Source organism: Streptomyces sp. NPDC093071, assembly GCF_044754545.1.
GTDB lineage: Bacteria > Actinomycetota > Actinomycetes > Streptomycetales > Streptomycetaceae > Streptomyces.
Genome location: NZ_JBIVPH010000004.1, coordinates 564008 through 618966, shown reverse-complemented (window position 1 = coordinate 618966; position 54959 = coordinate 564008). Strand labels below are relative to the sequence as shown.

At 74.0% G+C, this 54959-nt stretch carries 55 protein-coding genes and 1 pseudogene (2 of these 56 running past the window's edge); 32 read left to right on the top strand and 24 right to left on the bottom strand.

Annotated features, from left to right (window positions below):
* A protein-coding gene (locus ACIQD7_RS19840; RefSeq protein WP_402443043.1) for a HelD family protein crosses the window boundary here: on the bottom strand, positions 1 to 2010 show its 5' portion. It extends 51 nt beyond the left edge of the window; only the first 2010 of its 2061 coding nucleotides appear in the window; the start codon lies at positions 2008 to 2010; its stop codon lies off the left edge, out of view.
* Positions 2011 to 2287: 277 nt separating this feature from the next.
* Between ACIQD7_RS19840 and ACIQD7_RS19835 the strand changes: the two genes are divergently transcribed.
* Positions 2288 to 2482 carry a hypothetical protein gene (locus tag ACIQD7_RS19835; RefSeq protein WP_402443041.1) on the top strand — a complete coding sequence of 65 codons (195 nt, stop codon included), beginning with the start codon at positions 2288 to 2290 and terminating at the stop codon, positions 2480 to 2482.
* Between the two features lie 107 nt (positions 2483 to 2589).
* Entirely contained in the window at positions 2590 to 2931 is a 342-nt protein-coding gene (locus ACIQD7_RS19830; protein ID WP_402443040.1) for a hypothetical protein, read from the top strand.
* 8 nt (positions 2932 to 2939) lie between these two features.
* On the opposite strand, the gene ACIQD7_RS19825 is transcribed toward ACIQD7_RS19830, so the two are convergent.
* Together ACIQD7_RS19825 and ACIQD7_RS19820 are read right to left on the bottom strand one after the other, a co-directional pair.
* Positions 2940 to 4580, bottom strand: a complete 1641-nt coding sequence (locus ACIQD7_RS19825) for a DNA repair helicase XPB (protein WP_383409744.1) — start codon at positions 4578 to 4580, stop codon at positions 2940 to 2942.
* A gap of 91 nt (positions 4581 to 4671) precedes the next feature.
* A complete protein-coding gene (locus tag ACIQD7_RS19820; protein ID WP_402443038.1) occupies positions 4672 to 7257 on the bottom strand; it encodes a helicase-associated domain-containing protein in 2586 nt (861 codons plus the stop codon).
* A 72-nt stretch (positions 7258 to 7329) separates the two neighbouring features.
* On the opposite strand from ACIQD7_RS19820, the gene ACIQD7_RS19815 reads away from it, so the two are divergent.
* Together ACIQD7_RS19815 and ACIQD7_RS19810 are read left to right on the top strand one after the other, a co-directional pair.
* Positions 7330 to 8421: a hypothetical protein gene (locus ACIQD7_RS19815; RefSeq protein WP_402443036.1), complete on the top strand. Its 1092-nt coding sequence runs from the start codon at positions 7330 to 7332 to the stop codon at positions 8419 to 8421.
* 42 nt (positions 8422 to 8463) lie between these two features.
* Positions 8464 to 9093, top strand: a complete 630-nt coding sequence (locus tag ACIQD7_RS19810; protein ID WP_402443035.1) for an HAD family hydrolase — start codon at positions 8464 to 8466, stop codon at positions 9091 to 9093.
* On the opposite strand, the gene ACIQD7_RS19805 is transcribed toward ACIQD7_RS19810, so the two are convergent.
* A complete protein-coding gene (locus ACIQD7_RS19805; RefSeq protein WP_402443033.1) occupies positions 9081 to 9359 on the bottom strand; it encodes a hypothetical protein in 279 nt (92 codons plus the stop codon). The genes ACIQD7_RS19810 and ACIQD7_RS19805 overlap by 13 nt on opposite strands.
* A 135-nt stretch (positions 9360 to 9494) precedes the next feature.
* Here ACIQD7_RS19805 and ACIQD7_RS19800 point away from each other — a divergent pair, with 135 nt between their 5' ends.
* Positions 9495 to 9878: a cold-shock protein gene (locus ACIQD7_RS19800; protein WP_062753125.1), complete on the top strand. Its 384-nt coding sequence runs from the start codon at positions 9495 to 9497 to the stop codon at positions 9876 to 9878.
* A 6-nt stretch (positions 9879 to 9884) separates the two neighbouring features.
* Here the strand turns inward: ACIQD7_RS19800 and ACIQD7_RS19795 are convergent, their stop codons facing one another.
* From ACIQD7_RS19795 to ACIQD7_RS19780, 4 genes are all read right to left on the bottom strand, one after another.
* Complete coding sequence (locus tag ACIQD7_RS19795) at positions 9885 to 10736, bottom strand: 1,4-dihydroxy-6-naphthoate synthase (protein ID WP_121828216.1); 852 nt, start codon at positions 10734 to 10736, stop codon at positions 9885 to 9887.
* The gene (locus tag ACIQD7_RS19790; RefSeq protein WP_402443031.1) at positions 10727 to 11530 is read right to left on the bottom strand and encodes a futalosine hydrolase; all 804 of its coding nucleotides are present in this window, start codon (positions 11528 to 11530) and stop codon (positions 10727 to 10729) included. Before ACIQD7_RS19790 ends, ACIQD7_RS19795 begins: the two co-directional genes overlap by 10 nt.
* A 7-nt stretch (positions 11531 to 11537) precedes the next feature.
* Positions 11538 to 12023 (bottom strand): DUF2771 domain-containing protein, encoded by a 486-nt coding sequence (locus tag ACIQD7_RS19785; protein WP_402443030.1) that lies wholly within the window; start codon positions 12021 to 12023, stop codon positions 11538 to 11540.
* Between the two features lie 204 nt (positions 12024 to 12227).
* Positions 12228 to 13607: an MFS transporter gene (locus tag ACIQD7_RS19780; RefSeq protein ID WP_402443028.1), complete on the bottom strand. Its 1380-nt coding sequence runs from the start codon at positions 13605 to 13607 to the stop codon at positions 12228 to 12230.
* A 598-nt stretch (positions 13608 to 14205) separates the two neighbouring features.
* On the opposite strand from ACIQD7_RS19780, the gene ACIQD7_RS19775 reads away from it, so the two are divergent.
* Together ACIQD7_RS19775 and ACIQD7_RS19770 are read left to right on the top strand one after the other, a co-directional pair.
* A complete protein-coding gene (locus tag ACIQD7_RS19775; RefSeq protein ID WP_402443026.1) occupies positions 14206 to 15135 on the top strand; it encodes a DUF3027 domain-containing protein in 930 nt (309 codons plus the stop codon).
* Between the two features lie 295 nt (positions 15136 to 15430).
* The gene (locus tag ACIQD7_RS19770) at positions 15431 to 18646 is read left to right on the top strand and encodes a sacsin N-terminal ATP-binding-like domain-containing protein (RefSeq protein WP_402443024.1); all 3216 of its coding nucleotides are present in this window, start codon (positions 15431 to 15433) and stop codon (positions 18644 to 18646) included.
* 15 nt (positions 18647 to 18661) lie between these two features.
* On the opposite strand, the gene ACIQD7_RS19765 is transcribed toward ACIQD7_RS19770, so the two are convergent.
* Together ACIQD7_RS19765 and ACIQD7_RS19760 are read right to left on the bottom strand one after the other, a co-directional pair.
* Positions 18662 to 19051, bottom strand: a complete 390-nt coding sequence (locus ACIQD7_RS19765; RefSeq protein WP_402443022.1) for a hypothetical protein — start codon at positions 19049 to 19051, stop codon at positions 18662 to 18664.
* A gap of 209 nt (positions 19052 to 19260) precedes the next feature.
* Complete coding sequence (locus ACIQD7_RS19760) at positions 19261 to 19605, bottom strand: MerR family transcriptional regulator (RefSeq protein WP_402443021.1); 345 nt, start codon at positions 19603 to 19605, stop codon at positions 19261 to 19263.
* Positions 19606 to 20174: 569 nt separating this feature from the next.
* Here ACIQD7_RS19760 and ACIQD7_RS19755 point away from each other — a divergent pair.
* A complete protein-coding gene (locus tag ACIQD7_RS19755; protein WP_402443020.1) occupies positions 20175 to 20831 on the top strand; it encodes a hypothetical protein in 657 nt (218 codons plus the stop codon).
* A 43-nt stretch (positions 20832 to 20874) separates the two neighbouring features.
* Here ACIQD7_RS19755 and ACIQD7_RS19750 read toward each other — a convergent pair whose 3' ends face one another.
* The 3 genes from ACIQD7_RS19750 to ACIQD7_RS19740 all read right to left on the bottom strand — a co-directional run bounded on the left by ACIQD7_RS19750 (position 20875) and on the right by ACIQD7_RS19740 (position 24113).
* On the bottom strand, positions 20875 to 21213 hold the full coding sequence (locus ACIQD7_RS19750) for a VOC family protein (protein WP_402443018.1): 339 nt from the start codon (positions 21211 to 21213) through the stop codon (positions 20875 to 20877).
* A gap of 25 nt (positions 21214 to 21238) precedes the next feature.
* Entirely contained in the window at positions 21239 to 23647 is a 2409-nt protein-coding gene (locus ACIQD7_RS19745; RefSeq protein ID WP_402443016.1) for an HAD-IC family P-type ATPase, read from the bottom strand.
* A 178-nt stretch (positions 23648 to 23825) separates the two neighbouring features.
* A complete protein-coding gene (locus ACIQD7_RS19740; RefSeq protein WP_402443015.1) occupies positions 23826 to 24113 on the bottom strand; it encodes a DUF2530 domain-containing protein in 288 nt (95 codons plus the stop codon).
* 145 nt (positions 24114 to 24258) lie between these two features.
* On the opposite strand from ACIQD7_RS19740, the gene ACIQD7_RS19735 reads away from it, so the two are divergent.
* Positions 24259 to 25710 carry an NCS2 family permease gene (locus ACIQD7_RS19735; RefSeq protein ID WP_161372799.1) on the top strand — a complete coding sequence of 484 codons (1452 nt, stop codon included), beginning with the start codon at positions 24259 to 24261 and terminating at the stop codon, positions 25708 to 25710.
* On the opposite strand, the gene ACIQD7_RS19730 is transcribed toward ACIQD7_RS19735, so the two are convergent.
* Positions 25680 to 25934 (bottom strand): hypothetical protein, encoded by a 255-nt coding sequence (locus ACIQD7_RS19730; RefSeq protein ID WP_121828227.1) that lies wholly within the window; start codon positions 25932 to 25934, stop codon positions 25680 to 25682. The two genes, ACIQD7_RS19735 and ACIQD7_RS19730, sit on opposite strands and share 31 nt — an antisense overlap.
* A gap of 208 nt (positions 25935 to 26142) precedes the next feature.
* Here ACIQD7_RS19730 and ACIQD7_RS19725 point away from each other — a divergent pair, with 208 nt between their 5' ends.
* Positions 26143 to 26586, top strand: coding sequence for a MarR family winged helix-turn-helix transcriptional regulator (locus ACIQD7_RS19725; RefSeq protein WP_121828228.1), 444 nt, complete (start codon positions 26143 to 26145; stop codon positions 26584 to 26586).
* Between the two features lie 26 nt (positions 26587 to 26612).
* Positions 26613 to 27950, top strand: coding sequence for an MFS transporter (locus tag ACIQD7_RS19720; protein ID WP_402443013.1), 1338 nt, complete (start codon positions 26613 to 26615; stop codon positions 27948 to 27950).
* A 147-nt stretch (positions 27951 to 28097) separates the two neighbouring features.
* Here the strand turns inward: ACIQD7_RS19720 and ACIQD7_RS19715 are convergent, their stop codons facing one another.
* Positions 28098 to 28604, bottom strand: a complete 507-nt coding sequence (locus ACIQD7_RS19715; RefSeq protein WP_402443011.1) for a GNAT family N-acetyltransferase — start codon at positions 28602 to 28604, stop codon at positions 28098 to 28100.
* Positions 28605 to 28703: 99 nt separating this feature from the next.
* On the opposite strand from ACIQD7_RS19715, the gene thpR reads away from it, so the two are divergent.
* Positions 28704 to 29288, top strand: a complete 585-nt coding sequence (thpR, locus tag ACIQD7_RS19710) for an RNA 2',3'-cyclic phosphodiesterase (RefSeq protein WP_402443009.1) — start codon at positions 28704 to 28706, stop codon at positions 29286 to 29288.
* Between the two features lie 148 nt (positions 29289 to 29436).
* The gene (locus ACIQD7_RS19705; protein ID WP_402443007.1) at positions 29437 to 30426 is read left to right on the top strand and encodes an aldo/keto reductase; all 990 of its coding nucleotides are present in this window, start codon (positions 29437 to 29439) and stop codon (positions 30424 to 30426) included.
* A 15-nt stretch (positions 30427 to 30441) separates the two neighbouring features.
* Here ACIQD7_RS19705 and ACIQD7_RS19700 read toward each other — a convergent pair whose 3' ends face one another.
* The 3 genes from ACIQD7_RS19700 to ACIQD7_RS19690 all read right to left on the bottom strand — a co-directional run bounded on the left by ACIQD7_RS19700 (position 30442) and on the right by ACIQD7_RS19690 (position 32876).
* Complete coding sequence (locus ACIQD7_RS19700; RefSeq protein WP_402443005.1) at positions 30442 to 31134, bottom strand: GDSL-type esterase/lipase family protein; 693 nt, start codon at positions 31132 to 31134, stop codon at positions 30442 to 30444.
* A 73-nt stretch (positions 31135 to 31207) separates the two neighbouring features.
* Positions 31208 to 31882 carry a class I SAM-dependent methyltransferase gene (locus tag ACIQD7_RS19695; RefSeq protein WP_402443003.1) on the bottom strand — a complete coding sequence of 225 codons (675 nt, stop codon included), beginning with the start codon at positions 31880 to 31882 and terminating at the stop codon, positions 31208 to 31210.
* Positions 31883 to 32036: 154 nt separating this feature from the next.
* On the bottom strand, positions 32037 to 32876 hold the full coding sequence (locus ACIQD7_RS19690) for an alpha/beta fold hydrolase (RefSeq protein WP_402443001.1): 840 nt from the start codon (positions 32874 to 32876) through the stop codon (positions 32037 to 32039).
* A 70-nt stretch (positions 32877 to 32946) separates the two neighbouring features.
* On the opposite strand from ACIQD7_RS19690, the gene ACIQD7_RS19685 reads away from it, so the two are divergent.
* The gene (locus ACIQD7_RS19685; protein ID WP_402442999.1) at positions 32947 to 33951 is read left to right on the top strand and encodes a WD40 repeat domain-containing protein; all 1005 of its coding nucleotides are present in this window, start codon (positions 32947 to 32949) and stop codon (positions 33949 to 33951) included.
* Here ACIQD7_RS19685 and ACIQD7_RS19680 read toward each other — a convergent pair.
* The gene (locus tag ACIQD7_RS19680) at positions 33938 to 34759 is read right to left on the bottom strand and encodes a TetR/AcrR family transcriptional regulator (RefSeq protein ID WP_402442998.1); all 822 of its coding nucleotides are present in this window, start codon (positions 34757 to 34759) and stop codon (positions 33938 to 33940) included. The genes ACIQD7_RS19685 and ACIQD7_RS19680 overlap by 14 nt on opposite strands.
* A 253-nt stretch (positions 34760 to 35012) precedes the next feature.
* On the opposite strand from ACIQD7_RS19680, the gene ACIQD7_RS19675 reads away from it, so the two are divergent.
* Both ACIQD7_RS19675 and ACIQD7_RS19670 read left to right on the top strand, forming a co-directional pair.
* Positions 35013 to 36047, top strand: coding sequence for an ATP-binding cassette domain-containing protein (locus tag ACIQD7_RS19675; RefSeq protein WP_402443298.1), 1035 nt, complete (start codon positions 35013 to 35015; stop codon positions 36045 to 36047).
* Positions 36044 to 36862 carry an ABC transporter permease gene (locus tag ACIQD7_RS19670; RefSeq protein WP_402442997.1) on the top strand — a complete coding sequence of 273 codons (819 nt, stop codon included), beginning with the start codon at positions 36044 to 36046 and terminating at the stop codon, positions 36860 to 36862. The genes ACIQD7_RS19675 and ACIQD7_RS19670 overlap by 4 nt, the downstream gene beginning before the upstream one ends.
* Before the next feature lie 70 nt (positions 36863 to 36932).
* Here the strand turns inward: ACIQD7_RS19670 and serC are convergent, their stop codons facing one another.
* Positions 36933 to 38051 carry a phosphoserine transaminase gene (gene serC, locus ACIQD7_RS19665; RefSeq protein WP_121828244.1) on the bottom strand — a complete coding sequence of 373 codons (1119 nt, stop codon included), beginning with the start codon at positions 38049 to 38051 and terminating at the stop codon, positions 36933 to 36935.
* Between the two features lie 51 nt (positions 38052 to 38102).
* On the opposite strand from serC, the gene ACIQD7_RS19660 reads away from it, so the two are divergent.
* Both ACIQD7_RS19660 and ACIQD7_RS19655 read left to right on the top strand, forming a co-directional pair.
* Positions 38103 to 40961 carry an FAD-binding and (Fe-S)-binding domain-containing protein gene (locus ACIQD7_RS19660; RefSeq protein WP_402442995.1) on the top strand — a complete coding sequence of 953 codons (2859 nt, stop codon included), beginning with the start codon at positions 38103 to 38105 and terminating at the stop codon, positions 40959 to 40961.
* A 191-nt stretch (positions 40962 to 41152) separates the two neighbouring features.
* Complete coding sequence (locus tag ACIQD7_RS19655) at positions 41153 to 42088, top strand: DUF2199 domain-containing protein (RefSeq protein ID WP_402442993.1); 936 nt, start codon at positions 41153 to 41155, stop codon at positions 42086 to 42088.
* 16 nt (positions 42089 to 42104) lie between these two features.
* Here the strand turns inward: ACIQD7_RS19655 and ACIQD7_RS19650 are convergent, their stop codons facing one another.
* Positions 42105 to 42968, bottom strand: coding sequence for a LysR family transcriptional regulator (locus ACIQD7_RS19650; protein ID WP_402442991.1), 864 nt, complete (start codon positions 42966 to 42968; stop codon positions 42105 to 42107).
* 129 nt (positions 42969 to 43097) lie between these two features.
* Here ACIQD7_RS19650 and ACIQD7_RS19645 point away from each other — a divergent pair, with 129 nt between their 5' ends.
* The 5 genes from ACIQD7_RS19645 to ACIQD7_RS19625 all read left to right on the top strand — a co-directional run bounded on the left by ACIQD7_RS19645 (position 43098) and on the right by ACIQD7_RS19625 (position 45776).
* Positions 43098 to 44018, top strand: coding sequence for an EamA family transporter (locus ACIQD7_RS19645; RefSeq protein ID WP_402442990.1), 921 nt, complete (start codon positions 43098 to 43100; stop codon positions 44016 to 44018).
* Between the two features lie 21 nt (positions 44019 to 44039).
* The gene (locus ACIQD7_RS19640) at positions 44040 to 44225 is read left to right on the top strand and encodes a hypothetical protein (RefSeq protein ID WP_402442988.1); all 186 of its coding nucleotides are present in this window, start codon (positions 44040 to 44042) and stop codon (positions 44223 to 44225) included.
* A gap of 166 nt (positions 44226 to 44391) precedes the next feature.
* A complete protein-coding gene (locus ACIQD7_RS19635) occupies positions 44392 to 44730 on the top strand; it encodes an SCO0607 family lipoprotein (protein WP_402442986.1) in 339 nt (112 codons plus the stop codon).
* A 90-nt stretch (positions 44731 to 44820) separates the two neighbouring features.
* Positions 44821 to 45198: a VOC family protein gene (locus ACIQD7_RS19630; protein ID WP_389664328.1), complete on the top strand. Its 378-nt coding sequence runs from the start codon at positions 44821 to 44823 to the stop codon at positions 45196 to 45198.
* A gap of 41 nt (positions 45199 to 45239) precedes the next feature.
* Complete coding sequence (locus ACIQD7_RS19625) at positions 45240 to 45776, top strand: hypothetical protein (RefSeq protein WP_402442983.1); 537 nt, start codon at positions 45240 to 45242, stop codon at positions 45774 to 45776.
* Between the two features lie 63 nt (positions 45777 to 45839).
* Here ACIQD7_RS19625 and ACIQD7_RS19620 read toward each other — a convergent pair whose 3' ends face one another.
* Positions 45840 to 46424, bottom strand: a complete 585-nt coding sequence (locus ACIQD7_RS19620) for a DUF3784 domain-containing protein (RefSeq protein WP_121828251.1) — start codon at positions 46422 to 46424, stop codon at positions 45840 to 45842.
* A gap of 139 nt (positions 46425 to 46563) precedes the next feature.
* Here ACIQD7_RS19620 and ACIQD7_RS19615 point away from each other — a divergent pair, with 139 nt between their 5' ends.
* Together ACIQD7_RS19615 and ACIQD7_RS19610 are read left to right on the top strand one after the other, a co-directional pair.
* Positions 46564 to 46755 (top strand): DUF1272 domain-containing protein, encoded by a 192-nt coding sequence (locus ACIQD7_RS19615; protein ID WP_121828252.1) that lies wholly within the window; start codon positions 46564 to 46566, stop codon positions 46753 to 46755.
* 362 nt (positions 46756 to 47117) lie between these two features.
* Positions 47118 to 47621, top strand: a complete 504-nt coding sequence (locus ACIQD7_RS19610) for a hypothetical protein (RefSeq protein ID WP_402442981.1) — start codon at positions 47118 to 47120, stop codon at positions 47619 to 47621.
* Here ACIQD7_RS19610 and ACIQD7_RS19605 read toward each other — a convergent pair.
* Both ACIQD7_RS19605 and ACIQD7_RS19600 read right to left on the bottom strand, forming a co-directional pair.
* Complete coding sequence (locus tag ACIQD7_RS19605) at positions 47618 to 48085, bottom strand: NUDIX hydrolase (protein WP_402442980.1); 468 nt, start codon at positions 48083 to 48085, stop codon at positions 47618 to 47620. The genes ACIQD7_RS19610 and ACIQD7_RS19605 overlap by 4 nt on opposite strands.
* On the bottom strand, positions 48072 to 48548 hold the full coding sequence (locus ACIQD7_RS19600) for a hypothetical protein (RefSeq protein WP_402442979.1): 477 nt from the start codon (positions 48546 to 48548) through the stop codon (positions 48072 to 48074). The genes ACIQD7_RS19605 and ACIQD7_RS19600 overlap by 14 nt, the downstream gene beginning before the upstream one ends.
* Here ACIQD7_RS19600 and ACIQD7_RS19595 point away from each other — a divergent pair.
* From ACIQD7_RS19595 to ACIQD7_RS19565, 7 genes and pseudogenes are all read left to right on the top strand, one after another.
* Positions 48521 to 48718 (top strand): annotated as a pseudogene (locus ACIQD7_RS19595) (NUDIX hydrolase); the annotation flags it as partial. The gene ACIQD7_RS19600 and the pseudogene ACIQD7_RS19595 overlap by 28 nt on opposite strands.
* A 69-nt stretch (positions 48719 to 48787) precedes the next feature.
* Complete coding sequence (locus ACIQD7_RS19590) at positions 48788 to 49132, top strand: hypothetical protein (RefSeq protein WP_402442978.1); 345 nt, start codon at positions 48788 to 48790, stop codon at positions 49130 to 49132.
* 86 nt (positions 49133 to 49218) lie between these two features.
* Positions 49219 to 49632, top strand: a complete 414-nt coding sequence (locus ACIQD7_RS19585) for a hypothetical protein (RefSeq protein WP_402442976.1) — start codon at positions 49219 to 49221, stop codon at positions 49630 to 49632.
* A gap of 127 nt (positions 49633 to 49759) precedes the next feature.
* A complete protein-coding gene (locus ACIQD7_RS19580) occupies positions 49760 to 50578 on the top strand; it encodes a TIGR03084 family metal-binding protein (protein ID WP_402442975.1) in 819 nt (272 codons plus the stop codon).
* Entirely contained in the window at positions 50578 to 52275 is a 1698-nt protein-coding gene (locus ACIQD7_RS19575; protein ID WP_402442973.1) for an acyclic terpene utilization AtuA family protein, read from the top strand. Before ACIQD7_RS19580 ends, ACIQD7_RS19575 begins: the two co-directional genes overlap by 1 nt.
* A gap of 73 nt (positions 52276 to 52348) precedes the next feature.
* Positions 52349 to 53947, top strand: coding sequence for an acyl-CoA carboxylase subunit beta (locus ACIQD7_RS19570; protein WP_402442972.1), 1599 nt, complete (start codon positions 52349 to 52351; stop codon positions 53945 to 53947).
* An 8-nt stretch (positions 53948 to 53955) separates the two neighbouring features.
* On the top strand, positions 53956 to 54959 hold the 5' portion of the coding sequence (locus tag ACIQD7_RS19565) for an acetyl/propionyl/methylcrotonyl-CoA carboxylase subunit alpha (RefSeq protein ID WP_402442970.1). It continues 922 nt past the right edge of the window; the window shows 1004 of its 1926 coding nt (coding positions 1-1004); it begins with the start codon at positions 53956 to 53958; its stop codon lies beyond the right edge, outside the window.

Genomic DNA, 54959 nt, shown 5'->3' with positions numbered 1-54959 from the left:
GCCCGACACCGCCCGCGTCAGCGCCACGTACAGACGCCGCAGGCCCGTCCGCTCGTCGGGTTCGCCGTCGACGACCGCCGCCGGCTCGTCCAGGACCACGTAGTCGTACTCCAGGCCCTTCGCGAGCGACGCCGGGACCAGGGTCAGGCGGGACTCGGCCGTCGTCTCCTCGCCGGGGGAGAGGTGCGGCAGGCCCGCCGCCGCCAGCGCCTCCGCGAGCGGCGCGATCCGCGCGTCGGCGGCGATCAGGCCGATCGAGCCCTCGTGGTCCAGCGCCTCCACACAAGCCGCGACGACGGCCGCGTCCAGGTCCTCCGCACGGCTGTGCCGGACCTCCAGCGACCCGGGGTTCTCCCGGACCGACTCCACCGGCGCGAGCCCCGGCGACATGTGCGGAAGCAGCCGCGAGGCGTACGCGATGACCTCGCGCGGCACGCGGAAGCCGGCCGTCAGCTCCTCGACCACCGCCTCCGGCTTCCCCAGGTGCCCGAGCGCCTGCGCCCAGCTCTCCGTCGCCCACGGCGTCGTCCCCTGCGCCAGATCGCCCAGGACGGTCGCCGAACCGGTCGTGCAGCGCCGGCCCACCGCCCGGTACTGCATGGGGGACAGGTCCTGCGCCTCGTCGAGGACCACGTGCCCGAGCGAGTGCGTCCGCTCCACCAGGTCCATCGCCTCGTCCACGAGCACCGCGTCCGCCGCCGACCACCTCGCCGTCTTCACGCTCCGGCCCGGCTTCTCCCAGAGCAGCAGCTTCCGCTCGTCCTCCGTGAGCACCCCCTCGGCGTGCTCCGCCAGGAACTCCGCGTCGCTCAGCAGCCGCAGCACCAGCTTCGCCGGGTCCACCGGCGGCCAGCACTCCTTCACGACCGCCTTCACCGCCGCGTTCCGCGCCACCGCGTTCTGCACCCGGTCGTCCGGCGCCTCGCCCGCCTGCTCCATCCGTACGAGCACGGCGTGCGCGATCCGCTGCGGAAGCGCCTCGCGGGCCGCCCCGTACCGGATGTCCCGGTCGAGCAGCTCCCGCACCATCTCCTCGATCTCGTACGCCGGGACCCGCCAGCGGCGCGAGCCGCGCACCACCATCAGCGACTCCTGCGGCAGCTTCACGTGGGAGCGGACCGCCCGCCGCAGCACCTCTGCCATCCGGGCGTCGCCCTTCACGACCGCCGTCGCCGCCGCGTCCGTCCCCCGCACCTCGACGTGCGCCACCAGGTCGTCCACCGTCGCCTGCTTCACCTCCAGCTCGCCGAGCGCGGGCAGCACCTGCTCGATGTAGTGGAGGAAGGACCGGTTCGGCCCGATGACCAGCGTCCCGGTGCGGGCCAGCCGCTCCCGGTGCGCGTAGAGCAGGTACGCGACACGGTGCAGGCCCACGGCCGTCTTGCCGGTCCCGGGCCCTCCCTGCACGCACACCGACCCCGACAGGTCGGACCGGACGATCTCGTCCTGCTCGGGCTGGATCGTCGCCACGATGTCCCGCATGGGACCCACGCGCGGCCGCTCGATCTCCGCCTGGAGCAGCCGGCTGGTGCGCTCCAGCTCCTCCGGGTCGGACAGGTGCTCGTCCTCGTACGCGGTGAGCTCGCCGCCCGTGTACCCGAAGCGGCGCCGCAGCCCCACGTCCTGCGGGTCCTTGCGCGACGCCCGGTAGAACGGCTGCGACACCGGGGCGCGCCAGTCGATCACCATCGGATCGCCGCCGGCGTCGTGCACGTGCCGCCGCCCGATGTAGAACCGCTGCCCCTCCTGCGTGGTGTGCAGGTAGTCGAGCCGTCCGAAGAACAGCGGCGTCCCGGCCAGGTCGGCCAGCGCCTTGATCCGGTCCTCGATCTGCCGCTCCAGGACGACCGCGTTCACCCAGTTCGCGGTGACGTCCTTGATGTCGAGCGCCTGCACGTCCTCGCGCATCGCGCGCAGGGCGGCGCGGGAGTCGGCCAGGTGGGCGCGTTCGCGCGCGAGCGGATCGTCGTCGGACAGCGGCTGATCGGGCACGGACACGGGCACGGACACGGCGGAGCCTCCGGGGCGGATGCGCGGATACGCGGACACGTCGAGGTGGCCGCCGGTTTCCGACCGGACGGCGGCTCTCCACGGGGGAGGCGGGGAAGCTGGCGAGTGTAGACCCTGGGCGGGGCGCGGTGCGAATGGATTGCGCCCGTCTCCACCCCGTGCCGCGCCCGTGTCCACCCCGTAGGGGACGGGGTCCGACGTGAGACCGACCCCGGGTCCGCCCCGGATCGACCCTCAGACCGATGTGTTCGTAATGTCCGGATTCCATGATGGAAGCATGTCCGCGACGACCTTCACCCTCGTGACCACCGCCCCCCGCCTCCACCGCGTGGGCCTCGCCCTCCGCGCGATACGCGCCTTCGGCGGCGCCGCGGCCGGGGTCGTCCTCCTCGGCGACTACGGCCCGCCGGAGGCGGGGGTGAGAGACCCCCGCCCGAGGTACGCCCCGGAGCGCGGCCCCGTTTCCGGGTGAGGGCCCGTCTCCGGGTACGGCCCCGGCCCCGCCCTGAGTACGCGCCCCGCCCGGCTGAGTACCCCGACGCCTGCCGCCGGCCCCGTACCTCCTGATGTGATCGGGCCATGACGACGCAGACCGACGCCACGGCCCCCGCCGACACCACCGATCCCACGGCCCCCGCCGCCTCCACCGACCCCACCGCCCCGAGCCCCCGCGCCCTCCGCGTCCTCGCGCTCTGCGGTTTCCCGCTCCTCGCGGCGTGCCTGGTGGTCACCGCCGTCCTCGGGCTCACCGACGCCGTCGAGGGCGACGGAGTGGGCGGCGGCTTCCTCACGGCCGGCTTCTGGTCCCTGGTCCTCGGCGCCGTCGCGGGCGCGGCGGCCCTCGCCGTGCCCCGCCGCGCGCTCGTCGCCGCCCAGTACGTCCTGGCGTTCGCGGGCCCGGTCCTCGCCGCCCTGGACTGAGCGGTGCGCTACGGCGCCAGCAGCTCGTCCGCGTCCACGATCCGGTACGCGTACCCCTGCTCCGCCAGGAACCGCTGCCGGTGCGCCGCGAAGTCCTGGTCGATGGTGTCCCGGGCGACGACCGAGTAGAAGTGCGCCTGGTGCCCGTCGGCCTTCGGCCGCAGCACCCGGCCGAGGCGCTGGGCCTCCTCCTGCCGGGAGCCGAAGGTGCCGGAGACCTGGATGGCGACCGTCGCCTCGGGCAGGTCGATCGAGAAGTTCGCGACCTTGGAGACGACGAGCACGCCGATCTCCCCGGTGCGGAACGCGTCGAAGAGCCGCTCCCGCTCCTTGTTCGGCGTCTCGCCCTTGATGACCGGCGCGTCGAGGTGCTCGCCCAGCTCGTCCAGCTGGTCGATGTACTGCCCGATGACGAGGGTCTGCTGCCCGGCGAACTTCTTCACCAGCGCCTCCGTCACCTTCCGCTTCGTCGCCGTCGTCGCGCAGAAGCGGTACTTCTCCTCCGGCTCGGCCGTCGCGTACGCGAGCCGCTCCGAGTCGGTCAGGTTCACCCGGACCTCGACGCAGTCGGCGGGCGCGATGTACCCCTGCGCCTCGATCTCCTTCCACGGCGCGTCGAACCGCTTGGGCCCGATCAGCGAGAACACGTCCGACTCGCGCCCGTCCTCGCGCACCAGGGTCGCGGTGAGGCCGAGGCGACGGCGGGCCTGGAGGTCGGCGGTGAACTTGAAGACGGGCGCGGGCAGCAGGTGCACCTCGTCGTAGACGATGAGGCCCCAGTCGCGGGAGTCGAACAGCTCCAGGTGCGGGTAGACGCCCTTCCGGCGGGTGGTGAGCACCTGGTAGGTGGCGATGGTGACGGGCCGGATCTCCTTCTTCGTCCCCGAGTACTCGCCGATCTCGTCCTCGGTCAGCGAGGTCCGCTTCACCAGCTCGTGCTTCCACTGCCGGGCGGAGACGGTATTGGTCACCAGGATCAGGGTGGTGGCCTTGGCCTCGGCCATCGCCCCGGCGCCGACGAGCGTCTTGCCCGCGCCGCAGGGCAGCACGACGACGCCGGAGCCGCCGTGCCAGAAGCCCTCCACGGCCTGCTTCTGGTACGGCCGCAGGCTCCAGCCGTCCTCGGCGAGGTCGATCCGGTGCGCCTCCCCGTCCACGTACCCGGCGAGGTCCTCGGCCGGCCAGCCCAGCTTCAGCAGGGTCTGCTTGATCTGCCCGCGCTCGGAGGGGTGCACGGCCACGGTGTCCGGGTCGATCCGCTCCCCGACCAGCGGCTGCACCTTCTTCGACCGGAGGATCTCCTCCAGGACGGGCCGGTCGGTGGTGGTGAGCACGAGCCCGTGCACGGGGTGCTTGGAGAGCGTGAGGCGCCCGTACCGGTCCATCGTCTCGGCGACGTCCACGAGCAGCGCGTGCGGCACGGGGTAGCGCGAGTACTCGACGAGCGCGTCCACGACCTGCTCGGCGTCGTGCCCGGCGGCCCGCGCGTTCCACAGCCCGAGCGGCGTCACCCGGTAGGTGTGGATGTGCTCCGGCGCCCGCTCCAGCTCCGCGAAGGGCGCGATGGCCCGCCGACAGGCCTCGGCCAGCTCGTGGTCGACCTCCAGGAGCAGCGTCTTGTCGCTCTGGACGATCAGTGGTCCGTTCACGCGCGATCAGGTCCTTCCCGGGCCGCTCCGGCGACGGCCAATCCTCCAGTGTGCCGCATGGCCACGGGTACGGGCAGGACCCGGGACGCCGTCACACCTGGTCGTCCGCCAGCTCCGCCACCCCCGTGATCCGGTGCAGCGGATACGTGCGCATCTCGTCGGCCGTGTGGTCGTAGCCCGTCACGAAGCCGCCCTCCACGCGGACCGGGGCGATGACGCGCTGGCTCGCCGCGCCGTCCGCGTTCACGTAGCCGATCCAGACGGCCGAGCCGGTCATCGCGGCCGCCTGGACGGTCGCCAGGGTCTCGGCGGACGAGGTGCGGGGGAGGGAGCCGGCGGGGGCCGGGGCGGAGGGTTCCCTGCGGACCGCCGTCGCCGCCCGGTCGCCGGCCCGGATCGCCTTCACCGCCGCGCCCAGGAGGGTCGCGTCGGGGGCGGGCGGGCCGTCCGGGACGGGCACGGGGGCCGTCCGCGCGGGCGTGCGGTACGCGTCGGCGCGCGTGACCAGGACGTCCCCCTCCGCCGACTCGGCGGCCGGCGCGTACCCCATCGCCCGCAGCCCGTCGAGCAGCGACGCCGGGTCCGTCTGCGCGGCGAGGACGGTCGGCGCCAGGCGCCGCAGGCCGAGCGCGGCGGAGCGCCGGTCGGCCAGGATCTCGCCGAGGACGGTGTCGTCGTCGCAGCGCACGTACGCCGACGCCGCCCCCACCCGCAGGTGCCCGTGGCGCCGGGCCACGTCGTCCACGAGGTACGCGAGCGGCTGCGGCACCGGCGTGCGGGAGTGCGCGGCGAGGAACGCGTGCACGTCGGACGCGGCGAGACCGGAGTCGAGCGCCCGCCGTACGGACCCGGGCGTGAACCGGTAGACCGTCGCCCCGCCCTTCGACTCCACGTCCGCGAGCACGGCGAGCGCGTCCGCGAGGGGCCGCCGCAGCGGGCCGGGCGCGACCGCCGTCAGGTCGGCCTGGAGCAGCACGTGGTCGACGGCCTCGGGCAGCAGCGGCGCCAGCAGCGTCGCCGCCCGCTCGGCCGCCACCGACTCCTCGACCCCGCCGCCCTCGTCGGCGGGCGACGCGGCCTCGGCGAGCGGCAGGTTGAGCAGCGCCCGCGCCGGGGCCGACAGGGCGCCCCGGCCGGTGAGCCCGAGGAGTTCGGCCTCCGCGAGGGACCAGCGCGCGAGCCGGGACCGCAGGTCGTCGGGGAGGGAGGGGCCCGCACCCTCGTCGCCGGAGCCCCCGGCACCGGAGCCCCCGGCACCCGACGCACCCGCCGCCCCCCGCAGCGGCCGCTCCCACCGCAGCCGCGCGAACAGCGTCTCCGGGTCGGCCGCCGCGCCCGGCGGCAGCGTCGCCAGGAGGCCGAGGACCCGGTGCCGCACCTCGGGCGCGGCCGCCCGGTCCAGGTCCGGGCCGAGCACGGACAGCGCGCGGCCCTTCGCGTCCTGGCCGCCGGCCAGGCCCGGCGTGCGGGTCGAGGCGAGCCAGGGCGCGACGAGCCGGGCCCAGCGCTCGGCGGGCGGCAGGTCCAGCCAGTCGTCGTAGGCGGGCGTCGGCGCGTACCGCTCGTCCGCCTCCCCGTCCGAGGCGAGCAGCCCCGCCCCGTGGCAGAGCTCCAGCCAGAAGGCGGCGACCTGCTCCGTCACGTCCAGGGCGGCGGCGGTCCGCCGCAGGTCCCGCACAGAGAGGCCGCCCGCCCGCAGCACCTGCGGGCCCCCCTTGTCCCAGGACTTCAGCAGCTCCTCGACGGTCGCCAGCGCCGTGTACGCCTGCCCGGCCGCCGCACTGTCCACCACCTGGGGACGGTGCTCGCGCAGGACGGCCAGCTCCGGCGCCACCGGCTCCGGCGCCCGGTGCGCCCGCCCGCCCCGCAGGTGCAGCGCCACCTCGCGCGGCAGGACCATCGTCCGCGCCGACACCGGGAGCAGCAGGCCCCGGTCGCGCAGCCAGCGCACGGGCGGCGCCGGGTTCGCCGTCACCTCGCCGTACGGCGGCCCCCACACGAGCCGGTCCAGGACGGCCAGCGCCTCCGGCGGCGCCTCGTCGAGGAGCGCGCCCATCCGGGCCCGGTCGGTGAAGAGCCCGGTCAGGGCCGCCACCGCCGACACCGGGTCGTGCGTCGCGGCGAGCCCGGCCGCCCCGATGATCTCCTGCACCCGGCCCGGCGACATCCCGGACGTCGCCTCGGCGACCGTCGGCCCGAGCCCGGTCGGCGAGGGGTGCTGCGGCGACGGCGAGAGCAGTTCGCGCGCGGTCCGCACGAGCCGCAGCCGGTCGTCCTCGCCCCACACGAGCGCCTGTTCGCGCAGCAGCGCCACCGCGCCCGGCAGCGCCGCCTCGATGGTCGCGTCGCCCTCGTCGCCGGTGAGCAGACCGAGGAGCACGGGGTACGGGGCGGGGTCCGGGGCGACGGCGAGCGCCTCGGCCGTCTGGAGCGTGAACCGGTCGAGCCGTTCCAGGGCCCGCACCACCGACCCCCGCGTCCCGGCGCGGGTCGCCAGCTGCGTCAGGTCGTTCGGTACGGGGTTCAGCAGGTCGGGGCGGGCGCGCAGCAGCGCGGCGAGCCCCTCGTCGCCGCGCGCGCGGAGCGCCTCCGCGAGCGTGCGGGGCGCCGCGGCGGCGCCAGTTCCCTCGGCCACGTGCGCCTCCCGGTCGAGCCCACCGATCCCACCGATCCCCATCCGGACCACGTTAACCGCTGCGCAGGCGCTAACGTCGGGCCGTACCGGGCGAACCGGCCGTGGAGGGGCACCGTGGACATCGAGAGCGACCAGTTGGTCTACGACTACCTGAGCCGGGTCGGCGATCTGGCCCAGCAGCGCCATCTGCCGGCGGGCGACCGCATGAGGCTCGTGTCGACCCTCCGGAACGAGATCGACCGCCGGCGCGCCACCGGGGGCGAGCAGACCCCCGCGGCGGTACGGGGCATCCTCGGCGCCCTGGGCACCCCGGACGAGGTCGTGGACCGGGCGGGCGCGGGGGCGGGGGCGCCGGGAGGCGCCGACGGCCCGGTGCCGCGGCCGCGCGGGGGCGCCCCGGAGCCGGGTGCCTCCTCCCGTACGCGGAAGAAGAGCCGTACGGAAGGCACCTCCCGTACGGGGACGGGGACGGGCAGGGGGACGGGTGCGGCTACGGGCACGGGTGTGGGCACGGGTGCGGCGGGCTCCGCCCCCGCCCCCCGGTCGCCCCGTGACGGCGCGGCCCCCGGCGGGCCCGGAATCCCGGCGCCGCGTCCCGGCGTGTCGGCCCCGGACCGGCCGCTGTCGTCCGGCGGGGCGGAGGAGCCCGACTGGTGGCGGACGGAGGACGCCGCCGACGGCTTCCCCGGCTTCGTCGGCGGGATCGAGCGCCCGGACCTCTTCAGGCCGCCCGCCCCCGAGGAGGACGAGGAGGAGGCCGAGGCCCCCGCGCCCGGGAGGCGCGAGCGGCTCGTCCGGCTCCTGCGCCCGCGCAAGGCCGCTCCCGCGCCGGCCCCCGAGACGGTGGCGGAGGCGCCGCCCCGGCCCCGTCTCGCCAACCCCTTCGTACTGCTCGCCGCGCTGCTCCTGCTCGGCGGCGCGGTCTTCGGCTCGCTCCTCGCCCTCGCCGCGGGCTGGCTCCTCGCGTACGCCTCCCGCCGGCTGACCCCCGGCGAGGTCAAGGCCGCGGTCATGGTCATCCCGGGACTCGCCGCCGGCTCCGGGGCGCTCTGGCTCTGGGGCCGCGTCGAGGGCCGCTGGGGCGACCCGGTGGCCCGGGGCGGCGAGGCGATGGGCGCGGCGGTCGCCGAGACCTGGCCGTGGGTCCTGCGGGGGGCGGCGGTCGCGTCGGCCCTGTTCCTGCTGTGGAGGTCCCGCAGGCACTGAGCCGCCGGAACCCCGGACCGGCCCTCGAACGCCTGGCCCAGAATGGACCCCATGACCTCTCCGAGCGCGCCCCTCACCGTCGGCTTCGACCTCGATCTGACCCTCCTCGACACCCGGCCCGGCATCAAGGCCACGTGGGAGGCGTTCGCCGCCGAGACCGGGGCCGCGATCGACGCCGACCTCGTCGTGACCCGCCTCGGGCCGCCGCTCGAACACGAGATGGCGTACTGGTTCCCGCAGGAGCGGGTCCCGGAGATGGTGTCCCGCTACCGCGCGCTCTACCCGGAGTACGCGATCGGGCCCACCGTCCCGATGCCGGGCGCCGAGGACGCGCTGCGGGCCGTCCGCGAGGCGGGCGGCCGGACGCTCGTCGTCACCGCCAAGAACGGCCCGCACGCCGAACTGCACTTCGAGCGCCTCGGCATCGAGCCCGACGCGGTCGTCGGCGGCCTGTGGGCCGAGGGCAAGGCGGAGGCCCTGCGCGCCCACGGCGCCCGCGTGTACGTGGGGGACCACACCGGCGACGTCCGGGGCGCCGCCGCGGCGAACGCCCTCTCGGTGGCCGTGGCCACCGGCCCCTGCCCCGCCGAGGAGCTGCGGGAGGCCGGCGCGGACGTGGTCCTGACGGACCTGACGGACTTCCGTGCCTGGTGGGAGGGCTACCTGGCCTGAGGGGACGCGCCCGCGCCGCCCCTGGCCTGGCGGCGCTGGGCCGCGATCGAGCGCATCACACCGGCGGCGGCGACGAGGAATCCGACCCCCATCAGCATGGAGACGGTGTACGCGACCGTGGGGAACGGGTCCGTCCCGAGGAACAGCGGAGCCACGGTGACCAGCGTCGCGACCGCGCCGATCACGAAGAGGATGCCGCCGGCCTTGACGAGGCCGTCACCCGGGGCACTGTCGTCCACCGGCGCGGCAGGGGTTTCACTGTGCATCCGGCCAGGGTAGTTCCCAGGCCGTAGGAACACATCGGCGACGTCTTGTCACCGGCCTCCGGACCATTAGCCTTGGTGCCGGCGGGTCGGTCGACCCGCCGTTTGCCATCCCCATCGACGAGGACGAGGACGGACGTGCCTACCGGCAAGGTGAAATGGTTCAACAGCGAGAAGGGCTTCGGCTTCCTCTCCCGTGACGACGGCGGCGACGTCTTCGTCCACTCGTCGGTGCTCCCCGCCGGAGTCGAGGCACTGAAGCCGGGCCAGCGGGTGGAGTTCGGAGTCGTCGCCGGCCAGCGCGGCGACCAGGCGCTGTCCGTCACGATCCTCGACCCCACCCCGTCCGTCGCCGCGGCCCAGCGCCGCAAGCCCGACGAACTCGCCTCCATCGTCCAGGACCTGACGACGCTCCTGGAGAACATCACGCCGATGCTGGAGCGCGGCCGCTACCCGGAGAAGGCCGCGGGCAAGAAGATCGCCGGTCTGCTGCGGGCGGTCGCCGACCAGCTCGACGTCTGATCCGTCCTACGGGAACGACAGCGCGTCCGGGCCGAGGGGCGGTACGAGTCCCTCGGCCGCGGCGCGGGTGAGCAGCCCGCGCACCGCCGCGTAGCCGTGCTCGCCGAGGTCGGCCGTGAACTCGTTCACGTAAAGCCCGATGTGCTGGTCCGCCACCTTCGGGTCCATCTCCTGCGCGTGTTCCATGACGTACGGCCGGGAGGCCGCCGGGTCGTCCCAGGCCATCCGCACGGACGCGCGGGCCGCGTCCGCGAGCCGCCGGAGGGTCTCCGCGCCGAGCGAGCGGCGGGCGACGATCGCGCCGAGCGGGATCGGCAGGCCCGTCGTGGACTCCCAGTGCTCGCCCATGTCGGCGAGCCGGTGCAGCCCGTACTCCTGGTACGTGAAGCGCGCCTCGTGGATGACGAGCCCCGCGTCGACCTTGCCGTCGCGGACGGCGGGCATGATCTCGTGGAACGGCATCACGACCACCTCCCCGACCCCGCCGGGCACGGCCTCGGCCGCCCACAGCCGGAACAGCAGGTAGGCGGTGGAGCGCTCGCTCGGCACGGCGACGGTCTTCCCGGACAGGCCGGCGCCCGTCCCGGCCTCCCGGGTCAGGACGAGCGGCCCGCAGCCCCGGCCCAGGGCGCCTCCGCAGGGCAGCAGGGCGTACTCGTCGAGGATCCAGGGCAGCACGGCGTACGACACCTTGAGGACGTCGTGCGCGTCGGTGCCGCTCTCGGCCCAGCCGTTGGTGACGTCGATGTCCGCGAAGGTCACGTCGAGCCGGGGGGCGTCCGGGACGCGCCCGTGGGCCCAGGCGTCGAAGACGAAGGTGTCGTTGGGGCAGGGCGAATAGGCGATCTTCAGGTGCACGGCGCCTCCACGAAGACGGTTCGGCCGAGGAGCGGGACGCCGCGCCGGAGCGCGTCCAGGGCGTCCCCGATGCGCCAGGCGGCGCGGTCGCGGGGGCCGACGGCGTTCGACACGGCCCGGAGTTCGACGACGGGCACCCCGTACGCGGCGGCGGCCTCGGCGACGCCGAAGCCCTCCATCGCCTCGGCGGCGGCCCCGGGATGCCGCTCCGCCAGCTCGGCGGCGCGCCGGGCGCTGCCGGTGACGGTGGAGACGGTGAGGACGGGCGCGACGGCGCACGGCACGCCCCCGGCGGTCAGGGCGGCGGCGATCCGGCCGGTCAGCGCCCCGGACACGGGGTGGATGGACCGCCCGAAGCCGAGCTCCTCGACGGCGAGGTACCCGTCGGGGGTCTCCGCCCCGAGGTCGGCGGCGACGATCGCGGACGAGACGACGAGGGACCCGAGCGGGGCGGCCGGCTGGAACCCGCCGGCGATCCCGGCGGAGACGACCAGGTCGTAGGGCGGATCGTGGGGACGCTCCCCACGGTCGGCGCCGTGCTCGGCGTCGTGCTCCCCGCTGGTCAGCGACGCGTACGCCAGGGCCGTGCCCGTCGCGGCGGCGACCGACGCGGGGCCGACCCCGCCGACGAGGACGTCGACGCGCGTGCGGTCCCCGTCCGCGTGGCGGCGCAGGGCGAGCCCCCCGGGCAGCGGGACGTGCTCCGGGGCGGGGGTCGCGACGGCGGCGAGGCCGGCGGAGACGGAGTCCGCCTCCGCCGCCACGGCCGTCACGATCAGGATCCGGTGGACCACCGGCGGATCAGGATTCCTTCTTCAGCTGGAAGTGCCAGATGCCGGTCAGCTTCTTGCCGGTGTTCTCGACGATGGTCACCTGGGTCTTGTCCAGGGTCTCGCCGGTCTGGCTCTGGCTGGCGAAGAAGGCGCTGGCCGGAATGGTCCGGTAGGTCTTCTTGTACGGCTCGGCCTCGGCCTGCTGGCCGCCGAGGAAGATCGTCCAGCCGTTGTCGGCGATCTCGGGGTCGACGCCGAAGCGGATCTTGTCGTCCGGTGCGACGGTGAGGGTCTTCTCGGCCTTCTTGTTGAGGCACTCCTGGACCTGCGACTCCTTGATGGCGTCGCCGCCGTTGTAGCAGGCGGCCTCGGAGTGGACCGATTCGGTCCCGACCGTCAGGGTCGCGAGCGGAGTCGGCTTGTCGCAGGCGGAGAGGACGAGGAGCCCGGCGGAGACGGCCCCGAGGGCGACGGCGGTCCGGCGGCGCGAGCCGGAGAAGAACGCAACGGTCATGAGCCGAAGGCTATCGGGCCGCCGCTTCCGCGCCACGCGGGGGTACGGCGTGCCGCCTCCGCGTACCGGAAGGGCTGGGCCATCCGTACCGCCGGGGGGCCGCCGGGGACCGCCGGGGGACCGTCCGGGGACCGCCGGGGGACCGTCCGGGGACCGCCGGGGGACCGTCCGGGGACCGCCGGGGGGCGCCTTCCGCACCGGCCGTCACGCCACCCGCGTCTTCGAACGGTTCTTCGGGCCCGGGCGGCGGCGGGCGGCCGAGAGGAGGCCGCGGACGGCCAGGAGGGCGCCCAGGGCGAGGATCGCGGCGGCGACGGACATGCCGAGGGTGCCGTTCAGGGGGAGCGCGATGCCGATCGCGCCGCCCACCACCCACGCCATCTGGAGGGCGGTCTCGGAGCGGGCGAACGCCGAGGTGCGCACCACCTCCGGCACGTCCCGCTGGATCAGCGCGTCCAGGGACAGCTTCGACAGGGCCTGGGTGAGGCCCGCGACGGCGCCGAGGACGGCGACCATGACGCCGCCGAAGAAGACCGCCGTGCAGATCGCCGTCCCGAGGACCACGCTGATCATCGTGGCGATGATCACCTCGGGCCCGTGGCCCCGGTCCCGGAGCAGCGAGCCGACCGCCGTCCCGCACGCGTTGCCGACGCCCGCCGCCACGCCCACGATGCCGAGGGAGACGGCGGCGCTCTGCCCCGACAGGGGGTGCTCGCGCAGCAGGAACGCCAGGAAGAAGATCAGGAAGCCGGACAGCATCCGCTGGGCCGCGTTGGCCGCCAGGCCGTGCAGGACGGCCGGGCCGACCGTCCGCAGGCTCGGCTTCTTCTCGCCGTGGGTCAGCAGGTGCGCCCGCCGCTCGCCCTTCGCGGAGTCCACCTTGGGCGGCATCCGCAGCGCCCAGAACACGCCGAGCAGGAACAGCGCGCACGCGCCGTACAGCGGCCAGCCCGGCCCGATCATCTGGAGGCCCGCGCCGACGGGCGCGGCGATCCCGGTGGCGAGCAGCCCGGCCAGGGTGACCCTGGAATTCGCCTTCACCAGCGAGAAGTCCGGTGGGAGCAGCCGGGGCACGACCGCGCTGCGGACCACCCCGTACGCCTTCGAGGCCACGAGCACGCCGAGTGCGGCCGGGTAGAGCTCGATGCCGCCGGTGGCGACGGCCCCGGACATCATGATCGCCAGGACCGCGCGGGTCCCCATCGCGCCCGCCATCGCCGCGCGCCGGCCGTGCGGGATGCGGTCCAGGAGCGGGCCGATCACGGGGGCGAGGAGGGTGAACGGGGCCATGGTGATGGCGAGGTAGAGGGCGACGCGGCCGCGGGCCTCGTCGGTCGGCACGGAGAAGAAGACGGTCGAGGCGAGGGCGACGGTGATCATGACGTCCCCGGCGCCGTTCACGGCGTGCAGCTCGATCAGCTTGCCGAGCCCCGACTCGCCCGCGCCGTGCGCGTGGGTGGCCTTCCGGATGCCCTTCGCCGTGCCGGTGAACGGCAGGTGCAGGGCACGGCCGACCGACCGGCCCGCTCTCCGGAGCGGCCCGGCGTGATCCTCGGATCGTACGGGGGACCGTGCGGCTGCCACCCCGTCATAGTGCCCCAAGCGCGCGGTGTGAATCGTGACGTGACGCGGCGGACATCCGACCCGCCCGGAACGCCCGCGCCCCGGGGGAGCACCCGCGCCCCTCTCCGCCGGACCCCCCGGACCCCTCCACGCTCCGGGCGTGTCGCCCGGGCCCGGCCCGACCGCCGAACGGGGCCGGGCGGGGGCGGTGGTTCGTACGGCCGGGGCCGGGGGAATCGGGCTTCCCCGGAAACACCGGGCGCGCGGCCGACCCCGGGTGTCGGGGCTTTCCCGGTCGGGGCGGGCCCCGTGTTTCCGGGGTTCCCGGGGCTTCGCGGGCGGTCGTCCCGACCGCGATGCGGCCCTCTTGGGGCGGGCAGGTGGGCGGCGGCCCGCGAACGGGGTAGCGTGCGTAGCGCGTCACCGGCGGAAGCTCTCGGCCGCGCGCCTCTTCGGCATCCCGCAGAATGGATGGCGTTAGGTGTGCCCGAGACGCGCGAGACACGTCGGGCGCGGACGTCGATGCGGCCCTCCGGTCCGCTCCGCCCGCCGCCCGTTGCTTCGCTCCCGCCTCCCGGCCGGCGCACCTGTGAGACGGCGTAGGAGAGAAGCGATACCTGTGAGTGCTGCGACGACGCGAAGCGGTACCCCGCGTGCCCCGCGAGCCACGCGTACCCCCGACCGCCTGTGCGCCGAGGCGGTGGAACTCGCCCGGGAGGCCGCCGAGGAGGCGGCCGCGCCCGGGATCGTCGGCGCCCACGTGGAGGTCGTCGCGGAGGGCGACCGCGTCGTCACCCACTTCTTCGAGTGCAAGGAGCCCGGCTACCGGGGCTGGCGCTGGGCCGTGACCGTCGCGCGCGCCTCCCGCGCCAAGAACGTCACGCTTGACGAAACCGTCCTGCTGCCCGGCTCCGACGCCCTCCTCGCCCCCGAGTGGGTGCCGTGGAGCGAGCGGCTGCGCCCCGGCGACATGGGTCCGGGCGACCTGCTGCCGACCGAGCAGGACGACCCGCGCCTGGAGCCCGGCTACACCGGCGAGGACGCGCCGCCGCCGAACTCCCCGGTCTCGGAGGAGCTGGCGGACCACCTCGACGCCGAGGACGCCGAGATCGTGACCCGCACCCCCTCGCGGGGCACGATCGCGTCGGTCGCCGACGAGCTCGGGATGCGCCGGGCCCGGGTCCTGTCCCGCTACGGCCTGCACGTGGCCGCCGACCGCTGGGACGAGGCCTTCGGCGCCAGGACCGCGATGGCGCAGGCGGCCCCCGCCACCTGTGAGTCCTGCGCCTTCCTGGTGCCGCTCGCCGGCTCCCTGAAGCAGTCCTTCGGCCTCTGCGCCAACGAGTTCTCCCCGGCGGACGGCCGGGTCGTCTCCCTGTCGTACGGCTGCGGGGGCCACTCGGAGGCCGCCGTCATGCCGAAGCCGCCGCGCCCCGCGCTCCCGGTCTTCGACTCGACGGCCGTCGACGCCTTCCCGCTCCGCCCCTCCAAGGACTCCGGCTCCACCACGGAACCGGACGAGGTCCTGGAGGACCTGGGCCACTCGTAGGGGACGGGGCCCGGCCGCGGCCCTCCCTGCCCTGCCCGTACGGAGGGACCCCTCCACGCCCCGGCGCGAGCGCGCGGGCGCGGCCCGCGACGTGCGGGGCCGAGGCCTGCGGCGGAACGAGCCCCGCCCCGGCGGAACGAACACCCGCCCCGGGCGGAACACCCGTCCCCGGCGGAACCAACACCCGCCCCCGGCGGAACACCCGCCCGCGACGGAGGCGGCACCGCGCGGCGCGGTACCTTCGGGCCCCTGGCGCGGTGCCGTACCGGCCCCGCCCGAATCACCGCCCCGCAGAGTGGAGTCAGACGTGAGCGTCAGCGTCCGGACGACGACCGACGGAACCGACCCCTTCGGCACCGCACGGCTGCGCCGCGGCGTCCTCGATGCCTGGGGGGCCTCGCCCGCCCGGTTCCGGGAGGACGCGAACGCCGAGGAGGACCTCGCGCTCGGCGGCTACCGCGACCGGCTGGTCGTGGAGCTGGCCCAGAACGCCGCCGACGCCGCCCACCGCGCCGGCGTCACCGGCCGCCTCCGCCTCACCCTCCACCCGGCGGACTCCGAGGGCCCCGCCGTCCTCGCCGCCGCCAACACCGGCGCCCCGCTGGACGCCACCGGCGCCGAGTCGCTGTCCACCCTCCGCGCCTCCGCCAAGCGCGAGCAGGGCGGGGAAGGGGGCGCGGGGGCCGTGGGCCGCTTCGGCGTCGGCTTCGCCGCCGTCCTCGCCGTCACCGACGAGCCCGCCGTCCTCGGCCGCCACGGCGGCGTCCGCTGGTCCCTCGCTGAGGCCCGCGAGATGGCCGCCGAGACCGCCCGCTACAGCCCGGGCCTCGGCGACGAACTGCGCCGCCGCGACGGCCACGTGCCCCTGCTGCGCCTCCCGCTGCCCGCCGAGGGCACCGCGCCCGAGGGATACGACACCGTCGTGGTCCTGCCGCTGCGCGACGCGGCCGCCCTGGACCTCACCGAGCGGCTCCTCTCGTCGGTCGACGACGCCCTGCTGCTCACTCTTCCGGGTCTGTCCGAGGTCGTCGTGGAGACACCCGAAGGTGTACGAACGCTCCGCCGCTCCGAGGCCGACGGCTACGTCCGTATCGAGGACTCGGCGAGCGGCCCGGCGGGCGGTTCCGCGCGCGGCTCCGGACGCGGCTCCGCGCGCGACTCCGCCACCGGGGCGCACCGCTGGCGGACCGTCACCCACGGCGGCCCGCTCGACCCCGAACTCCTCAGGGACCGCCCGGTCGAGGAGCGGCTGCGCCCCTACTGGTCGATCACCTGGGCCGTGCCCGTGGACGACGAGGGCGCCCCGCGCTACCCGCAGACCACGCCCGTCGTGCACGCCCCCACCCCTACGGACGAACCCCTGGGCATCCCCGCCCTCCTCATCGCGTCCCTGCCGCTCGACACCGCCCGTCGCCACCCCGCGCCCGGCCCGCTCACCGACTTCCTGGTGCAGAGGGCGGCCGACGCGTACGCCGAACTCCTCGCGGACTGGCGGCCGGTGACGACCGCCGCGCTCGACCTCGTGCCCGGCCCGTTCGGCAAGGGCCCGCTCGACGGGGCGCTGCGCGAGGCGATCCTCGACCGGCTGCCGCGCGTCGGGTTCCTGGCGCCCGCCGCCCCGACCGAGGAGCTGCCCGCGCTCCGCCCGATCGAGGCGGAGGTCGTGGAGGGCGCGGGCGCGGACACCGTGAACGTGCTCGCGGAGGTCTTCCCGACCCTCCTCCCGGCCGGTCTGGAGCGCCGCCCCGAGCTGCGCACGCTCGGCGTCGGCCGGGTCCCGCTGACCGAGGCGATCGACCGCCTCGCCGGGGTCGACCGGCCCGCCGCCTGGTGGTGGCGGCTCTACGACTCCCTGGCCGGCGTCGACCCGGACCGGCTCACCGGCCTGCCGGTGCCGCTGGCCGAGGAGGAGGGCGGCACCCGGTCCCGTACGGCGATCGGCCCCCGCCAGGTCCTCCTGCCGCAGACGGGCACCCCGCCCGAGCTGGCCCGGCTCGGCCTGAAGGTGGCCCACCCGGACGCGGCCCACCCGCTCCTGGAGAAGCTCGGCGCCCTGCCCGCCACCCCCCGCGCGATCCTGACGACCCACCAGGTCCGGCTCGCGGTCGCCGCCTCCCTCGACGTGGGCGAGATCTGGGACGAGGACGTCGACGCCCTGGACGCGGAGGAGCTGGCCGAGACCGTCCTCACCCTGGTCAGGGACGCGGAGCTCGCCCCCGGCGAGGAGCCGTGGCTGGGCGCGCTCGCGCTCCCCGACGAGGACGGCGAACTCGCCCCGGCGAGCGAACTCGTCCTGCCCGGCTCGCCCTTCGCCGCCGTCGTCCGCGAGGACGAGATCGCCTTCGTGGACGCGGGCCTGGCCGCCCGCTGGGGCGAGCAGCCCCTCACCGCGTGCGGGGTGCTCGCCACCTTCGCCCTCGTCCGTACGAGTGATCTCGTCCTCGACCCCGACGAGGTCGAGCCCCGCGAGGGCGACTACCCGGAGCCGGACGACGCCGGGCTCCTCGACGCGGTCGACGTGTGGTGCGAGGACGTCCTCGACCGGCTCCCGGAGTCGCCGGTGCCGCCGGTGGCGACGGAGATCGTCGCCGTACGGGACCTGGACCTGGTCGACGACGACGCCTGGCCGCAGGCGCTCGCCCTGCTCGCCGCACCGCCCCTGAGGGACGCCCTGATCCAGCCCGTACGGGTCCTCCTGCCGGACGGCACGACGGAGACCGTCCGCCCGTACACGGCCTGGTGGCTCCGGGACCACCCCGTCCTGGACGGCCGCCGCCCGGCCGGACTGCGCGCCGCCGGCACCGACCCCCTCCTGATGGGCCTGTACGACTCCGCCGACGCGACCGGCTTCGAGGACGAGCAGGTCCTGCGGGCCCTCGGCGTCCGCACCTCGGTCCCGGCGCTCCTGGACGAGCCGGGCGGCGCGGCCGAGCTCCTGGCCCGCCTGGCGGACCCGGACCGCACGGTGACGGCCCCCCAGCTGCACGCCCTCTACACGGCCCTGGCGGACCTGGACCCGGAGCAGGTGACCCTCCCGGACGAGCTGCGGGCGGTCGTCGACGGGGTCGTGACCGTGGTCGACGCGGCGGACGCGGTGGTCGCGGACGCCCCCGACCTCCTGCCCCTGACGGCCGGGCTCCCCCTCCTCCCGGTCTCCCCGTCCCGGGCGGTGGACCTGGCCGAGCTGTTCCAGGTGCGGCGCCTGAGCGAGACGGTCGAGGCGGAGGTCACGACGACCGGCGAGGAGCACGGCGTCCCGGACTCCGTCACCGCCCTCCTCGGCCCCGCGACCCCCGGCTTCTACGTCGAGCACGAGGAACTCCGCGCGGGCGGCACCGAACTCGACTGGCGCCGCACCCCCGACGGCACCGTCCACGCCGCCACCCTCGAAGGCGTCGCCGCCGGCCTCGCCTGGGCCGCCGGCCAGTGGCCCCGCCGCTTCGAGGTCGCCGCCCTCCTGGAGGACCCGACCCGCACGGAGGAACTGTCGCGGGACCGCTGGTTCGACTGATCCGCCGGACAGGCCCTAGGCCACCCAGACCCCGCTGTGCCGGTGCCGGGCGGGCGGTATGTCGACGGCGTCGGCGGCGTCCGGGTCGAGCACCCCGCCGGGGGTGTTCACCAGCCCCAGGACCGTACCGATCCGCTTCCGCAGCAGCTGCCGGGCCCGGCGCTCCTGCTCGGCGGCCCAGTGCGCGACGGTCTTGTCCCACCGGTGCCGGGGCAGCGAGTAGACCGCGACCGTCCGCCGGACCGGACGCGGCCGGGCCCGCCGGCCCTCCCGGACGGCTGCGGCGAGCTCCCCGGCGCCGTACCTCAGGTCGTGGAGCACGACGGCGTGGAGCGGCTCCCCCGGCAGCCAGTCGGAGGAGCCCCTCCGGCGGGCGAGGGAAGGGTGATGAGCGGTACGGGCCACGGAAACTCCCACGGGCAGCCACCGCCAGGCATCTCCTGACGGGCTACCTGAAGCCCCGGGGGCCGGTCGCACGCGCGTTCCTCATGGGGACACGGTATGCGGGTGCGCGCGCCCGCCGCAGCCGAATTCGGCACCGCCGAGTCCTCTGTCCGGCCACGTGCGCAGAGGGCCCAGGACGCGGGGAACCCGTCGCGCGGCCGGTGCCCGGTTCACTTCGGGGGCGGTGGGTTCGGGTCGGTCGACGCGCGGCGGTAGCGGTCGTTGAGGCGCTGGGCCTCTTCGAGTTGGTCTTCGAGGACGACGATGCGGCAGGCGGCTTCGACGGGGGTGCCCTGGTCGACGAGTTCGCGGGCGCGGGCGGCGATGCGCAGTTGGTAGCGGGAGTAGCGGCGATGGCCGCCGCCGGAGCGCAGCGGGGTGATCAGGCGGTGTTCGCCCAGGGCGCGCAGGAAGGCGGGGGTGGTGCCGAGCATCTCGGCGGCCCGGCCCATGGTGTAGGCGGGGTAGTCCTCGTCGTCGAACTTGTCGGCGGGGCGGGTGCTGCGAGGGGGCATAGACCTCTTCTTCCGGGGACGCGTCGAGGGGCCCGGACGCCGTAGCGGCGTCCGGGCCCCGAGCTTTCAACACCATCTACCGGCCGACTGCGCCGGGTTTCTCGTTCCGCGGGTGCCGCCTCGTGGGCGGGGCCGCGGGGATCGCGGTTGCGTGACCGGGGACCACCTTCCAATCCGGGGCCTGCGGTACCCGGGCTGCCGTGCTCGCCCGGGCGATCCTGATGGCGTCCTGCTCCTTCTCTCTTCCGTGCACTTCACTTCGGTACCGCTCACGGCCCCTGGGGCCGCCCGGCCCGGCGGCCAGTGGAGGAACCCGTCACTTCCGGCTCCGCCGCTCCGCCGCCGTTCCGCACCTTCTCGACCTGCGTACGCGGCAGTGCGTCCCTGCCGCGTCCTTCGACTTCTGGGTTACGAGGAAAACGTTAGACCCGTCGGGAGAAGAAATCTACTCCCGCCGCGATAGATTTACTCTTTCGGGGGACAGTGACATTCTGTCCTGGCCGGAGTATGGGGGACGGCGGCGCCGCCGCCTCGCGGGCCCTGTCGGCGGTCGCCGGTAGCCTCTCGCCGTGCAGACGAACCTGATGATCTACGACGGCCCCGCGCCGGCCGATTCCGACGCCCCGCGCACCGGGGGCGTGCCGCTGGCTCCCACCGGGTTCGTCTGGCCGGTGTGCGGCTGCGGGGGGCCGCTGCAGTTCTTCGCGCACCTTCCCGTGGAGGACGACGTCCTGTCGGTGTTCCTGTGCCAGAACGATCCCGGCGCGTGCGAGTTCTGGGACGCGCGGTCCAGCGCGAACAGGGTCCACCTGTTTCCCCGGGAGGGCCTGCGGCCCGTGGCCGTACCCGAGTCCGGGCTCGCCCTGCTGCCCGTCGTCTCGGCCATCCGCGTCCACGGGGTGGCGTTCGATCCCGAGGAGGCCGACGAGGAGGACGGCGAGGAGGAGTACGAGCCCGACGCCTACGACGTCGCCCGCCAGGGGTGGGGGCGCGAGCCCGGCGAACGGTTCGGGAAGCAGCGCGAAGTGCTCGGGTCGCTCGGAGGCAGTCCCTCCTACCTGGAGGACGACCGCCTGCCCGCGTGTCCCTCCTGCGCCGGCACCATGGAGTTCGCGGCGCACCTGGAGGAGGGGATGTCCCGGGAGACCGCCATGAACCTCGGCGGGCAGCTGGGCTACGTCTTCGTCTGCCGCGCCTGCCGCGAGGGCGCCTTCCTGACGGACTGAGACCGGCCGGTCGCGTCCGCCTCGCGTTCGCCTCGCGTCCGCCTCAGAGCGGCCCGCCGCCCAGGCTGATCTCGTTGCCGTCCGCGTCCCGGTAGGTCACCTTGGTCACGGTGTCGTAGGTCTCGCGCCGTACGGGTTCGAGGCCTTGGTCGGCGAGTGCGGCGACCCGGGCGTCCAGGTCGTCGACGAAGGTCGTCAGGAGGGCGTTCCCCGCGCGCTCGCGGTCCTCGACGACGTAGGCGTAGCGGCCCTCGGCGAGCTGCCACACCGCCTCCGTGTCGTGCGGCAGGAACGACGGGCGGGCGCCGAAGAGGCGTTCGTACCAGGGGAGGGCCGCGGTGTAGTCGGTCACGGGGATGCCCGCGAAGAGTTCCGTGGTCATGTCGTCCTCCAGACGATCCGTGCGGCTACGCCGGGAACCTCCGGTCCACCCAGCGCCAGGCGACCTCCAGGAGCGCCGCGCCCGTCGCCGCGATCGCGACCGCCGCCCAGGGCATCGTCGTGCCGACCAGCTTCAGGGCGAAGAAGTCCTGGAGCCAGGGGACGACGAGGACGAGGAGGAAGGCGCCGGCCATGGTGGCGACCAGGGCGAGGCGCCACCAGGTGTAGGGGCGGGCGATGATCGCGAGGACCCAGAGGGAGACCAGGAAGAGGGTCAGGGTCGCCGCGCTGGTCTCCGCCTCCAGGGCGCCCTCGCCGCTGTAGTGGTGGCGGGCCAGGAGGTACGTGGTGAAGGTGGCCGCCCCCGCGATGATCCCGCCGGGGATCGCGTACCGCATCACCCGGCGCACGAAGTGCGGCTTCGCCCGCTCCTTGTTCGGGGCCAGGGCCAGGAAGAAGGCCGGGACGCCGATCGTCAGGGTGGACAGCAGGGTCAGGTGGCGGGGCAGGAAGGGGTACTCGACCTGGGAGCAGACCACCAGGACCGCGAGCAGCACCGAGTAGACCGTCTTCGTCAGGAACAGGGTCGCCACGCGCGTGATGTTGCCGATGACCCGGCGGCCCTCCGCCACCACCGACGGCAGCGTCGCGAACGAGTTGTTCAGGAGGACGATCTGCGCGACCGCCCGGGTCGCCTCCGAGCCCGAGCCCATCGAGACGCCGATGTCCGCGTCCTTCAGGGCCAGGACGTCGTTCACGCCGTCCCCGGTCATCGCGACCGTGTGGCCCTTCGACTGGAGCGCCGCCACCATGTCCCGCTTCTGCTGCGGGGTGACCCGGCCGAAGACCGCGTTCTCCTCCAGCACCTCCGCCATCTTCTCCCGGTCCTCCGGGAGCGTGCGGGCGTCCACCGTGTGCTCCGCCCCCGGCAGGTCCAGCTTCCCGGCCACCGCGCCGACCGAGACCGCGTTGTCGCCGGAGATGACCTTGGTGGCGACGTTCTGGTCGGCGAAGTACGCGAGGGTGTCGGACGCGTCCGGGCGCAGCCGCTGCTCCAGGACCACCAGCGCGGTCGGGCGGGCCGCCTCCGCCGCCCCGGGGGCGCCGGGCTCGCGGTCCGTACGGGCCAGGAGGAGGACCCGCAGGCCCTGCTCGTTCAGGTGGTCGGTCTCGGCGAGCGCCGGGTCCCCCTCCGCCAGGAGCACGTCCGGCGCGCCGAGCAGCCACGACGACTCCTCGCCGCCGCCCTCGTCGAACGTCGCGCCGCTGTACTTGCGGGCCGAGGAGAACGGCAGCGCCTCCGTGCAGCGCCACCCGTCCGCGTCCGGGTAGGCCTCGATGATCGCCTGGAGGGAGGCGTTCGGATGCGGGTCGGACGCGCCGAGCGCGCCGAGGACCTTGCGTACGTACGGCTCGTCGGAGCCGTTCAGCGGGCGCAGGGACGTCACGTCCATGCCGCCCTCGGTCAGCGTGCCCGTCTTGTCCAGGCAGACGACGTCCACCCGGGCCAGGCCCTCGATCGCCGGCAGCTCCTGGACGAGGCACTGCTTGCGGCCGAGGCGGACCACGCCGATCGCGAAGGCCACCGAGGTGAGGAGGACGAGGCCCTCCGGGATCATCGGGACGATGCCGCCGACGGTCCGGGCGATCGAGTCCTTGAGGTTGGTGTCCTTGACGATCAGCTGGCTGATGATCAGACCGGTCGCGGTCGGGATCATCATCCACGTCACGTACTTCAGGATCGTGGAGATGCCGCTGCGCAGCTCGGAGTGGACGAGCGTGAAGCGGGACGCCTCCTCCGCGAGCTGCGCCGCGTACGCCTCGCGGCCGACCTTCGTGGCCGTGAACGCGCCGCCGCCCGCCACCACGAACGAGCCCGACATCATCGGGTCGCCCGGCTTCTTCACCACCGGGTCCGCCTCGCCGGTGAGCAGCGACTCGTCGACCTCCAGGCTGTCGGCCTCCGCCACCACCCCGTCCACGACCACCTTGTCGCCGGGGCCCAGCTCGATCAGGTCCCCGAGGACGATCTCCGAGGTGGACAGCTCGGCGGCGGTCCCGTCGCGCCGGACCGTCGGCTTGGCCTCGCCGATGACGGCGAGCCCGTCAAGGGTCTTCTTGGCGCGCAGCTCCTGGATGATGCCGATGCCGGTGTTCGCGACGATCACGAAGCCGAAGAGGCTGTCCTGGATCGGCGCGACGAAGAGCATGATCACCCACAGGACGCCGATGATCGCGTTGAAGCGGGTGAAGACGTTCGCCCGGACGATGTCGACGGCCGAGCGGGAGCTCCGTACGGGGACGTCGTTGACCTCCCCGCGCGCGACCCGCTCCGCGACCTCGGCGGACGTGAGCCCGGCCGGGCGGTGCTCGACGGGCGGTCCGCCCCCGTCCGTTCCCCTGCTGTCGGTGTCGATCTTCGCCCGCTGCGTCATGCTCTCGACGGTACGGCCGGAATCGGGCGTTCACCTGCCGGAGAGGGGGATATGGGGGTGAGGATCGGACCCTGGGGGGACGGGGGTGGTCCCCTGGTACTACTCCGAGGGCCGTTGCCGGGGTCGTCCCCGGTGCCGGGTGGTGTGTCGGATGGTGCCGGTGGTGTGTCGGGTGGCGTTACGGAGCCGGGTGTTCCGGGGCTTCCCCCGGTGCCGCCGTCGCCGCCGCGTGTCGCTTGAGCGCCGCGTCCCGCTTCCGGACGTACCAGATGCCGATGAGGCCGAGCCCCGCTCCGGCCAGGCAGGTCCACACCCACCAGGTCAGGTCCCGGTCGTCGAACCAGCCGTAGAAGGGGACCTGCACGAGGAAGAGGACGAACCAGAGGATCGTTCCGCCGGTGATGGTGGCGACGACGGGCCCTTCCAGGGGCTCGGGTGCCTCGTGCTTCGGTGTCCACTTCGCCATGGGGGCCAGTCTAGGTGGCGCGAATTCTTGTCTACGCGCGGAGATGGACGCTCGCTCGTTCATGTGTTCATACTGAAACGGTTTGCCTGTGGCGGGTTTCCTTCGTATGAACCGCCAAAACGGACACTCTTCTACGAGGATTCCCATGAGCACCACGGCCACCGCCAAGGCCCCTTCCCCCGAGCCGTCCGGTTCCCCCGAACCGACCTCCGGACTCGACCGCTTCTTCAAGATCTCCGAGCGCGGTTCGACCGTCGCCCGCGAGGTCCGGGGCGGCTTCGCCACCTTCTTCGCGATGGCCTACATCATCGTGCTGAACCCGATCATCCTCGGCAGCGCCAAGGACATGTACGGGCACCAGCTCGACGGCGGCCAGCTCGTCACCGCCACCGTCCTCACGGCGGCGTTCACCACCCTGCTCATGGGCGTCATCGGCAACGTCCCGATCGCGCTCGCCGCCGGCCTCGGCGTCAACACGGTCGTCGCGCTCCAGCTCGCGCCCCGCATGTCCTGGCCCGACGCCATGGGCATGGTCGTCCTCGCCGGCCTCGTCGTGATGCTGCTCGTCGCGACCGGCCTGCGCGAGCGCGTCATGAGCGCCGTCCCGGCCGGGCTCCGCAAGGGCATCGCGATCGGCATCGGCCTCTTCATCATGCTGATCGGCCTCGTCGACTCGGGCTTCGTCTCCCGCATCCCCGACGCCGCGCACACCACCGTCCCGCTCCAGCTCGGCGGCGACGGGCACCTCACCGGCTGGCCGGTCCTCGTCTTCGTCCTGGGCGCGCTGCTCACCCTCGCGCTGATCGTTCGCAAGGTCCCCGGCGCCATCCTCATCTCGATCGTCGTCATGACGATCGTCGCCATGGTGATCAACGCGGTCGCCGACGTCCCGTCCTGGGGCCTGACCACCCCGGAGTGGCCCGGCAACCCGGTCGCCTCGCCCGACTTCGGCCTCTTCTGGCAGTTCAGCCTCTTCGGCGGCTTCCACAAGGTCGGCGTCCTGACCGGCGTCCTCTTCGTCTTCACCGTGCTGCTGTCCTGCTTCTTCGACGCCATGGGCACGATCCTCGGCGTCGGCGACGAGGCCAAGCTGACCGACAAGGACGGCAACTTCCCCGGCATCAACAAGGTCCTCCTCGTCGACGGCCTGGCCGTCGCCTCCGGCGGCGCGACCTCCTCCTCCGCCACCACCTGCTTCGTGGAGTCCACGGCGGGCGTCGGCGAAGGGGCCAGGACCGGCCTCGCCTCCGTGGTCACCGGCGGTCTCTTCTCCGTGGCGCTGTTCCTCACGCCGCTGGCCACCATGGTCCCGTCCCAGGCGGCCACCCCCGCGCTGCTCGCGGTCGGCTTCCTGATCATGGCCGGTTCGGTCAGGGACATCGACTGGAGCGACTTCACCATCGCGGTGCCGGCGTTCCTGGCCATGGTGATGATGCCGTTCACGTACTCGATCACGAACGGCATCGGCATCGGCTTCATCGCCTTCAGCGTGCTGCGTCTCGCGGCCGGCCGGGGCCGTGAGGTCCCGGTGGCCATGTACGTCGTGTCGGCGGTCTTCGTCTTCTACTACGCGATGCCGGCGCTCGGCCTCACATGATCCCGGGGCGGGGCGGGGGCCTGCGGCGGCTCCCCCTCCGTCCCCTCCGCACCGTAGAACTTCTCCGTCTCGTCGACGGCGGTCTTGAACCGCTCGTCGAAATCCTCGCGAATGAGCGTCCGGGCCACGTAGTCCTGGACGCTCATTCCTCTTTTCGCGGCGTGACTCCTGAGCCGGTCGAGCAGCTCACCGTCGATGCGCAGGCTGAGCACTGTCGATCCCATGCCGTCAGGGTCGGGGCAGCCGGGGCTTCTTTGCGTCACTTTCTGGATCCGACTCACTCATTTGGGTGATACATGGATGCGGAAGCGTGATCTGGGTCGGGATGTGTTGTCGCGGGTGTGTGGGGGCGGGTGGGGGCGGCGTGTGATTCGTGCGACGTCGGTGGGCTCCGGTGGTCTTTAGAGAGGGTAATGAGTTAGGCTAAAGAACATGCCTGACCTGTCCCACGGCACCGCCGACGACGTCGCGGCCGTGAACGCGCTCCGCTCCTCCGTCATGCGGCTGGGCCGACGCCTCAAGCACCAGCGCGTCGACGAATCGCTGAGCCCCACCGAGATGTCGGTGCTCGGCACCCTGGCGCTCTGCGGCTCCGCGACCCCCGGCGAGCTGGCCCGCAAGGAGCACGTCCAGCCACCCTCGATGACCCGCATCGTCGCGCTGCTCGAAGCCAAGGGACTGGTCCGGCTGGAGCCGCACCCCGACGACCGCCGGCAGAAGGTGGTCAGCCAGACCGAGCAGGCCGAGGCCATGCTCGAAGAGTCCCGCCGCAAGCGGAACGCCTGGCTGGCCGCGCTCGCCGAGGGTCTGGACGAGGACGAATGGGCCAAGCTGCGCGCGGCCGCCCCCGTCCTGGAGAAGCTCGCACACCTGTAGACCCCGAGCCGAGGAGGCGACGCACTTTGAGTACGGGACCCGGAGCAGACTCCGCACCCGTCCACAAAACCGATACCTGCACCCGTCGGGGCGGGGGGACCTTCTCCTCGCTCAAGATCCGGAACTACCGGCTGTTCTTCACCGGAGCGATCGTCTCCAACACCGGTACGTGGATGGCCCGGATCACCCAGGACTGGCTCGTCCTGAGCCTCACCGGCTCGGCCGCCGCCGTCGGCATCACGACGGCCCTCCAGTTCCTGCCGATGCTGCTCTTCGGCCTGTACGGCGGTGTCATCGCCGACCGGTACCCGAAGCGGCAGCTGCTTCTCGCCAGCCAGGCCGCGCTCGGGTTGTGTGGGGTCGCGCTTGCCGTTCTCACTCTGTCCGGGCACGTTCAGGTGTGGCATGTGTACCTGATCGCTTTTCTGTTGGGCATGGTCACCGTCGTCGACAATCCGGCGCGGCAGTCGTTCGTGTCCGAGATGGTGGGGCCTGGGCAGCTTCGTAATGCTGTTTCGCTGAACTCGGCCAACTTTCAGTCCGCTCGGCTCGTCGGGCCCGCTGTCGCCGGTGTTCTCATCGCCGGGGTCGGGAGCGGGTGGGCCTTTCTGTTGAACGGGTTGTCCTTCGTCGCGCCCGTGGTCAGCCTGTTGCTCATGCGTACCGGTGAGCTTCACAAGGTGGAGCGGGTTCCGCGGGGGAAGGGGCAGCTCCGGGAAGGGCTGCGGTATGTGGCCGGACGGCCCGATCTGGTGTGGCCGATCGTGCTGGTGGGGTTCGTCGGGACCTTCGGGTTCAACTTTCCGATCTGGCTCACCGCGTTCTCCGGTGAGGTGTTCCATGTCGGGGCCGGTACGTACGGGTTCCTCAATACGTTGATGGCCGCCGGGTCGCTCGTGGGCGCCCTCGCTGCGGCCCGGCGGGGCTCGACCCGGCTGCGGATGCTCGTGATCGCGGCGGGTGTCTTCGGTGTGCTGGAGGTCGTCGCGGCGCTGTCGCCGACGTTCTGGATGTTCGCGCTGCTGCTCGTGCCGATCGGCATGATCGGGCTCACGGTCAACGTCACCGCCAACTCCGCCGTGCAGATGGCCGCGGATCCCGCGATGCGGGGGCGGGTCATGAGCCTCTACATGATGGTATTCGCCGGGGGGACGCCGATCGGCGCTCCGCTGCTCGGGTGGGTCACCGATGCGTACGGCGCTCGGGTCGGCTTCGCTGCGGGCGGGTTGATCTCGCTCGCGGCGGCCGTTGTCGTGGGGCTCGTGCTCGCTCGGGTCGGGGGGCTCAAGGTCGCCGTGGGGTGGCGGCGGGGGCATCCGCAGGTCCGGTTCGTGGCGCGGGAGCGTTTGACGACTGCGGCGTAGTCCTCGGGGCGTGGGTGACGGGGGCGGGGCCTCCGCTGGGGAGGTGGTGTCCGGGCTGCGTCTCACCACGCTTCGCGGGTTCAAGACGCTTTTACGCCCGGACACCACCTCCCCCGCTCCGGCCCCGTCCCCTTCCGTACGTCGTCGTCAGACGCGCCGTTCCAGGATCTGGCCCTGCCAGTCGCCCACCGCGAACGTGTCCGTCCGGGTGAAGCCCTGCTTCTCGTAGTACGCGACCAGGCGGCCCTCGCTGCCCGCGAAGCAGTCCACCCGGAGGAGGGAGATCTTCTGGCGGCGGGTTTCTGTCGTCGCGTGGGCCAGGAGGGCCGCGCCTACGCGGTGGTGGTGGAAGCGGGCCTCTGTCGCCAGGAGGCGTACGTACACCTCCGGTTCGGGCGCGGGGGGTACGTGCTTGCCGGGGCGGGGGGTCAGGGTCATCGTGCCCGCCGGTACGCCGTTCGCCTCGGCTATCCACAGGTCGCCCTCGGCCATGGTCCGCTGGACCTGTTCCACCGCTGCGGGCCGTGCGGAGAACGGCTCGGTGCCCCACTGGGCGGTGATGCCCTTGCCGTTCAGCCACGCCACGGCGCTGTCGAGGATGCCGAGCACCACAGGGAGGTCCTCTGTCGTGCCTTTCCTGATGTTGATCTCCATCCGGGTGAGGTTAGTCGTATGACCTTTTGGGTGGGGGTGGGTGATCGGGGAAGCGCTTTGTTCCACCGCCGCGGGTCGTTGTCCTGCCAGACTCCTCCCATGAGGCTCTTCGCCGCCGTCCTGCCGCCCCCGGAGCGGCTGAACGAGCTCGGGCAGGTCGTGGACCGGCTGCACCGGCTCCCGGGGGCCGGCGGGGTGCGCTGGACCGCGCGGGCCGGATGGCACCTCACGCTCGCCTTCATGGGGGAGGTGGAGGACGCGGCGCTGCCCGAGCTGCGGGCGCGGCTGGAGCGGGCCGCGTCCCGCACCCCGCCGTTCTCGCTGCGGCTCCACGGGGGCGGGCACTTCGGGCGGCGGGCGCTGTGGGCCGGGGTCGCCGGGGACCTGGACGCGCTGCGGCTCCTCGCCGAGCGGTCCGACGCGGCCGCGCGGCGGGCCGGGATCGCGATGGAGGAGCACCGCCGGTACCGGGCGCACCTGACCGTCGCCCGGGGGCGGGACGACGGGATGGACCCGGGGCCGTTCCTGGAGGTGCTCGACGGGTTCGAGGGCGGTCGGTGGGAGGCGGGGGAGCTGACCCTGGTGCGGTCCCGCCTGCCGGTGGGCGGGGTGCGGGGGGAGCGGCCCCGGTACGAGCGGGTCGGGGGCTGGCCCCTGGGCGGGGGCGCGGACGGGGCGGGTTAACCTCGGAGGGTGGACCCGAAGACTCGTAACCGGATCATGGCCGGTGTGCTCGTACTGATGTTCGTGATCATCGCGGTGGCGGCGGTGGCCGGCCAGTAGGCGGGCCGCCCTTGCTTCGAGCGCACTCCAGGCAGTTGGCTGGTGTCCCATGGAGTACACGCAGCTCGGACGCACCGGACTCAAGGTCAGCCGACTCGTCCTCGGCACGATGAACTTCGGGCCTCAGACGGACGAAGCCACCAGCCACGCCATCATGGACACGGCGCTGGACGCGGGGCTCAACTTCTTCGACACCGCCAATGTGTACGGGTGGGGTGAGAACAAGGGGCGGACCGAGGAGATCGTCGGCTCCTGGTTCGCCAAGGGCGACGGCCGCCGCGACCGCACCGTCATCGCCACCAAGGTGTACGGGAACATGGGGGCCGACGGCGAGGCCTGGCCCAACCACGACAAGCTCTCCGCCCTCAACATCCGGCGGGCCGTCGAGGGCAGCCTCAAGCGGCTCGGTACCGACTACATCGACCTCTACCAGTTCCACCACGTCGACCGCGCCACTCCCTTCGAGGAGATCTGGCAGGCCGTCGACGTCCTCATTCAGCAGGGGAAGATCCTTTACGCGGGGTCGTCCAACTTCCCCGGGTACAAGATCGCCCAGGCCAACGAGATCGCCGCGCGCAGGGGCGCGGTCGGGCTCGTCAGCGAGCAGTGCCTCTACAACCTCTTCGAGCGGCGCGCCGAGATGGAGGTGATCCCGGCCGCGCAGGAGTACGGGCTCGGGGTCATCCCCTGGTCGCCGCTGCACGGCGGTCTGCTCGGCGGGGTCCTGAAGAAGGAGGCCGAGGGCAAGCGGCGCACGGAGGGGCGCGCGGCGGCCACGCTCGCCGACCCGGCGTCCCGGGCGCGGCTCCAGGCCTACGAGGACCTGCTCGACAAGCACGGCCTGGAGCCGGGCGAGGTCGGCCTCGCCTGGCTGCTCACCCGGCCCGGCGTGACGGGGCCGATCGTCGGCCCCCGCACCCCGGAGCAGCTGGCCGGCGCCCTGCGGGCCCTGGAGGTCGAGCTGGGAGAGGAGCTCCTCGCCGGGCTCGACGAGATCTTCCCCGGCCCGGGTCCCTCTCCGGAGGCCTTCGCCTGGTGACGCTCCCGGCGTCCGTCAGGGCCGGGCGGCGTACCGGCCGCCCAGGTCCCACGCCTGGTGCATCGCGTCGGCGAAGGCCGCGGCCAGTTTGTGTTCGCCGGTGGGGCCCGGGTGGGTGCCGTCGTAGGTGTCGGAGGGGAGGGCGTACGACTCCGGGACCGTCGCCAGGAGCAGCGGCGAGGCCGGGGTGTCCAGGTCGGCGACGGCCTTCGCGAGGAGCTCGTTGAAGCGGGCGCACTCGGCGGCGAAGGGGGCGTCGTACGTGGCGCGGACGTTCGGGATGACCGGCAGGAGGACCGCCCGGACGCGCGGGTTCGCGGCGCGGGCGGCTCCGACGAAGGCCCGGACGTTCTCGTCGGTCTGGTCGCTGTTGGTGTAGAAGCCCAGGTCGATCAGGCCGAGGGAGACGAGGAGCACGTCCGCCCCGGCCGCCGCGACGGTCTCCCCGATGACGGGCGCCATGTGCAGCCAGCCCTCGCCCCAGCCCGCCAGGTGACGGCGGGCGGGGGCGGGGAAGTCCGGCGCCGCGTACGCCTCGCCGTCGTGCGGCCCGTCCGGGGCCTCCGGGTCGTACAGGCCCGTGCGCGGGCCGACGATCTCGTACCCGCCCGGGAGGGTGGCCTCCAGGTGCTGCCACATCCGGTAGCGCCAGGTCCAGTCGCCGGCGCGTCCGATGGTCATGCTGTCGCCGACGAACAGAAAACGCATGGTCATATCATCGCGGACCGTTTCCCCGGGCTTGCTGTGATCCGGAGCACCTTCGGCGGCGCCGGTGCGCGCGTCAGCGCAGGCGGCGGGCCCGCAGGACGACGTCGTGGGTGTGGTGGGCGCCCGCGCCGCCCTCGGGCACCACGCGGGGCCGCTCCTCGTCCACCTCGATCCGCCAGTCGTCGCCGAGGAGCGCGGCGACCATCGACGGCCAGACGTAGTCGGCGGGGTCGAAGGCGTCGTCCTGCCGCTCGGCGTGGTGCTCGTCCATGCCCGCGTGGTGGACGAGCAGGAGGATGCCGCCGGGCGCGACGGCGTCGAGCAGGGCGCGCTCGGCCGCCGAGTCCGGCGTGCGGAGCAGCGCCGGGTACTGCGCGGAGACCAGGTCGAAGGACCCGGGCGGGAGCGCCGCCTCGGCCAGTCCGGCGTGCACCCAGCGGACGTCGGCGCCGGCGTCCCGCGCGTGGGCGGCGGCCCGGGCGAGGGCTACCCCGGAGACCTCCAGGGCGGTGACGTCCCAGCCGGAGCGGGCGAGCCAGATGGCGTCCGCGCCCTCGCCGCAGCCGACGTCGAGCGCGCGTCCGGGGGAGAGGTCGGCGACCTCGGCGACGAGCGCCCCGTTGGGCTGCCCGCTCCAGAGCTGGTGGCGCTCGGAGTAGCGGTTGTCCCACTCGTCGCGCACGGCGGGGTCGCCGACGTAGCCGTCGACGGAGGAGGTGGGGGCTTCTGCTGCGGTGTCGTCTGCCATGGCCCCACCGTCGTGCAGCGCCTGCGCGGCGGGCCAGTTCTGTTGCGGAAACGGCAAAGGTGCGGAGGCGGAGCCCGTACGGTCCCGAGGCGGGGCCCGGGGGCTCTCGGGTGGTGAGGCAGCGGGGCTCTCGGGTGGTGAGGCAGCGGGGCCCTCAGGCGGTGAGGAAGGTGTTCACCGTCGTGGCGAAGTCCTCCGGGGCGTCGTGCCACGGGAAGTGGCCCGCGCCGGGGAAGAGGACCGATTCCGCCTTCGGGAACAGGGCCGCGTACGCGGCGGCCGTCGGCGGCGGGGTGTTCACGTCCCCCTCGCCGGCCACGACCAGGACGGGGCGGTCGAACGCCGCGAGCGCCGCGCGCGTGGCGGGCGGGTCGTAGGCGCCCTCGTTCGTGAGGGCCCCTGCCTCGTCGTTCCGCCGCCGCCGGTTCTCGGCGTGCCGCTCCCGCGAGGCCCCGTCCCAGGTGCCGTGGAGGAACGGCGAGACCGCCTCGAACGACTCCGCCGTGCCCCGCCCCGCCGTGACCTCCTCCAGGGCCGCGTACGCCGGGCCGAACCACGGCTCCCCGCTCCGCAGCCGCACCGCCGCGAGCCGCTCCTCCGGGGGCGTGTCGATGCCCACCGCGCCCGTGCCGGGGGTGACGAGCACCAGACGGTTCACGCGCCCGGGGTGCCGGGAGACGTAGAGCGCGGCCAGGTTCGCGCCCGCCGAGTGCCCGAGCACGTCGACGGCGTCGAGGCCGAGGTGCGCCCGCAGCGCCTCCACGTCCGCCACCTGCCGGTCGCAGCGGTACGAGGCCGGGTCATCCGGCGTCGCGGACGCGCCCGTGCCCCGGGGGTCGAGCAGGATCAGGCGGCGGTGGGCCGCGAGACCGCCGAGGTCGCCCAGGTAGGCGGAGTCCAGCATCGGGCCGCCGGGGAGGCAGAGCAGCGGGGTCCCGGAACCGGACGCGTGGTAGGCGAGTTCCGTGCCGTCGGGAGCGAGGAAGGTAGGCATGGACGCGACCCTGACAGCGGCCCCGATCATGGTCAACCGGGTTCCCGCCGCCCGTGGCAGGCTTGGGGACATGCGATCTGCTCTGTGCGCCCTCGGCGCGGCGGCGGCCCTGGTGCTGCTCCCGGCCGCTCACGCCCGTGCCGAAGGGCAGGAGCCCGACCGGGACTTCGCGCTCCGGGACGCCCGGATCACCGAGTCCAGCGGCCTCGCCGCCAGCCGCGCCCACCCGGGGATCTACTGGACGCACAACGACCAGGACGCGCCCCTGATCTACGGCGTCGACTCCCGTACGGGGGAGACGGTCGCGACCCTGACCATGAAGGGGGTCGGCACCCCCCGGGACATGGAGGCGATCTCCGTCGGCCCCGACGGGGACATCTACGTCGGCGACATCGGCGACAACCTCGACGGCTCCTGGGACCACGTCTGGATCTACCGCTTCCCCGAGCCGAAGGTCCTGAAGGACCAGCAGGTGGCGGCGGAGCAGTACGTCGTGAAGTACGCCGACGGGCCGCGCGACGCCGAGGCCCTGATGGTCCATCCGAAGACCGGCCGGGTGTACATCGCGAGCAAGAAGCAGGACGGCGGCGGTCTGTACGCCGGGCCCGAGCGGCTCTCGTCGTCGGGGACGAACGTCTTCCGGCGCGTGGGCGAGGTGCCGTGGGTGACCGACGGCGCGTTCTCGCCGGACGGCGGCCGGCTCGTCCTGCGGGGCTACTTCACCGCTCAGGAGTACGTCTGGAAGGACGGGCGGATCGAGGGGGAGGGGACGGCCGTGGGGGCTCCCTTCCAGGGGCAGGCGGAGTCGGTGACGTACACGGCGGACGGGTCGGCCCTCATGTTCGGCTCGGAGGGCAAGAACAGCCGCGTCCTGCGGGTGGAGCCGCCGTCGGGCGGCGGCGGCCGGGAGACGGAGACCCCGGGCGCCCCGGCCTCCCCCGGTGCCTCCGCGTCGCCGTCCGCGTCCGCCGCCCCGGGCCCCGGCGAGCAGGGGAACGTGACCGTCGGCTTCCTCGTCCTCGCCGGTGCCACGCTCCTCGTGGTGGCGGGGAAGCGGCTGGTCAGGCGCCGCTGACGCCCTTCTTCCCGCCGGCCCCCTTCTCCCCGCCGGCCCTCTTCTCCCCGCCGGCCCTCATCTCCTCGCCGATCCCCTTCTGCTTCCCGCTGTCCACCAGGGCCTCGAAGCCGTCCAGGAGCCGTTCGAGGCCGAAGGCGAAGTGGTCGGTCTCGCGGGAGAAGGTGTCGTCCGCGAGCGCCGCCATCAGCGGGTAGTCGCCCGAGAGCATCGCCCGCTCCAGATAGGGCCGCTGCGCGTCCCAGAACGCGTCGTCGCTGATCCCGGTCTCCCGCGCGGCCTCGGAGGCCTGGAGCTCCATGCGGGCGGTGCCCGCCGCGTACCCCTGCACGGTGATGATCACCGAGATGGTCTCGGGGTCGCTCAGACCCATGCCGTGCGGCCCCTTGAGCCCTGCGAGGCACAGCTCCAGACCGCGCAGGGCGCTCGGGCCGAGGACGGAGCGGGCCTGGTTGACCCGGAGCAGCCAGGGGTGGGCCCGGTAGAGGCCGAGGGTGGTGCGGGCGAGGGCCGTGACGGTGTCCCGCCAGTGGGTGGGGGGCGGGGGGTCGGCGGGCAGGGCCTCGCCCTGGACCCGGTCGAGCATCAGATCGAGCAGCTCGGCCTTGCCGGGGACGTACCGGTAGAGCGACATCGTGCCCACGCCCAGCTCGCCCGCCACCCGTCGCATCGAGACGGCGTCGAGCCCCTCCGCGTCGGCGAGGGCGACCGCCGCCGTGACGATCCGGTCGACGGTGAGGCCGGGTTTGGGGCCGCGGCTGGGGCGGTCGCCCGTGCCCCAGAGGAGGTCGAGGCTGCTCTTGGTCATGCGGCCACTTTAAAACGTTGGTGATTTGAAACTGGGTACGGTGTACTCGCAATGGAGTACGGTGTACTCGGTTGCGGGTCCCGCAGCCGTTCCCCTGCGTTCCGCACGTGCTTCGTACGTGCCCCGCACCTGTCCCGTACGTGTTCCGAGAGACCGCGCCGACCCGGAGGTTTCCGTGCCCCAGCACGCCGTCGTGCCCGAACGCGCCGATACGACCGCCCGCACCCCCGAACACGCCGTCCTCACCGAGGGCCTGCGCAAGGAGTACCGGAGCAAGGACGGCACCACCCACGCCCTCGACGGCTTCGACCTCGCCGTCCGGCCCGGCACCGTCCACGGGCTCCTCGGCCCCAACGGCGCCGGCAAGACCACCGCCGTCCGCATCCTCGCCACCCTCCTGCGGGCCGACGGCGGGCGCGCCGAGGTCGCCGGGATCGACGTCACCCGCGACCCGCGCGCCGTCCGCACCCGCATCGGGCTCGTCGGCCAGTACGCCGCCGTCGACGAGGGCCTTACCGGCCGCCAGAACCTGGAGGTCTTCGGCCGGCTCTTCCACCTCGGCGCCCGCCGCGCCCGCGACCGCGCCGCCGAACTCCTCGACCGCTTCTCCCTCACCGAGGCCGCCGACAAGGGCGCCGGCCAGTACAGCGGGGGGATGCGCCGCCGGCTCGACCTCGCCGCCTCGATGATCCTCGCCCCCGCCGTCCTCTTCCTGGACGAGCCGACCACCGGGCTCGACCCGCGCGCCCGCGGCGAGGTCTGGGAGGCCGTCCGCACCCTCGTCGCGGGCGGCACGACCGTGCTGCTCACCACCCAGTACCTGGACGAGGCCGACCGGCTCGCCTCCCGGATCACCGTCGTGGACCGGGGCCGGGCCATCGCCGACGACAGCCCCGACGGCCTCAAGAACCTCGTCGGCGGCGACCGCGTCGAGGTCGTCGTCGCCGAGGCCGCCGACCTGCCCGCCGTCCGCGCGGTCCTCGCCCGGGTCGCGGACGCCGAACCCCGCACCGACGAGGCCGAACGGCGCGTCCACGTCCCCGTCACCGACCGGGTCGCCGCCCTGACCGAGGTCGCGCGCACCCTCCAGGAGGAGCGGATCGCCGTCGAGGACCTGGCCCTGCGCCGGCCCGCGCTCGACGACGTGTTCCTCCACCTGACCGGCCAGGAGACCGACCACCAGGAGACCGACCACCAGGAGACCGACCACCAGGAGACCGACCACCGGGAGACCGGCCGTCAGGAGACAGGCCGTCAGGAGACCGCTCTTCAGGAGGCCACCGCATGAGCACCGCCCTCACGTCCACGACCGGCGGCCGCGCCTACTGGGCCGTCGCCGACTGCCTCACCCTCGTCCGCCGCACCCTGCTCAACTACCGCCGCAACCCCACCGCCATCCTCTGGCAGCTCGGCTTCCCCATCGTCTCCGTGCTGCTCTACGGATTCGTCTTCGGCAGCGCGATGCGCGTGCCCGGCGACGGCGACTACCGCGAGTTCCTGATGCCCGGCATGTTCACCATGACCATGGCCTTCGGGCTCATGGGCACGGCCTCGGCCGTCGCCTCCGACAGCGGCAAGGGGGTCGTGGACCGCTTCCGGTCCATGCCGATGGCCCCCTCGGCCGTCGCCACCGGCCGCGCCCTGTCCGACCTCCTGATCGCCACCGCCGAACTCGCCCTCCTCGCCCTCACCGCCCTCGCCATCGGCTGGACCTCGGACGGCGGGCCCGGCGCCACGCTCCTCGGCTTCGCGCTGCTCCTGCTGCTGCGCTTCAGCCTCATCTGGGTGGGCGTGTGGTGCGGCCTCGTGGTCCCGAACACGGAGGCGGCCGGCGCCCTCTACGTCGTCCTGTTCCCGCTCACGATGCTCTCCAGCGTGTACGTGGCGCCGTCCCTGATGCCGTCCTGGCTCGCGCCCGTCGCCGCCTGGAACCCGATCTCGTCCACGGTGTCGGCCACCCGCGAGCTCTTCGGCAACCCGGGCGCGGGCGGCGGCTCCTGGGTCGAGCAGCACGCCGTCCCGATGGCGGTCGTCTGGCCGCTCGCCCTCATGGCGCTCTTCCTGCCCCTGGCGGTCCGCCGCTACCGGTCGCTGAGCCGGTGACGTCCGTCCGCACGCGGGAGGGCCCGGTACCGCGCGTGCGGTGCCGGGCCCTCCGTACGGAAAGGGGTGGTTACAGCTTCTCGATCACGTAGTCCACGCAGGCCGTCAGGGCCCGCACGTCCGCCGGGTCGATCGCCGGGAACATCGCGATCCGCAGCTGGTTGCGGCCCAGCTTGCGGTACGGCTCGGTGTCCACGATCCCGTTGGCGCGCAGCACCTTCGCGACCGCCGCCGCGTCGATCTCGTCCGCGAAGTCGATGGTGCCGATGACCTGCGAGCGCTTCGCCGCGTCCGTCACGAACGGCGAGGCGTACTTGGACTCCTCGGCCCACGTGTACAGCGCGTCCGACGACTCCTTGGTCCGGGCCACGGCCCAGTCCAGACCGCCCTGGCCGTTGATCCACTTGAGCTGCTCGTTGAGCAGGAAGAGGGTCGCGAGCGCCGGGGTGTTGTACGTCTGGTTCTTCAGCGAGTTGTCGATCGCGGTCGGCAGCGAGAAGAACTCGGGGACGTGCCGGCCGGAGGCGTGGATCCGCTGCGCGCGCTCCAGGGCGGCGGGCGAGAACGCCGCCAGCCACAGGCCGCCGTCGGCCGCGAAGGACTTCTGCGGGGCGAAGTAGTAGACGTCCGACTCGGTGATGTCGACGGGCAGGCCGCCCGCGCCGGAGGTCGCGTCGACCAGCACGAGCGCGCCCTCGTCGGCGCCCGCGACCCGCTTGATCGGGGCCGCGACACCGGTGGAGGTCTCGTTGTGGGTGTACGCGTAGACGTCGACGCCCGCCTCGGCCACCGGCTCCGGGTGGGTGCCCGGGTCGGAGGAGATCACGGTCGGCTCGGCCAGCCAGGGAGCCAGCTTGGCGGCCTTCGCGAACTTGGAGGAGAACTCGCCGAAGGCGAGGTGCTGGGACTTGTTCTCGATGAGTCCGTGGGTCGCGACGTCCCAGAAGGCGGTGGAGCCGCCGTTGCCCAGGATCACCTCGTAGCCCTCGGGCAGCGAGAAGAGGTCACGGATGCCGGCACGCACCTCGCCGACCAGGTTCTTGACCGGAGCCTGGCGGTGGGACGTGCCGAGGAGGGAGGTGCCGGTGGCGGCCAGGGCGTCCAGCGCCTCCGTACGCACCTTGGAGGGGCCCGCGCCGAAACGGCCGTCGGCGGGCTTGATGTCAGCGGGAATCTGGATATCAGCCACGAGGCGGAGAGTATCGGGTCGGGAAGGGGCCGGTCGCCGGATGTCCGCCCGATGAGACGAGGGGCGCGAGATCCTGGACTTGTGGGAACACACCAGGAACACGCGTCCGAGCTTGCCGCCGCCCTGCGTTCGGCCGTCGCCGGAGAGGTCGACTTCTCCGTCACGGCCAGGGCCCTGACCACCATGGACGCCTCCAACTACCGCCGCGTTCCGGCCGGTACGGTCGCCCCGCGCGACGCCGCCGACGTCGCGGCGGTCCTGGAGGTCTGCCGCGCGCACGGCACGCCGGTGGTCGCCCGGGGCGGCGGCACGTCCATCGGCGGGCAGGCCACGGGCACCGGCGTCGTGCTCGACTTCACACGGCACATGGGCGGGATCGTCTCCCTGGACCCGGAGGCGCGGACGGCGGTGGTCCGGCCGGGGCTCGTCCTCGACCGGCTGCGGGCGGCGGCCCGCCCGTACGGGCTGACCTTCGGGCCCGATCCGTCGACCCACAGCCGCTGCACGCTCGGCGGGATGATCGGCAACAACGCGTGCGGGGCGCACTCGGTCGCGTGGGGCACCACGGCGGACAACGTGCGCTCCCTCGATGTGGTGACCTACCGGGGCGCGGAGTTGACTCTCGGGCGGGAGGGGCGGGGCGCGCCGCCCGGACTGCGGGAGCTGGTGGGGAGGAACCTCGCCCTGCTGCGGACCGGCTACCCGGAGGGGCTCCCGCGCCGGATCTCGGGGTACGCCCTCGACGCGCTGCTCCCGGAGCGGGGCGTGGACGTGGTCCGCTCCTTCTGCGGCAGCGAGGGCACGCTCGGGGTGATCACGGAGGCGACGGTACGGCTCGTTCCGTTGCCCGCCGAGCCCGTCCTGGTGGTGCTCGGGTACCCGGACGAGGGCGCGGCGGCGGACGCGGCGCCGGGGCTCCTGGAGCACGCGCCGCTGACGGTGGAGGGGATGGCCCTCGACCTCGTGCCGGACGCCGTCGGGCTGCCCCGGGGCGGAGCGTGGCTGTTCGTCGAGGTGGGCGGGCCGGACGCGGCCCGGCGGCTGGTCCGCGCGGCGGACGCGCTCGACGCGGACGTCGTACGGGACCCGGCCGGGCAGCGGGCGCTCTGGCGGATCCGGGAGGACGCGGCGGGGACGGCGACCCGGGCGCTCGGCGGGGGCGAGGCGTGGCCGGGCTGGGAGGACTGCGCGGTGCCGCCGGCGCGCCTCGGCGCGTACCTCCGCGAATTCCGCGCCCTGCTGGCCGGCTTCGGCCTCCGGGGCATCCCGTACGGGCACTTCGGGGACGGCTGCGTCCACGTCCGGATCGACTTCGACCTGTGGACGGAGCAGGGGGTACGGGACTTCCGCCGCTTCTCGGAGGCGGTGGCCGACCTGGTGGTCGCCCACGGCGGCTCCCTCTCCGGCGAGCACGGCGACGGACGGGCGCGGGCGGAGCTGCTGCCGAGGATGTACGGGGAGGAGCTGGTCGGGCTCTTCGGCGAGGTCAAGGACGTGTGGGACCCGGACGGGGGCCTGAACCCGGGGATGCTGGTCAGGCCGGGGCGGCTGGACGAGGGGTTGCGGTTCGAGGGGTTGAGGTCTGAGGGGGCGCGGTCCGGTGCGCGTCCGGCGGTGGGGCTTCCGGCGGTGGGGCTTCCGATGGTGGAGCTGGGGCGGGCGGCGGCCCGGTGCGTGGGGGTGGCCAAGTGCCGGGTGGAGGGCCCGAGTTCGGGTCCCGGCGTGATGTGCCCCTCCTACCGGGCGACGGGCGAGGAGCGGCACTCGACGCGGGGGCGGGCGCGGCTGCTGCACGAGATGGCGATCGGCGAGGTGATCACCGACGGCTGGCGCTCGGAGGAGGTCCGCGAGGCCCTGGACCTGTGCCTGTCCTGCAAGGGCTGCCGCAGCGACTGCCCGGTGGGCGTCGACATGGCCGCGTACAAGGCGGAGTTCCTGGACCGGCATTACGCGGGCCCGCTCGGTCTCCTGCGCCGACCGCGCTCGCACTGGACGATGGGGTGGCTGCCGCACTGGCTGGACGTGTTCGGGCGGGGGCTGAACGCGGCGATGCGGCTGCCGTTCGCGGCGCGGCTGGCGGGGGTGACGCCGGAGCGGACGATGCCGAGGGTGGCGGCTTCCTCGTTCACGTCCTGGTTCGCGGAGCGCGCCTCGGACCGGCCGCCGGCCCTGATCCTCTGGCCCGACACCTTCACCGACCACCTCTCCCCGGAGGTCGGGCGGGCGGCGGTCCGGGTCCTGGAGGACGCGGGGCTGGGCGTCCGGCTGCCGGAGGGCCGGGTGTGCTGCGGGCTCACGTACGTGTCGACGGGGCAGTCGGGGGCGGCGCGGCGGGTGATGCGGAGGGCGCTGGACGTGCTGGACCCACCCGGCGACGGCCTCCCCGTCGTGGTCCTCGAACCCTCCTGCGCGGCGGCCCTCCGCACCGACCTGCCCGAGCTGCTGCCGGACGACCCCCGGGCCGCCCGGCTCGCCGCCTCCGTCCGCACCTTCGCGGAGGCGCTGGAGGAGCTGGCTCCCGGTTGGGCCCCGCCCCGCCTCGACCGCCCGGTCACCGGCCAGACCCACTGCCACCAGCACGCCGTCCTGGGCGACGCGGCCGACCGGCGGCTGCGCGCCCGCGCGGGCCTCACCGGCGACCTGGCGGGCGGCTGCTGCGGCCTCGCGGGCAACTTCGGCTTCGAACCGGGCCACTACGAGGTCTCGGTCGCCTGTGCCGAGGACCAACTCCTCCCGGCCCTGCGGGACGCACCCCCGGAGGCCGCCGTCCTGGCCGACGGCTTCTCCTGCCGCACGCAGATCGGGGACCTGACGGACGGGCGGGGACGGCACTTGGCGGAGCTGCTGGCGGAGGGACTGGAGGAGGGCTTGGCGGAGGGGGTGGAGGGGGGTCGGGAGGAGGCGGGGTGAGCGGGGCCCGAGCGGGTTGCGGGGCGGGGCCTGGGTGGGTTGCAGGGCGGGACCCGAGCGGGTTGCGAGGCGGGTTGCGAGAACCGGGGCCGGGTGGGTTGCGAGAACCGGGGCCCGGGCGGGTCCGGATGAGTTCCGCGCGAGGGGGAGGCGGTCGCCGGATCGGCTCCGGTCCGGCTTAGGGTGCGGGGATGAGCACCTCCGCCCCCCTCTCCACCTGTTCCTGCTGCGGCGAACAGCTCGCCGACGAGCGCCGGATCGACATCCGGTTCGGGCTGCCGGACGCCGTCCTGGAGACCCCCGAGGAGGACCGGCGGACGCCGGGGCCGAACGCGCTGCTCTCCGTCGAGGGGGTCGGGCACTTCGTGCGGTGCCTGCTGCCGCTGCGGCTCGGCGGGGACACCGAACTCGTCCTCGGGACCTGGCTGGAGGTGGACGAGGAGACCCTCCGGCACGCGGCGGCCGTCTGGTACGACGAGGCCGCCTACCCGGGGCTGGTGGTGCGCGGGCGGCTCGCCAACGCGGTCAGGCCGTGGGGCGAGGAGGTGCTCGGCGCCGGGATGACGGGGCGGATCGCGGACCCCGGGGAGCTGCCGTACCTCGTGGAGGGACACGACCCGGTGGCCGTCGGGCTGCTCGGGCGGGTCTGGGACCGGGACCACGTGCTCGCGCGCTTCCCGTCCCCGCTGCCCGTCGCGGTCCGGACCGACCTCGGCGACGGGTGGTCGGTCGAGCGTAGCGCGGGGCTCTCGGCGCGGTTCGCGGACGGGATCGACCACTTCACGGGGCGGGACCGCGGCGTGGCGGCGACGCTCTTCCGGGACGACCGGCCGGAGCGCCCCGCCGAGGACTTCCTCGCCGTCCTCCTCGACGGCGCCCCGGAGCCGCCGGCCGGTCGGCGGCACACGGAACGGCGGCCGGACGGGGGCGTACGGCACTCCTCCTGGGTCACGCCGGAGGACACCGGCCGGGGGCGGTACGAGTTCTCCGCTTACGCGGTGGAGCCGGACGGTTCCGCCGCCGGCCTCTTCTGCTCGCACGAGACGGCGGAGGCGCACGCCTGGGCGGTGCACGTGTGGCGCTCGCTGCGGCGCGGGGACGCGGAGGCGGAGTCGCCCGTCTCCTGACGGGGCGGGGCCGGTCTCACCCCCTTCCCTCCGAGACGATCTCGCGGGCCAGCGCCGCCAGCGCCCCCGTCGCCGGGTGCGGAAAGGCGTCGCGCCAGGCCAGGACGACCGGGAGCGGGGGCGCGTCCGGCAGGGGGCGGTAGACGACGCCGGGGTACGGGTGGAGGGCGGCCGTGGAGGCGGAGGAGACGCCGACGCCCCGGCCGGCGGCGATCGCGGTGAGCCAGTCGTCGGTGTTGGCGACGGTCAGCGTGGCCGCCGGGCGGGCGGCGGCGGGCCACAGGGTCAGGGTGGTGGTGCCGGAGACGGTGTTGAGGACGACCGTCTCGCCCGCCAGGTCGCCGAGCGCGAGCCGGGGGCGGCCGGCGAGCGGGTGGTCGGCGGGCAGCGCGGCCACCCGGGGCTCGGTGGCGAGCTCCTCGGTGACGAGGCCGGGCGCGTCCACGGGCCCCCGGAGCAGCGCGGCGTCGACCTCGCCGCGGGCGAGCCCGGCGGTGCGGTCGTCGACGCGGAGGAGTTCGAGCGGGGTGCCGGGGTGCTCCCGCTGCCAGCGCCGGAGCAGGGGAGTGGTGTACGGGCCGAACGCCGACCAGGCGTGCCCGAGGCGCAGGGGGCGGCGGCGGAGCCCGGCCGGGTCGACGGCGGCGTCGAAGGCGGCGAGGGCGGTGGCGGCCCGGTCCCGGAAGGCGAGGCCCTCGGCGGTGAGGGCGAGGTGGTGGGTGGAGCGGTCGGCGAGCCGGATGCCGAGGTGCCGTTCCAGGGCGGCGAGCGTGCGGGAGACGGCGGGCTGGGTGAGGTGGAGCCGGGCGGCCGCCCCGGTCAGGCTGGACTCCTCGGCGATGGCGAGGAAGCAGCGGAGGTGGCGTAGCTCGATGCTCATGCGTCGGGAGCATAAACGCAGCGCAATCGGCATTTCCGCTGCCGCGCGGGGGCCCGTACGGTGAGGTGGTGCCGGACCGGTCCGGGTCCGGCGGACCTTCGTCGTACGTGTCGTGTGGAGGAGCAGCCGGTGGACAGTCCGGTCAAGGACGTGGCCCCGGTCGCGGCCGCCGCGGACCCTCGGGGGGTTCCCGTACGGGACGGGGGGACGGGCCGTCGGCTCGGCCCGGTCGCGCTGGTCGTCACGAGCGGGCTCTCCGTGCAGTTCGGGGCGGCCGTCGCGGTCCTCCTCATGCCGCGCGCCGGGGCCCTCGGGGTGGTCACCCTGCGGCTGGTGCTCGCGGCGGCCGTGCTGCTCGTGGTGTGCCGGCCCCGGGTCCGGGGCTACGGCCGCGCCGACTGGGGCACGATCGTCGCCTTCGGCACGGCCATGGCGGGGATGAACGTCCTCATCTACCAGTCGTCGAGCCGGATCCCGCTGGGCGCCGCCGTGACCCTGGAGGTCCTCGGGCCGCTGATCCTCTCCGTGGTCGCCTCGCGCCGCTGGACGAACCTGCTGTGGGCCGGGCTCGCGCTCGTCGGCGTGCTCCTGCTCGGCGGGGGCGGCTTCGACCGCCTGGACCCGCTGGGGGCGGCCTTCGCGCTCGGGGCGGGCGGCATGTGGGCGGCGTACATCGTCTTCGGCGCCCGCACCGGCCGCCGCTTCCCGCAGGCCGACGGGCTCGCGCTCGCGATGGCCTTCGGCGCCCTCCTCAGCCTGCCGCTCGGCCTCGCGGAGGCGGGCGACCGGCTCCTCGTACCGTCGACGCTCGCGCTGGGCCTCGCGGTCGCGCTGATGTCGTCGGTCCTGCCGTACACCCTGGAACTCCTCGCCCTGCGCCGGATGCCCGCGCCCACCTTCGCGATCCTGATGAGCCTGGAACCGGCCATCGCGGCCCTGGCCGGCTTCCTCGTCCTCAGCCAGGCCCTGTCCGCCGCCGACGCCCTGGCCATCGCGCTGGTGATCGGGGCGAGCATCGGGGCGGTACGGACGACCCGCCCGAAACCGTAGGCTCCCGGCGGGGAGGCGGACATGGGCGATGACGACGAGGAGGGCCGCGAGGTCCTCCGCCGCGCCGACCGGGCGACCCGCCTGGGCTGGACGGCCATCGCGGGCGTGACGAGCCTGCTCGGCTGCGCCCTGGTGACCCTCCTGGGGGCCGGGCTGCTGGTGGTGGTCGGGGCGGTGTACGTCGTGATGGCGTCGGACACCCCTTAGGGGGTGCCGGGTGCCGCCGGGCGGACGGGGGCCTTCCGGCCAACTGTGGCCGATAGCCGCTCTCCTGAGTAGAGGCGCGGCGGCCCTCTTGAGTACCGGTACTCACGCTCCGGCGATCTCCGGGAACGAGAGTGGGGACAGACCTCACGACCGACAGGAGACTCCCGTGACCACCCCCCTGACCGACAAGGCCCCTTCCCTCCGCCGCCGGATCCGCGCCTCCGCGGCCGCCGCGCTCACGGGAGCGGCCGCGGTCCTGGCCCTGACCGGCTGCTCCGGCCTCTCCTTCCAGGACGACATCTGCGCCGGGGGCGAGTACCCCGTCATGACGGTCGGCGCGACCGGCTCCGCCTGCGTCAAGGACGGCGAGAAGGTCCCGGAGGGCTACACGCGCTACCCCGAGGGCAAGGTGCCGCAGAAGGTCGACGACGAGTGGGACGTGTACTGGCGCACCCACACCGTCGACAAGGACGGCAAGATCGTCGACGCCCCCGAGGCGGGCTGACCGGACCCGGGGGCGGGGTCTGTGCGGACCTGGGCCGGGGCCTGTGCAGACCCGGGGCCGGGGTCTGTGCGGACCCCCTAGACTCCCCGCGTGATCGCCGACCTCCAATGCCTCGTCCTCGACTGTCCCGAACCCCGCGCGCTCGCGGAGTTCTACCGGGCACTGCTCGGCGGGGAGGTCGACCGGCCGGACCGGCGCTGGTCCCTGGACGAGGACTGGTCCACCCTGCACACCCCCGGCGGGCTCGTCCTCTGCTTCCAGCGCGTCCCCGGGCACCGCCCGCCGACGTGGCCGGACCCCGAGCTGCCCCAGCAGTCCCACCTGGACTTCGGCGTCCCCGACCTCGACGCGGCCCAGGACCAGCTCCTCGCGCGGGGCGCGACCCTCCTGGACGCGGGGGAGGGCACGAGGAGCTGGCGCGTGTACGCGGACCCCGCCGGGCACCCGTTCTGCCTGGTCCGGCACTGAGCCCGGCGCTCAACAGCTCCGGGGGGACTTAGACTCCGGCGATGATCGACATTCTCGACGACCTCGACGTACTGCTCCGGCCGTACATCGACCTCACGACCGTCGGGATGGGCGGCATCGTCCTGGGGTCCCCGGCCGCCGGCGTCCCGCGCCGGAGCATCGTCCAGGCCCCGTCCTCCCTGGTCGCCCGGTACCGCGGGGGGACCGCCGTCGAGAGCGAGTACTTCGACGCCGAAGGGCGGCGGCTGACCCTCGACGAGGTCGTCGACCACACCGTCCGCTCGGACGGATTCCTGTACTGCGCCGACAAGCTGACCTACAAGGTGCGCGGCGGAACGGTCGTGGGCTTCGCCCTCCACGGCCCGCACCTGTCCCACTTCGCCCACCTGACCTCGTACGAGGAACTCCTGGCCGCGTTCGGCCGCCCCGACCGGGTGCGGGAGAACGAGACGTACGGCGAGCTGATGAACTGCGGCCTTTACTACTGGGGCTCGCGGAAGCAGGTGCAGTGGGACGCCTGGGACCACCAGGTGAGCCTGATCAACATGGGCGAGTTCGAGGGGAACACGGGCCCGTGACCGCCCGCGCCCGACCCGGCCGTACGGGACCGTGCGGGTCCGCGTGCCGTGCGCTTCCGGCGCTCAGTCGAAGAGGTCCAGCAGGTCCGGCCACGACCCGTTGTCGGACGAGCGGGCCCGCATCGGGCGCGGTTCCGGGTAGGCGGCCGTCGCGGCCCTCGCGCGGACGGCTTCCGGGCCGCCGCACGCCGTGACGGCGAAGTCGCCGAAGGCCTTGGCGAACGCGGCCGGGTCGCGGAACTCCACGCCGTGGGCCCGGCCGTCGTGCAGCGGCACCCACACCACCCGGTCGGCCCGCGCCCACTCCGCCACCGGCCGCTCGTCCGCCGTCGACCGGCCCTCCAGCCACAGCCGCGCCACGTGCAGCAGGTTCACCCGGTCCATCGGCAGCCGCCTGCGCCGTACGCGCAGCTCGTGCGTCGTCAGGGTGACCAGGTGGTCCTTCTTCGCGTACCAGACGACACCGATCCCGAACGGCACCCACAGCAGGATCCCGATCACCACCCAGACCAGGGCGTCGCCCCACGACCGGATCAGCCCGCCGTCCAGCAGGTACAGGGCGCCGAAGACCACGATCCACTTCGCCGTCATCCGCCAGAACCCGGTGCCCTGCCGGTACAGGACGCGCTGCTTCCCCGTCGTCGTCATGCCCGCACGCTATCCGCCGCCCGGGCGGACGGGAACGGGCGGCCCGATTCCGTCGAACCCTGGCCGTCGGGCTGTTGAACCGGCCAGAACGGGTGAGGAGCATGGGTGGTCACAGCCGTACGAGGGAGGGGAGCCGATCATGGCCCTGGAGATGCGCGACCGGTGCGAGCGCTGCGAGACCGTGGTCCTGGCGGCCGACGGGCCCGCGCGGATCTGTTCGTACGAGTGCAGTTTCTGCGTGGGGTGCGCCGACGCCCTGGGGAGCATCTGTCCCAACTGTGGCGGCGAGCTCGTCCCGCGGCCGCGCCGTTTCGCCGCCGTGAGCGGGTGAGGCCGGACCCCGAGGCGGGCCCCGGGGAAACTTTCCGGGAAACCCCGGGGAGGGGCGCGCATGTCCCGGGACTTCCCGGGCACACGGAGGGAGAGCGCGTGGGACCGCTCAAGGACGCCGGGCCCGTGGTTCCCCCCGTACCGCGGGCCCGGTGAAGCAGGACGCGCGGCTCGCACACCAGGCGGAGGTGCGGGCCGCGCGCCGCTCGTACGAACGGGTTCCGCGAGGGACGTTACGGGCTTTTTCCGGCGCTCCCGGCGCACCGCGTGCGTGGCACCCGTTTCCGGACCCCGGCCGGCCCATGAACGCGAACGCCCGCGACGCCGCGGACGAAGCCGTCATCCGGGTCGATGGCGGGCTCCGTGGCCGACCTCTTTGCCGACCACCCCGGCATCGCGGAGCCGCTGAGCCGGCTGGAACGCGTCGGGCTCGGCTACGCGGCCGTCGGGCAGCCCCTCGACACCCTCTCCGGCGGCGAGAAACAGCGCCTGCTGCTCGCCCGACACCTCAGCGCCGCCGCGTCCTCCGCCTCCGGCTTCGCGGAGGAACGGATCGTCCTCGACGAACCGACTACCGGCCTGCACCCCAACGACGTGGAACGCCTCGACACCCTCTTCGCCGACCTCGTGGACGCGGGCGCGACCCTCGTCGTGGTCGAGCACAACCTCCGCGTCGTCGCCCAGGCCGATCACGTGATCGACATCGAACCCGGCGCGGGCACGGACGGCGGCCGCCTGCTCTTCACCGGGCCGCCGACCGAACTGGCGGGGAGGGGAGACTCGTTGACGGGGAGGGCGTTCCGCACCTGGTCCACTGAGCCCCGCCACCTACTTGATCAGTGGGTGGTTCTCACCGGACAGCTCTAGCGCACGACGGGGCCTCCCCCCGTCCGCCAGTCATCGATGCGCTTGCGGATGCTGGGGACCATCGGGAGGCCGTCCACCTCATCCGGGGTGAACCACGCGACCTCGAATGACTCATCCGACGTCCGAAGCGTGCCGCTGGTCGGGCGGGCGAGCAGGCAGACGGAGAATTCCTGGCGCACCTCTCCGTCGTCATAAGCGAACACGTGGCCGGGGTTGGTGTACGTCCCGACGATGCCGGTGATCTCCACGGTGATCCCGGTCTCCTCCAGCGTCTCGCGCGCCGCGCACTCGCCGATGGACTCGCCCAGCTCCATCTTTCCGCCGGGCAGGGCCCACATGCCGTTGTCCGTGCGGCGTTGCAAGAGGATCCGGCCCTCGTCGTCAACGACGACCGCTGACGCGGCCGGCACCAGGCTGTTCGCCTTCGGGGCGTTCGGGTCGTCTTCGTAGTCACGCCTGGGCATTGTGTTCGGCCTCCCGGATGTCGCGCCCGCGGCTCCACAGCTCCTCGACGTGAGCGGCAAAGCGGTCGAACATCCCGTCGGCCTGGCAGCGTCGGAGATGCATCGTCGGTGAGTCATGACCGACCCTGCGGGCGAGGATTGGCGTAATGATCATCTCGTCATCGAAGCGGAAGACCGACAGGTTCACGTGGCCTGACTCGAAACACCCCTCGATCCCGGGCACGTCACGGAGCTTTTCCAGCTCCGCCAGGGTGACGGCGGTGCGCGTGGAGAGCGTGAGGGGCACCCCCTCCTCTTCCTCGCGGGCAGCCGTGACCGGGCTGTCCGGATCCCCGATCAGGAATCGGACCCTGCATCCGGCCTGGGCCTTACGTTGCGGTGCGCCGCCGAGGTTGGCCTGCTCCAGCCACAGGAAGTAGTTGGTGTAACCCGCAAAAACCAGGTCATGTTGAGCCTTGGCCACCAGCGAGCACCACAGACTCGCAGGCGCCGCCGACCGAGAAGAATGAGTCGGACCGGGTCGAGTGGATCCCCCTGGCCGCCGTGCGGGGCATGATCGACCGGCGCGAGATCGTCAGCAGCGGCTCCCTCGTCGGGCTGCTCTACGTGCTCATGGACGAGGCGATCCGCTGACCTGGCGGGGGCCGCCGAGGGCTTCGGCGGCGAGATCACGGTCCGCGTCACCTCCGCCACGGGCACTTGGTGCATCGAGGGGCTGCGTACCGACTCACCCCCGCGCCTGGACCCAGCACCGGGAGGTCGCCGTCGTGCCCTTCCTCACCGACCTGGGCGACCCGCGGAGCGGCCTGGCTCGACGCCGGCCACTGGGTCATCTGGCTCGGCGCCGCCGGTCACGCCTCCGCGTCCGCCGAGCGCTGGGCCGCCGGGATCCCCTCCCGGCGCACCGCCCCCGCCGAGGGCGTCACCGCCTTCGCCGCCGCCAGCGCCAACGTCTGGTCCGAGATCGGCAACGCCGACCCCGACCCGTGGACCGTGCGCCTCGCGACTGCCGCCACCGCCTGGCACGCCCACCGCAGGACTGGCTGAACCGGACTTCCCGCTCGGGTGGGCCGAGGCCTGCGCTCGGGGGTGCTATGCACTCGATGTATACATGATGCGTATAGTCGGGCCTCATGGCATCACCCACACCCACCCTCCCCCGCCTCCTCAAAGCGCTGATCGTCTCGTCGGTCGCCGTCGCGGCGTCCCATCTGGTCCTGTCCGACACCCTCTACCTGTCGTTCAGCGCCCAGGCCTCCGCCGCGCTCGGGGCCGGGGGCGGATACTCCTCCGACCAGGCGTTCACCTCGGCGCTCATCAACACGTTCCTGCTCATGCCCCTGGTCCTCTGGATCGGCATGAGGATCACGGGGGAGCGGAAGGTCGGGGCGATGGTGCTGGCGGGGACCGTCGGGTGGGTCGTCGCCGTCGGGAACGGCATGGGCGTGCTCGACGAGCGGCCCGGTGCCGTCCTCCCGTGGGACTCCCTCGCCCTCGTCGTCGGTGTCACCGCGCTCGCCTCGCTGGTGCGGCGGACCCGGACGTAGGGGCGCCCCGCTTCCTCAAGTCCTCTCCAAGGCTAAAGCAAGCACGCTTGATTGTTTCTGCTCCCGCTGCCATGCTCCTCCGCGAAGGCCCGTGACCGGGACCGCCCGTCCCCGAGGGGAGCGCACCGTGTCCGACCCCGTCGTCGTCCTCGACGACCTGCGCGACGAGAGCGAAGAACTCGACCGTCTCGTGGGGGAGTTGAGCGAGGGGCAGTGGAGGGCGCCGACCCCCGCCCCCGGCTGGACGATCGCCCACCAGATCGCCCACCTCGCCTGGACCGACCGGGCCACCCTCCTCGCCGCCACCGACGCCGAGGCCTTCGCCGCCGAGACGGAGAAGGCCCTCGTCGCCCCCGACCGCTTCGTCGACGAGGGCGCCGAGGAGGGGGCGGCGCTGCCGCCCGCCGAGCTGCTCGCCCGCTGGCGCGCGGGCCGCGCACGGCTCCAGGAGGTCCTGCGCGCCGCCCCGCCCGGCGCCCGCTTCCCCTGGTACGGGCCGCCGATGAGCGCCGCCGCCCTGGCCACCGCCCGGCTGATGGAGACCTGGGCGCACGGCCAGGACGTCGCCGACGCCCTCGGGATCCTCCGCGCTCCGACCGTCCGCCTCCGGCACGTCGCCTGGATCGGCCACCGCGCCCGCGACTACGCCTACCTCGTCCGGGGCGAGCAGCCCCCCGCCGAGCCCTTCCGCGTGGAACTCGTATCGCCCGGAGGGGAGTTGTGGGCGTACGGGCCCGAGGGCGCCGCCCAGAAGGTCACCGGGCCCGCCCTCGACTTCTGCCTCCTCGTCACCCAGCGCGTCCACCGCGACGACACCGCCCTCGTCGCCCACGGCCCCGACGCCGCGCACTGGCTCACCCTCGCCCAGGCCTTCGCCGGTCCGGCCGGAGCGGGACGTCCGGCCGGAGCGGGGCGCCCGGCCCGCACCACGTCCGGGGAGGCCTGATGGTCCTCCGCATCGGCAACGCCTCCGGCTTCTACGGCGACCGCTTCGACGCCGTCCGCGAGATGCTCACCGGCGGCGGCCCCGGTGGCGAGCTGCACGTCCTCACCGGCGACTACCTCGCCGAGCTGACCATGCTCATCCTCGGCCGCGACCAGCTCAAGGACCCGGCCGCCGGATACGCCAAGACCTTCCTGCGCCAGATGGAGGAGGGCCTCGGCCTCGCCCACGAGCGCGGGATCCGGATCGTCACCAACGCGGGCGGCCTCAACCCCGCCGGACTCGCCGACGCCCTGCGGGCCCTCGCCGCGAAGCTCGGCCTGCCCGTAAGGGTCGCGCACGTCGAGGGCGACCGGCTGCCCGCCCGGGACGGCGCCCTCGCCGCCAACGCCTACCTCGGCGGCGCCGGCATCGCCGCCTGCCTCGCCGCCGGAGCCGACGTCGTCGTCACCGGCCGCGTCACCGACGCCGCCCTCGTCACCGGGCCCGCGCAGTGGCACTTCGGCTGGGGCCCGGAGGAGTACGACCGGCTCGCGGGCGCGGTCGTCGCCGGGCACGTCCTGGAGTGCGGCACCCAGGCCACCGGCGGCAACTACGCCTTCTTCCGCGACCACGACCCGGCCCTCCTGCGCCGCCCCGGCTTCCCCGTCGCCGAACTCCACGACGACGGCTCCTGCGTCATCACCAAGCACCCCGGCACCGGCGGCCTCGTCGACGTCGGCACGGTCACGGCCCAGCTGCTCTACGAGACGGCGGGCGCCCGGTACGCGGGACCCGACGCGACCGCCCGGCTCGACACCGTACTGCTCACGCAGGAGGGCCCCGACCGGGTCAGGGTCGAGGGCGTACGGGGCGAGGCCCCGCCCCCCACCCTCAAGGCCGGGCTCAGCCGCCTCGGCGGCTTCCGCAACGAGGTCGTCTTCGTCCTCACAGGGCTCGACGTCGAGGCCAAGGCCGCGCTCGTACGGGACCAGATCGAGGACGCCTTCGTACGGGGCGGGTCCCGGCCCGCCGAGGTGCGGTGGGACCTCGTCCGCACCGACCGGGCCGACGCCGGGACCGAGGAGACCGCGAGCGCCCTGCTGCGGCTCGTCGTCCGCGACCCCGGCCCCGAGGCCGTCGGCCGCACCCTGACGGGGGCCGCCATCGAACTGGCCCTCGCCAGCTACCCCGGCTTCCACGTCACCGCCCCGCCCGCCAAGGGTTCCCCCTACGGGGTCTTCGAGACGGTGTACGTGGACGCCGCCGAGGTCCCGCACACGGCCGTCCTCCCCGACGGGACCCGTCAGGGGATTCCCGTACCGGTACGGACCCGCGCCCTGGAACCCGTACCCGAGCCGGAGCTTCCGGAGCCGCCGGCCGACGGGCCCGTCCGCCGCGTCCCCCTCGGCCGGGTCGCCGGGGCCCGCAGCGGCGACAAGGGCGGCGACGCCAACGTGGGCGTGTGGGTCCGCACCGAGGAGGAGTGGCGCTGGCTGGTCCACGCCCTCACCGTCGAGCGGTTCCGCGCGCTGCTGCCCGAGACGGCGGACCTGCCCGTCGTCCGGCACGTCCTGCCGAACCTGCGGGCGCTCAACTTCACCGTCGCCGGGATCCTCGGCGAGGGCGTCGCCTCCCAGGCCCGCTTCGACCCCCAGGCCAAGGCCCTCGGCGAGTGGCTGCGCTCGCGCGAACTCGACGTGCCGGAGGGGCTGCTGTGACCGCCGTGTCGAAGGCCCCCCGAGGGGCCGTCACCGCCCGACGCTCCCGACAGGCTCCCCGAGAGGAATCCCCGTGACCGTCCTCGCCTCCGCCCTCGACACCGGCGGAACCGACTACGCCGACGCCCGCGCCGCCATGCTCGACAAGCTCGCCGCCCTCGACGCCGAGCACGCCAAGGCCCTCGCGGGCGGCGGCGAGAAGTACACGGCCCGGCACCGGGGGCGCGGCAAGATGCTCGCCCGGGAGCGGATCGAGCTGCTGATCGACCCCGACAGCCCGTTCCTGGAGCTGTCGCCGCTCGCCGCCTGGGGCAGCGACTACACCGTAGGGGCCTCCCTGATCACCGGCATCGGGGTCGTCGAGGGCGTCGAGTGCCTGATCACCGCCAACGACCCGACCGTGCGCGGCGGCGCCTCCAACCCCTGGACCCTGAAGAAGGCCCTGCGTGCCAACGAGATCGCGTACGCCAACCGGCTCCCCGTCGTCTCGCTCGTGGAGTCAGGCGGCGCCGACCTGCCCTCCCAGAAGGAGATCTTCATCCCGGGCGGGGCGCTCTTCCGCGACCTCACCCGGCTCTCCGCCGCCGGGATCCCCACGATCGCGGTCGTCTTCGGCAACTCGACGGCCGGCGGCGCGTACGTCCCCGGCATGTCCGACCACGCCGTGATGATCAAGGAGCGGTCGAAGGTGTTCCTCGGCGGGCCGCCGCTGGTGAAGATGGCGACGGGGGAGGAGAGCGACGACGAGTCGCTCGGCGGCGCCGAGATGCACGCCCGGACCTCCGGCCTCGCCGACCACTACGCCGTGGACGAGGCCGACGCGCTCCGCCAGGCCCGCCGGATCGTCGCCCGCCTCAACCACCGCAAGGCGCACCCCGATCCGGCGTTCGCGGAGCCGCCGAAGTACGACGGGGACGAGCTGCTCGGGATCGTCCCCGGCGACCTCAAGACCCCGTTCGACCCGCGCGAGGTGATCGCCCGGATCGTGGACGGCTCGGACTTCGACGAGTTCAAGCCGCTGTACGGGCCGAGCCTGGTCACCGGCTGGGCGTCGCTGCACGGCTACCCGGTCGGCATCCTGGCCAACGCGCAGGGCGTCCTCTTCGGCCCCGAGTCGCAGAAGGCCGCGCAGTTCATCCAGCTCGCCAACCAGCGGGACGTCCCGCTGGTCTTCCTGCACAACACCACCGGCTACATGGTCGGCAAGGAGTACGAGCAGAGCGGCATCATCAAGCACGGCGCGATGATGATCAACGCCGTCTCGAACTCGAAGGTCCCGCACCTGTCGGTGCTCATGGGCGCGAGCTACGGCGCCGGGCACTACGGCATGTGCGGCCGGGCCTACGACCCCCGCTTCCTCTTCGCCTGGCCCAGCGCCAAGTCCGCCGTCATGGGCCCGCAGCAGCTCGCGGGCGTCCTGTCGATCGTGGCCAGGGCCTCGGCCGCCGCGAAGGGGCAGCCCTACGACGACGAGGCCGACGCCGGTCTGCGGGCGCTCGTCGAGGCGCAGATCGAGTCCGAGTCGCTGCCGATGTTCCTCTCCGGACGGCTCTACGACGACGGGGTCATCGACCCCCGCGACACCCGCACGGTCCTCGGGCTGTGCCTCTCCGCGATCCACACGGCACCGGTCGAGGGCGCGCGCGGCGGCTTCGGCGTCTTCCGAATGTGAGGCGAGTCATGATCTCCAGGCTGTTGGTCGCGAACCGGGGCGAGATCGCCTGTCGCGTCTTCCGCACCTGCCGCGACCTGGGCGTCTCCACCGTCGCCGTGTACTCCGACGCGGACGCCGGAGCGCTGCACGTACGGGAGGCCGACGCGGCGGTACGGCTGCCGGGGGCCGCGCCCCCGGAGACGTACCTGCGCGGCGACCTGATCGTGAAGGCGGCCCTCGCGGCGGGCGCGGACGCCGTCCACCCCGGCTACGGCTTCCTCTCCGAGAACGCCGGCTTCGCCCGTGCGGTGATCGACGCCGGGCTCGTCTGGATCGGTCCGCCCCCGGCCGCGATCGAGGCCATGGCCTCGAAGACCCGCGCCAAGGAACTCCTCGGCATCGCGCCCCTGGACCCGGCCGGGGTCACGGAGGCCGACCTGCCGGTCCTGGTGAAGGCGGCGGCGGGCGGCGGCGGCCGGGGCATGAGGGTCGTACGCGAACTATCCTCCCTGGAAGAGGAGTTGGAGTCGGCGTCGGCGGAGGCGGCGAGCGCCTTCGGGGACGGCGAGGTCTTCGTCGAGCCGTACGTGGAGGACGGGCGCCACGTCGAGGTGCAGCTCCTCTGCGACGCGCACGGCACGGTCTGGGCGCTCGGCACCCGCGACTGCTCCCTCCAGCGCCGCCACCAGAAGGTGATCGAGGAGGCTCCGGCCCCCGGCCTGCCCGCCGCCCTGGAGGCCTCCCTCCTGGACACGGCCGTCCGCGCCGCCAAGGCCGTCGGCTACGTCGGCGCGGGCACGGTCGAGTTCCTCGTCGCGGACGGCCGCGCGCACTTCCTGGAGATGAACACCCGCCTCCAGGTCGAGCACCCCGTCACGGAGGAGGTGTACGGGGTCGACCTCGTCGCCCTCCAGCTCTCCGTCGCCGAGGGCGGGAAGCTGCCGCCGGAGACCCCGGCCCCGCGCGGCCACGCGATCGAGGCCCGGCTCTACGCGGAGGACCCGGCCCGGGGCTGGGCCCCCCAGACGGG

Bases quoted from the DNA above. Each gene is read 5' to 3' on its own strand.
- ACIQD7_RS19585 (WP_402442976.1), top strand. From the start codon at position 49,219: ATGGCATCACCCACACCCACCCTCCCCCGCCTCCTCAAAGCGCTGATC.
- ACIQD7_RS19735 (WP_161372799.1), top strand. From the start codon at position 24,259: ATGAGCACCACGGCCACCGCCAAGGCCCCTTCCCCCGAGCCGTCCGGT.
- ACIQD7_RS19615 (WP_121828252.1), top strand. From the start codon at position 46,564: ATGGCCCTGGAGATGCGCGACCGGTGCGAGCGCTGCGAGACCGTGGTC.
- ACIQD7_RS19695 (WP_402443003.1), bottom strand. From the start codon at position 31,882: ATGGCAGACGACACCGCAGCAGAAGCCCCCACCTCCTCCGTCGACGGC.
- ACIQD7_RS19575 (WP_402442973.1), top strand. From the start codon at position 50,578: ATGGTCCTCCGCATCGGCAACGCCTCCGGCTTCTACGGCGACCGCTTC.
- ACIQD7_RS19620 (WP_121828251.1), bottom strand. From the start codon at position 46,424: ATGACGACGACGGGGAAGCAGCGCGTCCTGTACCGGCAGGGCACCGGG.
- ACIQD7_RS19655 (WP_402442993.1), top strand. From the start codon at position 41,153: ATGAGCACCTCCGCCCCCCTCTCCACCTGTTCCTGCTGCGGCGAACAG.
- ACIQD7_RS19785 (WP_402443030.1), bottom strand. From the start codon at position 12,023: ATGACCGTTGCGTTCTTCTCCGGCTCGCGCCGCCGGACCGCCGTCGCC.
- thpR (WP_402443009.1), top strand. From the start codon at position 28,704: ATGAGGCTCTTCGCCGCCGTCCTGCCGCCCCCGGAGCGGCTGAACGAG.
- ACIQD7_RS19820 (WP_402443038.1), bottom strand. From the start codon at position 7,257: ATGGGGATCGGTGGGATCGGTGGGCTCGACCGGGAGGCGCACGTGGCC.
- ACIQD7_RS19740 (WP_402443015.1), bottom strand. From the start codon at position 24,113: ATGGCGAAGTGGACACCGAAGCACGAGGCACCCGAGCCCCTGGAAGGG.
- ACIQD7_RS19805 (WP_402443033.1), bottom strand. From the start codon at position 9,359: ATGCACAGTGAAACCCCTGCCGCGCCGGTGGACGACAGTGCCCCGGGT.
- ACIQD7_RS19760 (WP_402443021.1), bottom strand. From the start codon at position 19,605: ATGCCCCCTCGCAGCACCCGCCCCGCCGACAAGTTCGACGACGAGGAC.
- ACIQD7_RS19640 (WP_402442988.1), top strand. From the start codon at position 44,040: ATGGGCGATGACGACGAGGAGGGCCGCGAGGTCCTCCGCCGCGCCGAC.
- ACIQD7_RS19660 (WP_402442995.1), top strand. From the start codon at position 38,103: ATGAGACGAGGGGCGCGAGATCCTGGACTTGTGGGAACACACCAGGAA.
- ACIQD7_RS19830 (WP_402443040.1), top strand. From the start codon at position 2,590: ATGACGACGCAGACCGACGCCACGGCCCCCGCCGACACCACCGATCCC.
- ACIQD7_RS19605 (WP_402442980.1), bottom strand. From the start codon at position 48,085: ATGCCCAGGCGTGACTACGAAGACGACCCGAACGCCCCGAAGGCGAAC.
- ACIQD7_RS19730 (WP_121828227.1), bottom strand. From the start codon at position 25,934: ATGGGATCGACAGTGCTCAGCCTGCGCATCGACGGTGAGCTGCTCGAC.
- ACIQD7_RS19650 (WP_402442991.1), bottom strand. From the start codon at position 42,968: ATGAGCATCGAGCTACGCCACCTCCGCTGCTTCCTCGCCATCGCCGAG.
- ACIQD7_RS19700 (WP_402443005.1), bottom strand. From the start codon at position 31,134: ATGCGTTTTCTGTTCGTCGGCGACAGCATGACCATCGGACGCGCCGGC.
- ACIQD7_RS19715 (WP_402443011.1), bottom strand. From the start codon at position 28,604: ATGGAGATCAACATCAGGAAAGGCACGACAGAGGACCTCCCTGTGGTG.
- ACIQD7_RS19725 (WP_121828228.1), top strand. From the start codon at position 26,143: ATGCCTGACCTGTCCCACGGCACCGCCGACGACGTCGCGGCCGTGAAC.
- ACIQD7_RS19750 (WP_402443018.1), bottom strand. From the start codon at position 21,213: ATGACCACGGAACTCTTCGCGGGCATCCCCGTGACCGACTACACCGCG.
- ACIQD7_RS19670 (WP_402442997.1), top strand. From the start codon at position 36,044: ATGAGCACCGCCCTCACGTCCACGACCGGCGGCCGCGCCTACTGGGCC.
- ACIQD7_RS19810 (WP_402443035.1), top strand. From the start codon at position 8,464: ATGGACCCCATGACCTCTCCGAGCGCGCCCCTCACCGTCGGCTTCGAC.
- ACIQD7_RS19705 (WP_402443007.1), top strand. From the start codon at position 29,437: ATGGAGTACACGCAGCTCGGACGCACCGGACTCAAGGTCAGCCGACTC.
- ACIQD7_RS19685 (WP_402442999.1), top strand. From the start codon at position 32,947: ATGCGATCTGCTCTGTGCGCCCTCGGCGCGGCGGCGGCCCTGGTGCTG.
- ACIQD7_RS19835 (WP_402443041.1), top strand. From the start codon at position 2,288: ATGTCCGCGACGACCTTCACCCTCGTGACCACCGCCCCCCGCCTCCAC.
- ACIQD7_RS19625 (WP_402442983.1), top strand. From the start codon at position 45,240: ATGATCGACATTCTCGACGACCTCGACGTACTGCTCCGGCCGTACATC.
- ACIQD7_RS19745 (WP_402443016.1), bottom strand. From the start codon at position 23,647: ATGACGCAGCGGGCGAAGATCGACACCGACAGCAGGGGAACGGACGGG.
- ACIQD7_RS19680 (WP_402442998.1), bottom strand. From the start codon at position 34,759: ATGACCAAGAGCAGCCTCGACCTCCTCTGGGGCACGGGCGACCGCCCC.
- ACIQD7_RS19690 (WP_402443001.1), bottom strand. From the start codon at position 32,876: ATGCCTACCTTCCTCGCTCCCGACGGCACGGAACTCGCCTACCACGCG.